This is a genomic window from Streptomyces sp. NPDC001828 (assembly GCF_042892175.1).
In the GTDB taxonomy this organism is placed as follows: domain Bacteria; phylum Actinomycetota; class Actinomycetes; order Streptomycetales; family Streptomycetaceae; genus Streptomyces.
Map to the genome: position 1 here is coordinate 226,110 of NZ_JBIATV010000012.1, position 56,005 is coordinate 282,114.

Sequence of the window (56,005 nt, forward strand, 5' to 3'; positions counted from 1 at the left end):
TCGCCGAGCACCTCACCGGGCAGCCCCTTGAGCAGCTGTTCAAGGAGCGCGTCTTCGACAGGGTCGGCATGGGCCACACCAGCCTGGACAGCGACGCCACCGTGCCGGATCCGCAGGCCGAGGGCTACGAGTTCATCAGCAACGTCGGCAGCCTGACGGCCCCGGTGCTGACCGGCAAGGACGCCGCCTGGGCGGACTGGAAGGCCGGCAACCCGTACGAGGTCACACACGTCAACGCCTCGTGGGCCTGGGCGGCGGGCGCCGCCGTCTCCACCGTCGACGACCTGCGGCGCTGGGCCCCGGCGCTGGCCGAAGGCACCCTCCTGAACCCCCAACTGCAGCGGGAGCGGCTGCACTTCATCCCCACCTCGCCGCAGCCGGGCAGGCCGACGTACGGGCTCGGCGTCGCCGACGTCGACGGGTTCATCGGGCACGACGGCCAGATCCCCGGCTACAACAGCTTCGTGGGGTACGACCCCGGGCGCCGCGCGACCGTCGTGGTGCTCGTCAACCTCAACCAGTCCCCGGACGGAACGGCACCGGCCGACCAGCTGACCAAGTTCCTCATCGCCAAGCTCTTCCCGGCCTCCTAGACGGTGCGCCGACGCGTCGGCCATGGACGCGCGCAGTCAGCGGTAAGGGGCACCTCGCAATAGCGAGGCGCCCCTTACGGGTACCGCCGTGAGCTCACCGCGTACTCACTCGTACGAGGCGATGTCCTTGATCACCGAGAAGCCGAGCCCGTAGGCGCTCAGGCCGCGCCCGTACGCGCCCAGGTGAACCCCGCTCCGCGCCGAGCCGGCCAGGACCCAGCCGAACTCGGACTCGCGGTAGTGGAACTCGGTCGGCTCGCCGTCCACGGGGAGCGAGAGCGTCGACCAGTCGGGGCCCGCCAGGTCGTCGGCGAGTTCCCAGGCCGTCTCGGTCTGCTGGTCCAGCCAGTCGCCGCGCAGCACGTGGTCCATCTGCGCGGGCCAGGTGAAGGAGAGCAGCCCCGAGCCCGCCAGCCAGGCCGCCGAGGAGACCGAGGTGGCCTCCAGGACGCCGGTGCCGTCGCCGCTGCGGCGCACCGGGTTCGCGGGGATGCTCACGACCACCGCGAACCGCTCGCGCTCGGCCGCGCTCCCCGCCGCCTCGGGCCGTATCGTCGGCTCGTCGCCGTGCCCGACCGAACCGTGCTGGACCGTGCCGTCGGCGGCGAGCGCCACCTGCATCAGCCAGCGCGGCCCGGTGAACGCCTCGTCGAGTCCGTACCAGGGGAAGGGCGCGCGCAGATAGCCGTCGACCGTTCGCCGGGCCCCCGGCACTCCCTCCGGTGTGGCCTTGGCACCCTCGGGCCCCCCTTGAGGGGACTGCCCCGCTACCCGGCTTGTCGTCTCCATCTGCCCGGCCGCCTCCTAGATCAGTAGCGTCCGGCGCGGCCCGCCCCCCTCGGGCGTCCTGGCATCCGGACAGATGGAGGATAGCCACCTCGGCAGGGCTCGCCGGAAAAGCCCATGTCGGGTTGGCGTGTATCAGCGGGTATCGGCGCCTGTCAGGTGGCGTCGGCGTCGAAGGGCGGGCGCTCGCCCGGGTCCAGCTTCTCGCGCTTCTTGAGCATGTCGGGGGTGCCCGAACCGTTCACCGAACCGTTGGCGGCGGTCGTGACGGGGGCCGACTCGCGGCCGTGCACGGCGTCCGCGACCTCTTCCATGTCCTTGCGCAGGTCGAAGCTGTTGCGGATCTCCTTCAAGCCCAGGTCGTCGTTGTCCATGAGCTGCTTGCGGACGAAGTTCTTGGGGTTGAGGTCCTCGAACTCGAAGTCCTTGAACTCGGGACCCAGCTCGGCCCTGATGTCCTGCTTGGCGCTCTCGGAGAAGCTCCGCACCTTGCGGATGATGTTCGACAGGTCCTGGATCAGCTTGGGGAGCTTGTCCGGGCCGAAGATGAGCACGGCGAGGACCACGAGTGTGACCAGCTCCATGGGCCCGATGTCGTTGAACACCCGCTGCTCCTCGTGTTCTCAGTGCTCGCGATCTCGGCGCTTGGTTCTCAGCCCCGCGTCCGGTCATGGACCGCTCCACGGTACCCGGCGGAACTGTCGCCGCGGTACCCACGGGGTGACCTTTGGGCATCGGTACGGGGCCGGCGGGACGCCCGGGCGCGGCCCGGGCCCGTCCCGGGGGTCTCAGGAGGAGGAGCCGAGCGTCAGAGTGAGCTCCTGTTCCCTGCCGTCCCGTGTGAACGTGAGGCGGAGCTGGTCGCCGGGGCGGTGCGCGCGGATCTTCACTATCAACTCCTCGCCGCCGTGCACCCGCTGGCCGTCCACCTTGGTGATCACGTCCTGCGGCCGGAGGCCCGCCTTGGCGCCGGGGCCGTCCGCGGTGACGGACGGCTTGCCGTCGGTCGCCTTGTCGGCCACGCGCGCGCCGTCGCCGGTGAACTTCATGTCGAGCGTGACGCCGATCACCGGGTGCGTGGCCCGGCCGGAGTTGATCAGCTCCTCGGCGACCCGCTTGGCCTGGTTGATCGGTATGGCGAAGCCGAGCCCGATCGAGCCGGCCTGACCGCCACCGCCGTCCGCGCCGCCGTTGCCGGCCGACCTGATCGCGCTGTTGATCCCGATCACGCGGGCCTTCGAGTCGACGAGGGGGCCGCCGGAGTTCCCCGGGTTGATCGGGGCGTCGGTCTGGAGCGCGTCGACATAGCTGACGTCGCTGCCGTCGCCGTCCTCGCCGCCCGCCGTGATCGGGCGCTCCTTGGCGCTGATGATGCCGGACGTCACCGTGTTGGAGAGGTCGAAGGGCGCCCCGATGGCCACCACGGGGTCGCCGACCAGGACGTTGTCGGAGTTGCCGAGCGCGAGCGGCTTCATCCCCGATACGCCGCTGACCTTGACGACCGCGAGGTCGTACCCGGTGTCGCGGCCGACCACCTGGGCGGCCACGCTCTCGCCGCCGCTGAAGGTGACCGAGATCTTGCCGGAGTCGCCGGCGGCCTTCACCACGTGGTTGTTGGTCAGGATGTGCCCGGCGTTGTCGAGGACGAAGCCGGTGCCGGTGCCGGACTCGGCGGCGCCGGTGACATGGATGGTGACCACGCTCGGCAGCGCGCTCGCGGCGATCCCGGCCACGCTGTCCGGCGCCCTGCCCTGCGGCTCCTTGCCGGACTGCGGCAGCTTGACGCTGGTGATGCCGCCGTTGCGCTCCACGTACGCGCCCACACCGCCGCCGATCCCTCCGGCGACCAGAGCGAGCAACACGGCCCCGACGAGGAGCGCCCCGCGCCGACGCTTCCTGGGCTCCGGCTCCCCGAGCCTGCTGAACGGCTCCCCGGGCGCCGCCCAGGGGTCGTACTGAAGCCACTGCGAGACGGGAGGCGTGGGAGGCCCGGGAGGCGCCGGGGGCGCGGCGTACGGGGCCTGGGGCGCCGGTGCCTGGCCGTTGGCGTACGGGGCCTGCTGCTGCGGCAGCGCGGTACCGGCAGGCGGCGTCGGCACCGGACGCTGCACGGGCGGCGCGGGCGACCACGGCCCGGGCCCGCCGTACGGCGGGGTGCCGTAGGGGTCGGGGGCGTGCAGCGGCTGACGAGGAGCCGGGGCCACGGGGCCGCCGCCCTCGACGGGGGTGACCTGCGGTGCGGAGTCGCGGACGGGATCGACAGCGGTGATCTGCGGTGCGGGGTCATGGACCGGATCGGCGGGGCCGCCCGGGACGGCCTGCGGCTCGGGGGCGTGGGCCGGCTCTACGGGGGCCGCCTGCTGTGCGGGAGCGCCGGCCTGGACGTCCGGCCGTTCGGGCTCGCTCACCGGGGCGGCCTGGGCATCCTGCGGCTCGGGGTCGTGCACGGGCTCGCTCGCCGGACCGGGCGGTATGCCCTCCGCCTCGCGCCCCGGATCTGACGGAGTGTCAGCACCGGTCGCTGGGGCGACTGGCCGCCCCTCGGTGGGGTGGGTGGGCTCGGCCGCCTCGGCCGTTCCGGTCGCCTGGGGCGCCCCGGTCGGCGGGGCCAAGTCGTAGGTGTCGGCCGGGGGTTCGATGGCGCGGGGGCGGCCCGACTGCGGACGGCTCCACCACTTCGGCTTCGGCCCGGTGGGCTGCTCGTTCATGCTCTCCCCGCAACTGGCTTCCCTGCGTGCTCCGACGAGCACCCCTCCCCGGGATTCAACCAGGTCGCCCGGGGTGACGGCAGGGCGCGGTCAGCGCCGGGCGGCGAGCGGGAGCCCGGGGGCGATCGGAGCCGCGAGCTGCTGCGGCGCCGCCGGTGTCGCGGAGGGCGCGGCGGTGAGCACCCGGGTCGTCAGGTCCGTCGTGGTGAGCGGCAGCGTCGCCACCGCGGGCCGTATCAACGGCGGCAGGGACGAGCCGTTCAGCCGGGCCGCCGGGAACGCGCCGCCGAGCGGCTGGACCGGACCGGTCTGCGCGGGCATCGCGTTCAGGGTGCGCGGTCCCGGCGCGGCGGGGGCCGTGGACTGGGCCGACATCGCCGCGAGGAACCCGGCCGCCGCGCCACCGCGACGCCGCTCCTCGGCCGAACTGCCGCTCGGGGCAGGGCTGTTGGACCGCATCGGCACGACATTGCTGCCGCTGCCCGCGGCGCGGGCCCCGGACGCCGAGCCCAGCGGCAGGGTGCCGCCGAGCGCGATCGCCGCCAGGGACACGGCACTCGCCGCCGCGAACGCGAACCGGCGGCCGCGCCAGGCCGAGCCCGGGCGGTCCTGCTCGGACCTGCCCACCTCGTGGATGCGGAAGCCGCCGCTCAGCCCGTCGGGCAGAACCGCCGCGTGGGAGCCGACCGGAACGTAGCCGAAACCGCCCGGGCGGGAGACGCGCGGGTCCCCGGGGTCACCGGCCGTGGGGCTCAGCACCCCGGATCCTCCGAAGAACCCGTCGACTCGGCGTCCCCCGCCGAACGGTCCCCCGGAGCCGTCGTCGTCACCTCCGGTGCCGACCGGCCCGCCGGGCAGGCCCTGCAGCCGGGCGAGGAAGCCCTCGGACGGCGGCGGCGGGGCCGCCTGGGCGAAGACGTTCTTCAGGTTGCGCTGGGCGTCGGCCTCCGCCTTGCACTTGGCGCAGGTCGCCAGATGGGACAGGACACGTTCGCGGGCATCGTGGTTCAGCTCGCCGTCGACCAGGGCCGCGAGCCGGTCCCCGAGGTGCTGTTCCGCCGGGGTGGGACTCGAACCACTCACGCCATCCCCTCTCCGGCCACCCCGAGAGCTCCCGGCGCCACTCCCGCCAGCGCGCGCTGCTGCTCGGCGCGGGCTTCGGGCGAACGGTGCTGAAGGGCCTTGCGCAGGTGGGAGCGGCCGCGGTGGATACGGCTGCGGACGGTGCCGAGCTTCACCCCGAGGGTGGCGGCGATCTCCTCGTAGGAGAGACCCTCGATGTCACAGAGGACCACGGCCGCGCGGAACTCGGGCGCGAGGGTGTCGAGCGCCTGCTGGACGTCGGCGTCGAAGTGGGCGTCGTTGAAGACCTGTTGGGGGTTGGGCTCGCGGCTGGGCAGCCGCTCCGCCGCGTCGTCGCCGAGCGCGTCGAAGCGGATGCGCTGACGGCGGCGGACCATGTCCAGGAAGAGGTTGGTCGTGATGCGGTGCAGCCAGCCCTCGAACGTGCCCGGCGTGTACGTCGACAGGGAGCGGAAGACACGGACGAAGACCTCTTGCGTCAGGTCCTCGGCGTCGTGCTGGTTTCCCGTCAGACGGTAGGCGAGGCGGTAGACCCGGCCGCTGTGCGTGCTGACGATCTCCTCCCACGTAGGGGGAGTCCACGCCTGGGAATCCGCGTCGGCGAAGGTCGCGGTAGTTGCGGAGCTGGTAGCGCGGGAACGGTCAGCAATGTTGGTCACGGATTTCGGCTCACCCGCCGACCTGAGAAAGCGCCGCAGCACTCCTCCCCGATCCACAGGCGCAGCCGCACCTCCCCTGTCGGCTCTGGTGGTGTCCAGTGGAGCCCCTACCATAGCCACCTCGCCCGTTAGCTCCGGATAAGAATCTTTACGTGCATTTGGGACCGGCTTCCGGCCCTCTCCCCTGAACCCGTCCATGCGCTCCCCCGCTGTTCCCCTGCCCCCATAACGCGCGGTCCCATCTGCGAGTTCCCGACGCCAGCGGATACAGTCACCGTTGCGCCAACCAAGGGGACAGGAGAGGGCCATTACCGCCAACCGGCAGACGAGCTGGGCGTTCGCGGACGCCTTTGTCGCCGAGGACGACGCGCTGCGCTGGGCCCGTGACCGGTCCCGGGACGCGGGCCTGCGTTCGGTGTCCCCGGGGACAGGCGCCGCGCTGCGGCTGCTCGCTGCCACGGCGGACGCGAAGGCGGTCGCGGAGATCGGCACCGGCACCGGCGTCTCCGGCATCTACCTGCTGCAGGGGCTGCGACCGGACGGCGTGCTGACCACCGTCGACCCGGAGCCGGACCGCCAGCAGTTCGCCAAGCAGGCGTTCCGCGCGGCGGGCTTCGCCGCCAACCGGGCCCGGTTCATTCCCGGGCGCGCCCTGGACGTACTGCCCCGGCTCGCGGACGGCGGGTACGACCTGGTGTTCTGCGACGGCGACCCGTTGGAGTCGCTCGACGTGCTCGCTGAATCGTTGCGCCTGCTGCGGCCCGGCGGAATCGTCTGCTTCGAGGGCGTCTTCGCGGACGGCCGCACCGTCGATTCGGCGGCCCAGCCGGCCGAGGTGCTGCGGCTGCGCGAACTGCTGCGCGCGGTGCGCGAGAGCACCGAACTCGTGGCCTCGCTGCTGCCGGTCGGCGACGGGCTGCTCTGCGCGGTCCGCCGCGGCTGACCCGCCCGGCCCGCCCCCCACACACGACACCGCCCCGGTTCGGCACACATTCTCATGTGTGCCGAACCGGGGCGGTGAAGAGTCTGGGTCGTACCGCTAACTCAGCCGACGACCTTCTTCAGGGCGTCGCCGAGGGCATCGGCCTCGTCCGGAGTCAGCTCGACGACAAGCCGACCGCCGCCTTCGAGCGGAACGCGCATGACAATGCCCCGCCCCTCCTTGGTCACCTCGAGCGGGCCGTCGCCCGTCCGCGGCTTCATGGCCGCCATGCTCGTTCCCCTTCCTGAAACCAGCTCATCGTCAGCCGACGGCCCCCGGGATTGGGTACGCGTCACGGCATCGAACACATTGCTTCCAGGTCATTATCCCGCATGGCAGGACCCGATGACCAACATCGGTCCGCATCGCTTGGGCAACGCGCTCTATCAAAACCACCCAATTCGGCGATCCGCCTGCGATACTTCGCCGCCGCCGGTTCCCGACGGTAGCCGGATTGTTAGACGCAGGTCACATGCCCAGCGCTCGTGATCTCCGCCATGCTGAGCGGATACGACGACCGAGAAGCATCCGCGACGGAGGGGATCCCACCATGGCCGACACCGTGCTGTACGAGGTGAGCGACGGGCTCGCGACGATCACGATCAACCGGCCCGAGGCCATGAACGCCATGAACACCGAGGCCAAGGTCGCGCTCCGCGAGGCCGTCCGGGCCGCCGCCGCGGACCCGGCGGTGCGGGCCGTGCTGCTGACCGCGACCGGCCGGGCGTTCTGCGTCGGGCAGGACCTCAAGGAGCACGTGGCCTCGCTGACGGCGGACCGCGAGGCGGGCACCGGGCAGACCATGAGCACCGTGCGCGAGCACTACAACCCGATCCTGACGGCGCTCACCGAGATGCCGAAGCCCGTGGTGGCCGGCGTCAACGGCGTTGCGGCGGGCGCCGGGCTCGGCTTCGCGCTGGCCGCGGACTACCGGGTGGTCGCGGACACGGCGGCCTTCAACACCTCGTTCGCCGGGGTGGCCCTGACCGCCGACTCGGGCGTCTCGTGGACCCTGCCCCGCCTGATCGGCCAGTCCCGCGCCGCCGATCTGCTGCTGTTCCCGCGCTCCATCTCCGCGTCGGAGGCGTACGAGATCGGCCTGGTCAACAAGGTCGTACCGGCCGCCGAGCTGGCCGAAGCCGCCCTCGCGGTGGCCCGCACCCTGGCCGAGGGCCCGACCGTGGCGTACGGCGCCCTGAAGGCGTCCCTGGCCTTCGGCGCGGGGCACACCCTGGCCCAGACGCTGCAGAAGGAGGACGAACTCCAGGCGAAGGCGGGCGCGTCCGAGGACCACGCCATCGCGGTGGCCGCCTTCCTCGCCAAGGAGAAGCCGAAGTACGTCGGGCGCTGAGCCCGGTCCGCCGCCGGGGCGGTGCTCAGGCGCCGCCCCGCGCCACGCAGTCCGCGAGGTGGTCGTCGACCAGACCGCAGGCCTGCATCAGGGCGTACGCCGTCGTCGGGCCGATGAAGCGCAGGCCGCGCTTCTTGAGGGCCTTGGACAGGGCCGTCGACTCGTCGGTGACGGCGGGGACCTCGGCGAGGGTGCGGGGGGCCGGACGGGTGGCCGGGTCCGGCGCGTAGGACCAGATGAGGTCGTCGAGCTCGCCGGGCGACCAGCCGGCGAGGGCCTGCGCGTTGGCGACCGTCGCCTCGATCTTGAGACGGTTGCGGATGATGCCCGCGTCGCCGAGCAGGCGCTCCTTGTCGGCGTCGGTGAACTCCGCCACCGCCGCGATCCTGAAACCGGCGAAGGCCCGCCGGAAGCCCTCCCGGCGGCGCAGGATCGTGATCCAGGAGAGACCCGACTGGAAGGCCTCCAGGCAGAGCCGCTCGTACAGCGCGTCGTCGCCGTGCACCGGGCGGCCCCACTCGGTGTCGTGGTAGGCCACGTAGTCCTCGGTGGACAGGCCCCAGGGGCAGCGCAGGCGCCCGTCGGGGCCGGGGATCGCGTCGCTCATCGCCGGGGCTCCTCGTCGGTCGGCCCGGCCCGGTGAGGGGGCGTCACCGGGCCCTGCTCGGAACCGGAGAAGACGTCCTCATCGGAACCGGAGGAGGCGTCCTGGCGGGTGTCGGGGAAGGCGTCGTCACGGGTGTCGGGCGCGGCCGGTCCGGGCTGTGCGGAGGCCGGCGGTCCGGCCGGTGCGCGTCGCTCGCGGGCGGCCGGGCCCGCCGCCGACTGGAGCTCCGCGATCCGCGCGTCCCGCTCGGCGAGCTCCGCGCCGAGGCGGCTCAGCACGTCGTCGACGTCCGCCATCCGGTAGCCCCGCAGCACCACCGGGATGCGCAGCGCCTCCACGTCGGCCCGGGCCACGGGGCGGTGCTCGGGCAGCGGATCCACCAGGTGCTCCGGCTCGGCGTCCGACAGCACCGCCGCCTCGTCACCGCCGCCGCCCACCACGGCGAGGGTCACCGCGGTGACCACGACGACCATCGCGATCAGCAAGAACCAGAACACGAGCGAGCCTTCCCGACGCCGGAAACTGTCGGGTCCGATCGTGCCATGCGGCACTGACAGTTAGGGTCGCAGGCGGACAACGGCCCGGACCACAGCAAAGGACTACGGGGATGCACAGCGGAACGGACCGCGGCACGCTGCGGCTTGGCCGGCGCGAATTCACCGCGTACGAACCGGTGATCATGGCCATCGTGAACCGGACCCCCGACTCCTTCTACGACCAGGGCGCGACCTTCCTGGACGAGCCCGCGCTCGCCCGCGTGGAGCAGGCCGTGGCCGAGGGCGCGGCCATCATCGACATCGGCGGGGTCAAGGCGGGCCCCGGCGAGGAGGTCACCGCCGAGGAGGAGGCGCGGCGCACGGTCGGGTTCGTGGCCGAGGTCCGCCGGCGCTTCCCCGAGGTCGTCATCAGCGTGGACACCTGGCGGCACGACGTGGCCGCGGCGGTCTGCGAGGCGGGCGCGGACGTCCTGAACGACGCGTGGGGCGGCTTCGATCCGAAGCTCGCCGAGGTCGCGGCGCGTTACGGGGCCGGGCTCGTCTGCACCCACGCGGGCGAGGTGGAGCCGCGCACCAGGCCGCACCGGATCGCGTACGAGGACGTGATGGCGGACATCCTGCGGGTCACGGTCGGCCTGGCCGAGCGGGCCGTCGAGCTGGGGGTGCGGCCGGACGGGATCATGATCGATCCGGGCCACGACTTCGGGAAGAACACCCGGCACAGCCTGGAGGCGACGCGGCGCCTGGAGGAGATGACCGACACGGGATGGCCGGTCCTGGTCTCCCTCTCCAACAAGGACTTCGTGGGCGAGACGCTGGACCGTCCGGTGAAGGAACGGGTGATCGGGACGCTCGCGACGACGGCGGTGTCCGCCTGGCTGGGCGCCCGCGTGTACCGCGTCCACGAGGTGGCGGAGACCCGCCAGGTCCTGGACATGGTGGCCTCCATCGCGGGCCACCGTCCCCCGGCGGTGGCCCGCCGGGGGCTCGCCTAGGGCGCGTTCAGCGCCCGGTCTCCTTGGTGACCAGGGCGACCGCCTCGTCCACGTCGTCGGTGACGTGGAAGAGCAGGAGGTCGCCCTCGGAGGCCTTGCCCTGGCCGACCACCGTGTTGCGCAGCCAGTCCACGAGGCCGCCCCAGTACTCCGTGCCGAACAGGACGATCGGGAACCGGGTGACCTTGCGGGTCTGCACCAGGGTCAGCGCCTCGAACAGCTCGTCCAGGGTGCCGAGTCCGCCCGGCAGCACCACGAAGCCCTGGGCGTACTTGACGAACATGGTCTTGCGCACGAAGAAGTAGCGGAAGTTGATCCCGATGTCGACGTGCGGGTTGAGCCCCTGCTCGAAGGGGAGCTCGATGCCGAGGCCGACGGAGATCCCGTTGCCCTCCCGCGCTCCCCTGTTGGCGGCCTCCATCGCGCCCGGTCCGCCGCCGGTGATCACGGCGAAGCCCGCGTCGACCAGGGCCCGGCCGATCCGTACGCCGGCCTCGTAGTCGGGCGAGCCGGCCGGGGTGCGGGCCGAGCCGAACACGCTGATGGCGCTGGGCAGTTCGGCCAGCGCGCCGAAGCCCTCGACGAACTCGGACTGGATGCGCATGACCCGCCAGGGGTCGGTGTGCACCCACTGGGAGTCGCCCTCGGAGTCGAGGAGGCGCTGATCGGTGGTGCCGGCCTGGACCTGGTCGCGGCGGCGCAGCACCGGTCCGAGCCGCTGTTCGAGCCGCTGCTCCGCCGGAAACGGGCTTCCCTCGGGGTTGGCCATGCCGTGCTCCCTCCGCTGACGATGTTGCGCGTGCTCAGCCAGGGTAGGTCGGCGAACATGACGAATGGCGGAATTGCGGCAGGCCACACCGCTACCGACGGCTTGAAAGAAGGACCCGCCCCGGCGTGCGGCGGGTCCTCGGGAGCGGATCCGGGGCGCGGCGGGTCCTCGTAAGCGGATCCGGGGCGCGGCGGGCCCTCGTAAGCGGGTCCGGGGCGCGGCGGCCCCGGGAGCGTGGCTCAGTCGGTCAGCCAGGCCCGCAGCCGCTGCTCGCACCGGGTGATCCGCTCGACGACGACGTGCTCGTCCCGCTTGTGGGCCAGGAGCGCGTCGCCCGGCCCGTAGTTGACTGCGGGGATGCCGAGGTCGCCGAAGCGCGCGACGTCGGTCCAGCCGAACTTGGGCCGTGCGGTGCCGCCGACCGCCGCCATGAACGCGGCCGCCGCCGGATGCGAGAGGCCGGGCAGCGCGGCTCCGGAGTGGTCGTCGACGACGAACTCGGCGATGTCGCAGTCCGCGAAGACCTCGCGGACGTGGGCGAGCGCCTGCTCGCCGCTGAGGTCGGGCGCGTACCGGTAGTTGACGACGACCGTGCAGGCGTCCGGGATCACGTTGCCGGCCACGCCCCCTTCGATCCGCACCGCGTTGAGGCCCTCGTGGTACTCCAGGCCGTCGATCACCGGGCGGCGCGGCTCGTAGGCGGCCAGCTTCGCGAGGATGGGGGCGGCCTTGTGGATGGCGTTGGAGCCCATCCAGCTGCGGGCGGAGTGGGCGCGCTCGCCGCTGGTCCTCAGGAGCACCCGCAGGGTGCCCTGGCAGCCGCCCTCGACCTCGGTGTCGGAGGGTTCGAGCAGCACCGCGAAGTCTCCGGCCAGCCACTCGGGGCGGGCCTCGGCGATCTTGCCGAGGCCGTTGAGGTGGGCGGCGACCTCCTCGTTGTCGTAGAACACGAAGGTCAGGTCCCGGTTGGGCTCGGTCACCGTCTGCGCGATGCGCAGCTGCACCGCCACGCCCGACTTCATGTCGCTCGTCCCGCAGCCCCACAGCACGCCGTCCTCGTCGAGGCGGGAGGGCACGTTGTCGGCGATCGGCACGGTGTCGATGTGCCCGGCCAGGATGATCCGTTCGGCCCGGCCCAGGTTCGTGCGCGCCACGACGTTGTTGCCGTGCCGGTCGACGGTGAGGTGCGCCAGCTTGCGCAGCTCCCGCTCGATGGCGTCGGCCAGCGACTTCTCGTCGCCGCTGACGGAGGCGAAATCGACGAGGCGGGCGGTCAGCGTGGGCGCGTCCGCGGTGAGATCCAGGGTGGTTTGGGCCATGCGTCCGACCCTAACTCCACGGCCGGGGGTCCCTTCGCGCTCCAGTACGGTGGGCACCGTGTCCGAGCCCAGCGCCCTCGCGCGCCCCTCCCGACGCGGCCGCCTCCTGCGTTTCGGGGCGGCCGTGGCCGTGCTGCTCGCGCTCGCCGGCTACCTGGTGGTGCAGTACGTGAGCGGGGGGCCCGGCGCGCCCAGATGCGTGGCGGGGTCGGGCGGCGGGCAGGGCGGCACGTTCGAGATGAGCCCCGAGCAGGCCCAGAACGCGGCGACGATCACGGCCGTCGGCCTCGCCCAGGGAATGCCGGAGCGGGCCGTGACCATCGCTCTGGCGACCGCCCTCCAGGAGTCGGGCCTGCGCAACCTGAACCACGGCGACCGCGACTCGCTCGGCCTCTTCCAGCAGCGGCCCTCGATGGGCTGGGGCAGCGCCGAGCAGATCATGGACCCGGTGTACTCGGCGGGGAAGTTCTACAAGCACCTCGCCGAAGTGCCCGGCTACTCACGGCTTCCGCTGACCGTGGCCGCGCAGAAGGTGCAGCGCAGCGGCTTCCCGCAGGCGTACGCGAAGCACGAGCCGGACGCGACGGTGCTCACGGCGGCGCTGACCGGCCGCGAGTCGGCCTCGCTGACCTGCACGGTGGCCAAGAGCGTGCGGCCGGGCGACCCCGCACGGGTGCGGGACGACCTGACGAAGGCCTTCGGCGAGGGCGTGGTGCCGGCCCGGCAGCCGGCCGGGGCGGGCAAGGACGTGACCGTGCCCGTGCGGGTCACCGAGAGCGCGGCCGCCTCCGGCACCGGCGTCGAGCAGCGCGGCTGGGCCCTGGCGCACTGGGCGGTGGCCCAGGCGGAGGCGCTGCACGTCGCGCGGGTCACCTACGCGGGCCGCACCTGGAGCGCGGACGACTCGGACCGGGGCTGGACCGCCGCCTCGGCCGACGCCTCCGCGTCCCCCGGTCCCGGGACCGCCGTGGGCGCCCCCTCCGACGGCACGCAAGAGGTCCGGATCACCCTCGCGTCCTAGATCGGCCCCGCATCACACCCCGGTCACCCGTTCGGCGAGGCACTCGACCGAAGGATCGGCGCGTCCCCGGTTCGGGGTTTCGCACCCGCGTCCGGACCCCGTCGGGGAGAACCGTCAATTCCCTTATGAACAAAGGGATCTGACGGATCATCAGGAGTCAGTTCCGTGCTTCATTTGCCCGTTTTTATCCAGAGTAGATAATGCGACGCATTGGAAACTCTTTACCCGGGCCCGCCGAACCCCTCCTCCCCCCACGGCGGTTGTCACTGCGTCCGAACGCCGGACAGCGACACATTTCCAACCCGTCTGAAGGAGCATCATGTCCCTCCCCCTGACCCGTCGGATCGCCCGCGCCGCGCTGCTCATCGCGGCAGGTGCAGCGCCCGTGGTCGGTGCGGCCGGCTCCGCAAGCGCCGTGGAAGTCCCCCAGGTCGCCCCGAACCTCAGCGGCCTGACCCAGATGGACCCCAGCTCGGTCAGCAACGCCGTGGACGGGGTGGCCCAGAAGACCACCGGCATGGCCGGCAGCACCGGCGCCGACGCCGTCAAGAAGGCCGTGCCGGCCGCGGGCAAGACGGTCGGCCAGACCGGCAAGGTGGCGACCCCGGCCGCGCAGAAGGCGGCCGGCGACGCGGCGGGCAGCGCGGGCGACATCCTCGGCTCGGCCGCCAAGACCGCCACCCAGAGCGGCCTGCCGGGCGGCAACCTGCCCACCCAGGGCGTGCCGAGCACCGACCAGCTCCCCCTGAAGGGCCTGCCCCTCGGCGGCTGACCGGGACGCGGGTGATGCGAAGGGGCCCGGGGAGTACGCACTCCCCGGGCCCCTTCGCGTGACGTGGCCGTCCGCTACCGCGTGAGGCGCTTCACGGCCGCCTCGACGCGCTCGTCGGTCGCCGTGAACGCGACCCGCACGAACCGCTCGCCGGCCTCGCCGTAGAAGTCGCCGGGCGCCACCAGGATGCCGAGCTCGGCGAGGTGGGCCACCGTCTCCCAGCAGCCCTGGTCGCGGGTCGCCCACAGGTACAGGCTGGCCTCGCTGTGCTCGATGCGGAAGCCGTGCCCCTCCAGGGCCTCGCGCAGCGCCGCGCGCCGCGCCGCGTACCGCGCGCGCTGCTCCCGCACGTGGGCGTCGTCGCCCAGGGCCGCGACGGTGGCCGCCTGCACGGGCGCGGCGGTCATCATGCCGCCGTGCTTGCGGATCTGGAGCAGCTCGCCGAGCACGTCGGCGTCACCGGCGATGAACGCGGCCCGGTAGCCCGCCAGGTTGGAGCGCTTGGAGAGCGAGTGGACGGCCACGATGCCCTCGTAGCCACCGCCGCACACGTCCGGGTGCAGCACCGAGACGGGCTCGGCCTCCCAGCCCAGCTCCAGGTAGCACTCGTCGGAGAAGACGAGGACGCCGTGCTCGCGGGCCCACGCCACGATGCGGACGAGCTCGTCCTTGGCCAGCACCCGGCCGGTCGGGTTGGACGGCGAGTTGAGCCAGATCAGCTTCAGGCGGGCGGGGTCGAGTTCGGTCGGGTCGTCGTAGACGACCGCCTCCGCGCCGCACAGCCGCGCGCCGACCTCGTACGTCGGGTACGCGAGCCGCGGGTAGGCGACCTGGTCGCCCGCGCCGAGCCCGAGCTGGGTCGGCAGCCAGGCCACCAGTTCCTTGGAGCCGACCACCGGCAGGATGTTGGTGTGCTCGACCGAGCGCGCTCCCAGGCGCTTCTCCAGCCATCCCTTGATCGCGTCCCGCAGCGCGGGGGTGCCCCACACCGTGGGATAGCCCGGCGAGTCCGCCGCCCCGGCCAGGGCCTCCTGGACGAGCGCGGGGACCGGGTCGACGGGCGTGCCGACGGAGAGGTCCACGATGCCGTCCGGGTGGGCCGCGGCCGTCGCCTTGTACGGCTCCAGCTTGTCCCAGGGGAAGACGGGAAGGCGTGAGGAGACTGCGCTCACGGAAGGTGCTCACTTTCTCGTACGTACGGTGCTGTGCGACGGCCGCGCCGGGAAACACCGCGGCCCCGTACGGCAGGAGCGCCGTACGGGGACCGGGGAAGCGCGATCAGCCGTTCTGCGGCGGCAGCGCTGCGATGAAGGGGTGGTCCCGCTCGATCAGGCCGAGCTTCGAGGCGCCACCGGGCGAGCCGAGCTCGTCGAAGAACTCTACGTTCGCCTTGTAGTAGTCCTTCCACTCGTCCGGGGTGTCGTCCTCGTAGAAGATCGCCTCGACCGGGCACACCGGCTCGCAGGCGCCACAGTCGACGCATTCATCCGGGTGGATGTACAAGGACCGGGAGCCCTCGTAGATGCAGTCGACCGGGCACTCTTCGATACACGCCTTGTCCTTGACGTCTACACAAGGCTGCGCGATGACGTAGGTCACGCTGTCGTTCCTCCTCGATAGGGCGCGGCGGGCCGATCTGCGGCTCCGTCCACGTGGCGCGCGGGAGCGCGGCGTCGTCGATGCCCGCACCTAGTATCTCCGGTTCGGGGCACGATCCGAACAGGAGGGGCGGAGAGACCTGTGGAATTCACCACCGGCGGACGGCTTGAGGTCCGAATTTCGGCGGCCGATACGGGCAAACGCGTATCAGTCCGGCGTCTGAGCTCCAGCGGAACTCCGGGCTCCTTGTACACGGACACGGTCGGCGTGCTCACCTCGTGGGACAACGGTGTGTTGTCGATCACACGAAAGAGCGGTGAGACGGTCCTCGTCGACGAGTCCACGCTCGTCGCGGGCAAGGTCGTCCCGGCCGCCCCGGCCCGCCGCCGGGGTCCGGCCGCCTCCTTCGCGGAGCTCGCGCCGGTCCTGGCCCGCGCCTGGCAGCCGGTGGAGAGCGAGCCGCTCGGGGAGTGGACGCTGCGGGCCGCGGCCGGTTTCACCCGCCGGGCGAACTCGGCCCTCCCGCTCGGCGACCCGGGCCTGCCCCTGCCGGACGCCCTCGCCCGCGTGCGCGACTGGTACGCGGCCCGGGACCTGCCCGCCTACGTCCAGACCGCGACGGGCGCCGAGGGCACCCAGGAGCGGCTCTGCGCGGAGCTCGAACGGGCGGGCTGGGCGCGGGAGGTGAGCGCCGAGGTGCGGATCGCGGCGCTCGCGCCGATCGGCGACGTGGACGCGGACGTGTCCGCCGTACGCCTGGAGCGCGGCGTCGACGAGGCGTGGCTGAGCCGCTACCAGCGGTCGGTGGACCCGGGCGAGCACGTCCTGAGGGTCCTGGGCAGCGGGCCCTCCGTGTGGTTCGCGTCGGTCCCCGGCGAGGGGGCGGCGCCCGCGGCGATCGGCCGGTGCGTGGTGGACGGGCGCTGGGCCGGGTTCATGGCGGTCGAGGTCGACCCGGCCCGGCGGCGGCGGGGCCTCGCGACGGCCGTGATGGCGGCCCTCGCCCGCCGGGCCCTGGACGAGGGGGCGTCGGCGGCCTGGCTCCAGGTGGAGGCGGACAACGGGGGTGCCCGCGCCCTCTACGACGGCCTTGGCTTCGCGACGCACCACAGCTACCACCACTTCCGCGCCCCCTCCGGCCCGGGCGTCGGCTGACCGGTTACGAGGACGACATGGATCCGGAAGTCACCGACTGGCGGCGGGAGTTCGCCGAAGAGGCCCGCTCGGAGCGGCCCGATGTGGTGCGGCTCTGCCTGCTGCTCGGCGCGGTCGCCGACCCCGCGCTCGGCCAACGCGGCATCGACGCGGCGCAGATCGAACTGGACCGGCTGGCCGGGCAGCTCCCCTACGGCCTCGTGGGCTCCCGGTCCTGGGCCGCGGCGACGGCCGAACTCCTCGGCTCCACCTGCGGGTTCGGGGGCAGCCCGGCCGACTACCAGCGCCTGGAGTCGTCCCTGTTGCCCGAGGTGCTGCGGCGCCGGCGCGGGCTGCCGATCCTGCTGTCGGTGGTGTGGATCGAGGTGGCCCGGCGGGCCGGGGCGCCGGTGTACGGGGTGGCGCTGCCGGGGCACTTCGTGGTGGGGTTCGGCCCGCCCGAGGACCGGGTCCTCGCCGACCCCTTCGACGGCGGGCGGCTGCTGACCGGCGGGGACGCGGAGCTCCTGGTGGCCGGGGCGACGGGGGCGGGCCTCGAAGAGTCGATGCTGAGCCCGGCCGCGCCGCTGGAGACCGTGCTGCGCATCCTCAACAACATCCGCGCCTGGGCCGCGGCCCGCCCGGAGCGCGGCGACGTCGCCCTGTGGGCGGTGGACCTTTCCCTGCTGCTCCCCTCGCACCCGGCCGCACTCCGGCTCGAACGGGCGGAACTGCTGGTCCAGCACGGGGAGTTCATCGCGGGTGCGGTGGAGCTGGAGGCCTACGCCTCGGTGCTGGATCCGGTGGATCCGGATGCGGCGGCGAGGGTGCGGCGGAGGGCGTTCGCCGCGCGAGCGAGGCTCAACTGAGGCGGCGGGGGCGAGTACGGCTGCGTCCGCCCGGCCCCTGAGGCCTCGGGGGAGGGTGGGCAACCCCCAGGGGGGACATTCGGCCAATCCGAGGGGGCGGGCGGAAACGGCTGCCGGGACGGCGGGCAGCGGTCACAATCTGTGGGCGCGGCCTCAACAGGGCGTACCGGAAGCCCCGTTGAGGCAGCCGCAGCCATGCCGTCGCCAAGCCGGGAGTCACCATGCCACGCCTCAGACCGATAGCCGCCCGCCTCGCCCCCGCCCTGCTCCTGCCCCTCCTCGCCCTGGGCTCGGCCGCCCCCGCCGGGGCCGACACCGGCCAGGCCGATCTCTCCGTATCGCTCGACGCCTCCCCGAAGGGCCTCGGCATCAACACGGCCACGTTCACCGCGAGCGTCACCAACGCCGGGCCCTCGGCCGTCAGCGCCGCGCGGGTGTGGTTCAGCTATCCGGCCGGGTTCACCACGCCCTCCGCGTCCGGCTGCACGATCGACAAGACGAACCGGACCGCCGTCTGCGCGCTCGGCGCGATCCCGTCCGGCGCCACCGTCACGAAGAAGCTCACGCTGCACGCCGGCTTCCTGACGATGAGCGGCAACCTCCCTGTCACGGCCGCCCTCGTCGACCTGACCCCCGCCGACCCGGACCCTGGCAACAACTCGGCGGTCCATGTGTGTTCGGCACTGACCCTGCTGCTCGTGAGCTGCTGAGTCCCGCCTCCGGCCGGTGGGCGCACCCCCACCGGCCACCCGTCGTCCGCTACAGCCAGCCCTTCTCGCGGGCGATGCGGACCGCCTCCGCACGGTTGCGGGCCGCCAGTTTCTGGATGGCCATGGAGAGGTAGTTGCGGACCGTGCCCTGCGAGAGGGACAGCGCCGTGGCCAGTTCCGCGTTGGTCGCCCCGCCCTGCGCCGCGCGCAGCACATCGCGTTCGCGGTCGGTCAGCGGATTGGCCCCCTCGGCGAGGGCGGCCGCCGCGAGGGTGGGGTCGATGACCCGCTCCCCCGCGAGCACCTTCCGTACCGCCGTGGCCAGTTGGGCCGCCGGGGCGTCCTTGACCAGGAACGCGTCCGCTCCCGACTCCATGGCACTGCGCAGATATCCGGGCCGCCCGAACGTGGTCAGGATGACGATCTTGACGCTCGGCAGCTCGCGGCGCAGCTCGGCCGCCGCCTCGATGCCCGTGCGGCCCGGCATCTCGATGTCGAGCAGGGCGACGTCCACGTCGTGGGCGCGGGCCGCGTCCAGGACCTCGTCGCCCCGGGCGGCCTGCGCGACCACCCGCATGTCCGGCTCCAGGCCGAGCAGCGCGGCGAGGGCCTCGCGGACCATGGACTGGTCTTCGGCCAGGAGAAGTCGGATCATGGGCCGGATACTAGAGGGATTTCGGACGGGTCCTGAATCAGCGGGACCCGGGCGGTGAGCGTGAAGCCCTTGCGTCCCGCGTCCGTCTCCAGGGCCCCGGACACCTTCTCCAGGCGCTCCCTGAGCCCGGTCAGACCGTTGCCCGGGACCGGCGCGGGGGCGCCGGGGCGCGGCTTGCCGTCGTCCTGGACGCGCAGTTCGAGGAACCGGCCGTCCAGGGTCTGGCAGACGTCGAGCGTGACCGCGCAGTGCCGCGCGCCACTGTGGCGTACGACGTTGGTGGCGGCCTCGCGCAACACCCAGGCGAGCACCTCCTCCTCCGCGGCGGGCAGCCCCCCGGGCGCCTCGGTGGGCACGTCCGCCCGGATCCCGGCGGCGTTCAACACCGTTCGGGCGCCCGCGAGTTCGGCGGCCATGGTGACCCTGCGGTAGCCGCTCACGGCGGCCCGTACGTCGGCGAGGGCCTGGCGGCCGACCTGCTCGATGTCGGCCACCTCCTTGGCCGCCTGGTCGGGGTGGTCCGGCAGCATCCGCCCGGCCAGCTCGCTCTTGAGCGTGATGAGCGAGAGGGAGTGGCCGAGCAGGTCGTGCAGATCGCGCGCCATCCTCAACCGCTCCTCGTTCGTGGCCAGTTGGGCCACGGTCGCCCTGGCCTCGCGCAGCTCCACCGAGGTACGGATCAGATGGCGTACGCCCGTCATGGCGAAGCCGCCGAGGAGGGCCGGGATGGCGAGACCCGGCACGACGTCGCCGACGTGGGCGACATGCGTGCCGATCACCGTCATGGTGGCCGTCGTCACGAGGATCGCCCAGGTCGCGAGGGCCAGCGACAGCGTCGCCCCGCACGAGACGGACACGTAGACGAAGAGCACGAGCCACGAGGAGCCCAGCGTCAGGGAGAGCGCGAGGGCCGTGGCCGCCAGGACGCCGAGCAGGCTGTACACCGTCGCGGTGGCCAGCGGGCGGGCGGTGTGCCGCAGCACCAGGGCCAGGTAGACGGTCACGAAGCCCGCGAGGCCCAGCCAGCCGAACACGGTGGCCACGGTGGTGTGGCCGCCGTCGAGCAGATCGCCGATCGGGGCGCTCATGAAGGCCAGCCAGATGCCGACCCACATCAGCTTCTGGAGCATCTGGCGGCGCGTCTCGGGGCTCAGCCCGATCCGCACCGCCGGTTCCTTGCTGTGGCCCTGGTTCACGGGACTCACGCCTTCAGGGTGTCCTTCCGGTACAGCCATGCCGCGCCGCCCGCGAAGAGCAGGAAGTAGAAGACGAGGATGGCTAGGTCCTTGCCGTGCGGGGCGTCGCCCAGCTCGATGGCCTGTCCGAGGGCAGCGTACGCGTGGGTGGGCAGCCACTCCGCGATGTTCTGCAGCCACTGCGGGAAGACGGTGCTGGGCATCCACAGGCCGCCCAGGATCGACAGGCCGAAGTAGATGATCATCGTGATCGGGCGGACCGCGTCACCGCTGGCGATGTAGCCGATGGCCACGCCGAGCGCGGCGAAGCAGAGCGAGCCCGCCCAGATGGCGACGGTCAGCGCGCCCCACTGCCAGGCGTCGAACCGGACGCCCTTGGTGACGGCGGCCACCAGGAAGACGACCACGATGCACGGCAGGGTGACGACACCCGCGCTGGCGATCTTGGCCAGAACGTAGCCCCGGCCCGGCAGGGTGGTCAGGCGCAGCTGGCGCACCCAGCCCTTCTCGCGCTCCTTGGCGATCTTCTCGCTGTTGCCCATGAGGACGGCCGTGATCGCGCCGAAGGACGCCATCGAGACCATGTACAGGGCGGGGAAGGTGAGGTCGGTCCCCTTGACCTTGTCCGTGCTGTTCTGCGAGGCCGCGAAAAGCAGGTAGAGCGCCGAGGGGTAGACCACCGAGAAGAACATGAACTTCTTGTTCCGCAGGGTGCGGGTGATCTCCAGCTTGATCAAGGCCCCGGAAAAAAATTTGGTCAGCATGCTGCGTTGGCCTCCTCGGCCGAGGTGATGGCGACGAAGGCCTGCTCGAGGCCGAGGCCCGCGACCTCGAGGTTGCGCGGGTAGAGGCCGAGCCCGTACAACGCGTGCATCGTGGCGTCGGCGTCGTGCGACTGGATGCGGACGGTGCGGCCCGAGATGTCGATCGTGGACAGGAAGGGGAGCGCACGCAGGGCGGCCTCGTCGATGGCGCCCTCCAGGTCGAAGCTGACCCGCCGCGCGCCCGCCTTGGCCTTGATCTCGGCGGCGGTGCCGTCCGCCAGGAGGCGGCCCTTGTGCAGGACGAGCACGCGGTCGGCGATCGCGTCGGCCTCTTCCAGGTAGTGCGTGGCGAACAGGACCGTACGCCCCTGCGCCGCCTGCTCGCGCATGGTCGCCCAGAACGCCTGGCGGGCGGTGACGTCCATGCCGGTGGTCGGCTCGTCGAGGACGATCAGGTCGTTGGCGCCGACGGTCGCGAGCGCGAAGCGGACGCGCTGTTCCTGGCCGCCGGAGAGCTTGTTGACCTTGCGGTCCGCGATCTGGGCGATCCCCGCGCGGTCCATGACCTCGGCCACCGGGTGCGGCTTGGGGTGCAGGTCGCAGCCGAGCTTCACCAGCTCGCGCACGGTCACGTCCTCCATCAGGCCGCCGCTCTGGAGCATCGCGCCGACCTTGCCGGCGTTGATGGCCTGGGCGGGCGTCATGCCGAAGAGGCTGACGGTGCCGGAGTCGGCGTTGCGCAGCCCGAGCAGCAGGTCGAGCGTGGAGGACTTGCCGGCGCCGTTGGGGCCGAGCAGGGCGACCGTCTCGCCGGGGTGGAGCCGCAGCGACAGGTCGGCCACGGCACGGACGTCGCCGTAGCTCTTGTTCACGTTCTCGAAGCTCACCACGGACCGTGCGGTCCGCTCGGCGGCTGGTGCTGTCTGCGTCATGCCCCCAGGTTCGCCCAGGTCCCCCGCACGACGGCAGTGGCGTGCGTCGTGACTCCGGCATGACGGATGTCATGCCCACCCGCACAACACCGGGTGCCCTAAAGAGGGGCCGGGGACGGGCGCCCTACAGGGGCGCGGGGAACTGCGCGACCAGCCACCCGCGGCGGGCGGACGAAAACGGAATCAGGGGCGCGGGGAACCGCGCGAACACCCCGACGGGCCCGCGGTCGAAACCCCGCACCCCCCGACCCCCTCCGCCGCGACGAACCCGGCCGGGGCCGGGGCTAACCCCCGATCGTCACGGTCCGCTGAACCGCGGTCTTGCCCCGCAGCGCCGTCTTCATGGCAGCGGCCACGTCGTCGGCGGACACCTCGTGCTTCTGGCCGCCCTGGTTGACCATCACGCCCTTGAAGGTGCTGCCGATCAGCTCGGTGATGGCGCCCTTGTCGTAGACCTCCACCAGCTTCCCGTTGTCCGCCTTCATCGAGAGGATCTTGGGGAGCGACTTGAGGGGGCCGAGCGGGAGCGACTTGCCGCCCGCCTTGACCGTGATGTTCGCGGACATCGCGGGCTTGGCGAACTCGTCCATCGCCCGGTCGATCTCGGCCTGGCTGATGGTGGGCTGGCGGACCGCCACCGGCAGCGACACCGCGTCCGCCTTGCCGGTCTGCACCAGCGTCCGGTACGCGTCCTTCACCGCGATCATCGAGCGGTTGACGTCGAGGGACTTGCCCGCCTTGCCCGGTACGGCCACGGCCTTGCCCGGTACGAACTTGATCGTGCCCTCCGTCGCGGAGCCCGAGGCCCCCGCGAGGTCGGTCAGCGCGACGCCGAGCTTCTCCTCGTCGACGGGGATCACCGGCTCGGCGACCCGCTTGCCGCCGAACAGCGAGCCGATGACGGACACCGGGTTGTAGTCGCTGCCCGCCGCCGCCCGCACGGTCGCCTGGCTGTCCAGGGACAGACCCGCGATCTCGGGCTTCAGCTGCTCCTGCTTGCCGTCGACCGTGAGGTGCAGCGGCTGGTTGGCGCGCTTGCCCAGGGTCTGGTCGAGCTTGGAGACCGCCGCCTCCTTGGTGCCGCCGCCGATGTCGACACCGAGGACGGTGGTGCCCTTGGGGACCTCGGAGTGGTTCAGGACCAGACCGGCGCCGTACGCGACACCGGCCAGGACGACCACGCCGCCGCCGAGCAGGGCCAGCTTGGAGCGGCCCTTCTTCTTGGCGGGCCCGGCCGGCGCGGAGGTGCGCTGGGGCGGCGCCGGGGGCTCGGCCGCGTCCAGGTCGGTGGCCGGGGGCGGGGTCAGGGTCGGGCCGCCGGGCGACATGCCGGGCCCGGGCGGGAAGGACGCCCCCCGGTGCTCCGGCGGGACGACCGGGATGCCGCTGGTGAGCGTGTCGCCGGAGACATGGCCGCCGGGGGCGGGCGCCGCCGGGTTGACCGCCGGGTTCGCCAGCGGGTTGCCCACGGAGTGCGTGAGCGGGCTCGGCGCCGGGGTCTGCGGGGTGAGGATCGCGGTGTCGTCCGACAGGACGGGGGCCGGGCCCGGCCCGCCGGGGGCGAACGGGTGGCCGCCGCCCGAGGGCTGGAGCGGGTTCTGGCCGGGGCGCGCGGCCTCGCCGGGACCGGGAGCGTCCGCGAACCCCATCTCGCCGCCCTGGCGCGGCCCTTGGCCCGGGCCGCGGCCCATGTCGGGCCCCGGGACGGGGGGTTGACCGGGCGCGGCACCGAACAGCGAGGGCTCGCCGGGCCGGGGCTCCGGGCCCGGCCGGGCTCCCGGGCGGTTGCCCACGGGCCGGACGGGCAGCGCCGCGTTCCCGGTGACGGGGCCAGTGGTCGGGCCGGAGGGCGCGGCGGGGCGTGCCGCGTCGGGGCCACCGAGGGCGTCCGCGCCGGCGGTTCCACCGCCGTTCGACGCCCCGGCGCCCGGACCGTCCGAGAAGTACGGAAGGTCCGGTCGCGGAGTACCGGCCGGCGGAGTCGTCGAAGAGCCGGGCGCCGCCGCGGACTTGCGCGGGGCGAACCAGTCGCTGGCCGGCTTCTCACCGGCGGCCGGCTCCTCGGGCTCCGGCGCGGGAGCCTCGGGCCGAGGCACCGATCCGGTGCGCTCGCTCACGCCGTCCGCCTCGGCCGCCTTGGCGGTGTCGCTCATCGGCGTGCGCATCACGACCGGCGGAATGGGGCGCGAGCCCGGGATGTTGATCCGGATCCGCGTCGTCAGCGTGGTCTCGGTCTTCGGCTCGTCCGGTTCACCGGCGGCGTCAGGAGTGTCCTGGCCCGCGTTGGACGGGGTGCCGTAGGGCGGGGTACCCGACGGATACCCGGCTGTGCCCCGCCCCTGGGGGCCGGAGGACGAACTGTCAGTTTCACGACTCAAGGCTGGTTCTCTCCCGATCGGCTCCGCCACCCGGTCTCGTTCTTGTGGTGCCTCTGTACGGGCGGCTCGGCGGCGCGCACCACCATACTGGCCGCCGTCGTTGCGTACGGGGCGGCCCCGAGAAGGCGTACCCCGTCCCCTTCTCCTGCGTCGCGGCGCCTGTGCACGTCACTTGCCAAGTCGGGCGGCAGGGCCGCCGGGTTGCGTGAATCCACCGATCGTGGCGCAGATCACAGCGGCGACCATTCCGCCGAGCAGGAAGGCGTACGACCCCATTCCGGCGCCGAACACGAAGTCGCCCTCGGGGCGCGAGGCGGTGAGGAGGACGACCGTGACCAGCCAGCCGGCCGCGGGCGCCCCGACTCCGCCCCGGGCGCCGGTCAGTTGCGTACCGGCGTAGAACAGGCCCACGGCACCCGCGAGCGCGAGGACGAGGCCGCCCGGGAACCAGGCGGCCTGAACGAGCGCCCCGGCGGCGGCGACCAGGGCGCCGAGGACGACGAGCCCCGCGTACAGCGCGATGCGGGCGGCCCTGGAGCCCCCCGTCCTCGTGTCGTCCATGGCCGTACGCGTACTCATTCGCCCACCCCTTCAAACACATCGCGCTCGCGCCGCCCGGCCGCGACTCCGGGGACACCCGCCGCCAGTTGGTAGTACTCGGTGGTGAAGATCGGCTGGCCGAGGTCGTTGGAGAGCGCGAAGTAGGGCCCCTGGACGGCGATCTGGGTCGCGTGGGCGCGCATCGCCGCGCTCTTGGCGGCGGCGTACGCGGTGCCGTCGATCTCGGCAGTGATGTCGGATTCGTCCACGACGCCCGGTACATCGTCGATGGCCGCGATGCCGGGGAAGTCCGTGTTCGCGGCGCGCAGCTCGGCGAAGGCGCGCTCGGCGACCGGGCGGGGCACCCGGTTCCAGTAGATCTTCGCGATGGTGTGCGGCTCGCCCAGCTCGCGGCGGTAGCCGGATTCGGCGGCGAGTTCGGCGGCGCGCATCGCGACCCGGTGCGCCTGGATGTGGTCGGGGTGGCCGTAGCCGCCGTCCGGGTCGTAGGTGATCAGTACCTGCGGCCGCAGCGAACGGATCACCTCTACGAGGTACCCGGCCGCGTCGTCCACGTCCGTGTTCCAGAACGCGCCCGGGCGGTGGTTCTGCTCGACGCCCATCATCCCGGAGTCGTGGAAGCGGCCGGGGCCGCCGAGGAAGCGGTGGTCGGTGACGCCCAGGTGCTTCATCGCGGCGGCGAGTTCACCGATGCGGTGGGCGCCGAGTCCGCCCTCCCGGTCGGGCGCGAGATGGGCGAGGTCCGGCGGGATGACCTCGCCCTCCTCGCCGAGCGTGCAGGTCACCAGGGCGACGTGCGCGCCTTCGGCGGCGTACTTGGCCATGGTGGCGCCGTTGTTGATCGACTCGTCGTCCGGGTGCGCGTGCACCAGGAGGAGACGGCGGGCGGGAAGTTCCGACATGGGGCAAGCCTACGAGGCCGGGGCCGGACCGCTCCCCGGCCACGGGGCCGCCCGGCCGCTCGCGGCGTTCAGGGACGGGCCGCGACCCGCCGGGGCCCGTCCGGCGGAACCTGCCCTAGAACTTGATCCCGCCGATCATCCCGGCCACGTTGCTGGTCACTTGGCTGATGGTCGGGGCGATGGACGAACTCGCCAGATAGAAGCCCAGCAGGACGCAGATCGCCGCGTGTCCGCCCTTGAGCCCGGATTTCCGGACCAGCAGGAAGACGACGATCGCCAGCAGCACCACCGCCGAAATCGAGAGTGCCACGGCGGTTCACCTCCATCTGTTCCGGTGGTCGGACGGACCCAGCAGCACGTGTACAGCCAGCGGGTTGATACCCACTGAGTGCTACGGATCATAACTATCCGTGGGAACGCATTGATCGGGGCACGGGCGCACAAGGGGCGCACGTGGCTCGCACCTGGGCGGGTCTCCGGGCGTGCGACTAGGTTCCCCTCATGACGACCACCGCATCCAGGCACCCAGAGGACCCCGGGCAGCTCTCGTTCCCCCGGCACTCAGCACGTACCCAGCGCTTCACGCTCGGTGCGCCCCGCGCCCTCACCGTGTCGCCGGACGGCGAGCGGATCGTCTTCCTGCGCTCGCCGTCCGGCACCGAACGCGCCAACGGCCTTTGGGTACTTGACCTGGTACGCGGCGGCGAGGAGCGGATCGCGGCGGACCCCGGGGTGCTGCTCGGCGGCACCGAGGAGCGGCTCTCGGCGCAGGAGCGGGCGCGGCGCGAACGCAGCCGGGAGGGTTCGGCCGGAATCGTCGGCTACGCCACCGACGCGGCCGTGGAGCTCGCGGCGTTCGCCCTGTCCGGGCGGCTGTTCACCGCCGAGCTGCGGGCCGGCACCGCGCGCGAGCTGCCGGTGCCGGGCCCGGTGCTCGACCCCCGCCCCTCCCCCGACGGGCGCCAGCTGGCCTATGTGGCCCGGGGCGCGCTGCGGGTCGTGGGGGCCGAGGGCGACGGCGACCGGGCGCTCGCCGAGCCCGAGTCGCCCGAAGTGACGTACGGGCTGGCCGAGTTCATCGCGGCGGAGGAGATGTCCCGTACCCGCGGCCACTGGTGGAGCCCCGATTCGGACCGGCTCCTGGTCGCCCGTGCGGACGAGACGCCGGTGCGGCGCTGGTGGATCGCGGACCCGGCCAACCCCGGGCGGGAGCCGTCCCGGGTCGCCTATCCGGCGGCGGGCACGCCCAACGCCGAGGTGCGGCTCTTCCTGTACGCGCTCGACGGCACCCGTACCGAGGTCGTCTGGGACCGCGTCCGCCACCCCTATCTCGCCAGGGTGCACTGGTCGTCGGACGGGGCCCCGCTGCTGCTCGTCCAGTCCCGGGACCAGCGCACCCAGCACCACCTCGCGGTGGACCCCGCATCCGGCACCACGCGCACCGTGCACGTCGACGAGGACGCCGACTGGCTCGAACTCCTGCCGGGCGTCCCGGCCTGGGCGCCCGACGGGCGTCTGGTGAGGATCGCCGACGAGGGCGGGGCGCGGGTCCTCGCCGTGGGCGACCGGACCCTGACCGGGCCGCAGCTGCACGTCAGGGCCGTCCTGGACATCGGCGCGAGTGACGTGCTGATCTCCGCGTCCGCGGGCACCGAGGCCCCCTCGGCTGCCGCCGGTGCTCCCGAGACCGGCGAGATCCATGTGTACCGCGTCAACGAGCTGGGTACGCAACGCGTCTCGGAAGGCGCGGGAGTCCACTCGGCCGTGCGCTCCGGGGCGGTCACGGTGCTCAGCTCCGCCCGGCCGGACCGCCCGGGGTCGGCGGTGCTCGTGCTGCGGGACGGCAGGGAACTGGCCAAGATCGCGTCATATGCCGCCACGCCGGGCCTCTCGGTGTCGCTCCGGCTGACCGAAGGGGGCGCACGGCGGATCCCGTGCGCCGTGCTGCTCCCCTCCCACTACCGCGAGTCCGACGGACCGCTGCCCGTACTCATGGATCCGTACGGCGGTCCGCACGGACAGCGGGTGGTGGCCGCGCACAACGCGCACCTCGCCTCGCAGTGGTTCGCCGATCAGGGCTTCGCGGTGGTGGTCGCGGACGGGCGCGGCACCCCGGGCCGTTCGCCGGGCTGGGAGAAGTCGGTCAGGGACGACTTCACGCTCGCCCTGGACGATCAGATCGAGGCGCTGCACGGCCTGGCGGGCGCCCATCCGCTGGACCTCGGCCGGGTGGCGATGCGGGGCTGGTCCTTCGGCGGCTACCTCTCGGCGCTCGCGGTGCTGCGCAGGCCCGACGTGTTCCACGCGGGCATCGCGGGGGCGCCGGTGACCGACTGGGAGCTGTACGACACCCACTACACCGAGCGCTACTTGGGCCTGCCCGCCGAGAACGCGGCCGTCTACGCCGCCAACTCCCTCGTATCACAAGGCGAGTTGACGCAGCCCGCGAAGCCGGCCCGCCCGCTGATGGTCATCCACGGCATGGCGGACGACAACGTGGTGGTGGCCCACACCCTGCGGCTCTCCTCCGCGCTCCTGGCGGCGGGCCATCCGCACGAGGTGCTGCCACTGACGGGCGTGACGCACATGACCCCGCAGGAACAGGTCGCCGAGAACCTCCTGCTGCTCCAAGTCGACTTCCTGCGGCGGTCGTTGGGGCTCGCACAGGACTAGTCGCGAGACCCTGAAGGCGGCCGGACGGACCCTGGCCGCGAGATCCACGAGGCGGCCGGCCGGGCCCCAGGAGGTGCCCGGCCGGCCCACGGCACCCGCACGGCCGTACGGTGCTCACCGTGCCATGTCCGCATATCGGCGCCGCGACGGGCATGTTGCCCCCGTGTTACGGAAATTGATGCCCTTTTAGCGGGAGATTCCGGATAATCCGGGAGGCTGTCAAGCACGCCGCCGCACCGAAGAATGAAATCTTGGGCCAAGTTATCCGATGAGTTCATCCTGGCCTGCTCGAACCTCTTGACTGGCGCCGCCGCACGCATGAATGTTCCGGTCAACAAATGACGCAGTGGCGCCTGCTGAATCCTTCCTGTGCGGAGGGCAATGCGAAATGACGAGTTCCACAAGAGCGGCCATGGAACCATCCGACCCACTTCCCGGCGAGGGCCAAAGACCCGATCCGGCCAACGATTTAGAAGTAAAGACGAGTGAGCTTGTCGGACGCTCCCCGGGGCGCCTGGCGTGGATCCGGTTCAAACGCGACAAGGTCGGAATCCTGTGTGCCTTTACGGTCCTCGGGTTCATTCTCGTCGCACTGGCTGCCCCGCTCATCTCCAAGATGTACGGAAAAGATCCTTACCAGCTGTACGGGCAGGACCGCGGGCTCCTGAACAGCTACGGCATTCCGCTCAAACCCAACGGCGGCATCGACGGGGACTTCTGGTTCGGCATCGAACCGAACCTCGGCCGCGACGTGTTCACGTTGTTGATCTACGGCATCAGAACCTCCCTGCTCATCGCCCTCGCGGTCACCGTGGTAGCGGTGATCATCGGGGTCCTGGTGGGTCTTGTGCAGGGGTACCTCGGGGGCCGGACCGACTACTTCCTCGGCCGGTTCTCGGACCTCATGCTGTCCTTCCCGCAGCAGCTGTTCTTCATCGCCTTCACCCCGGTGATCGTGGCGCTGTTCGTCTCGCCCACCGACGAGGAGCCGGCCTACGTCCGGGTCGTGGCGCTGATCCTGGTGCAGCTGATCCTCGGCTGGATGACGATCGGCCGCCTCATCAGGGCGCAGGTGCTCTCGCTGCGCGAGCGCGAGTTCATCGAGGCGGCCCGGCTCAGCGGCGCCTCGGGCTGGCGCATCATCCGCAAGGAGCTGCTGCCCAACATCTGGTCGACCGTGCTGGTGCAGTCGACCCTGCTGCTCCCGGTCAACGTCACCGCCGAGGCGGGTCTCTCCTACCTCGGTGTCGGGGTCCACAGCCCCACTCCCGACTGGGGCCTGCTCTTCCAGTCCGGAGCCACGTACTACGACTCCGATCTCACCTTCATGTTCTTCCCCGGCATCGCGATGGTCGTCTTCGTCGTCGCGTTCAACCTGCTCGGGGATTCGGTCCGGGACGCTCTCGACCCCAAGACCGTGCGCTGAAGTCCGATCATCCTGACAGGCAGGAACACATGAGAATAAACAAGGCGCGCCAGGTTTCCGCGGTCCTCGCGGTCGGGGCACTGGCGCTGACCGCCGCGTGCAGCAGCGGCGGGTCGAGCGACGGCGGCAACGGCTCCGGCTCGGGCAAGAAGGCCGCGGTGCAGAACTTCGGCGTCGGCACCAAGGCCGACTCCACCGGGCCGGCCCCCGCGGTCGACGGCGCCAAGAGCGGCGGCACCGCCTACAGCCTCGACCAGGCCGGCTTCGACTACCTCGACCCCGGCCAGCAGTACGTGAGCGACCAGCTGTCGGTGCAGCTGCTCTACAACCGCTCGCTCACCGGCTACAAGATCGACCCGAAGACCGGCAAGACGATCGTCGTCGGCGACCTCGCCACCGACACCGGCACGCCGTCCGACGGCTCGAAGACCTGGACGTACACCCTGAAGGACGGGGTGAAGTTCGAGGACGGCACGCCGATCACCACCAAGGACATCAAGTACGGCATCGAGCGGCTCTTCGCGGACTACGAGACGCAGGGCCCGCAGTACGTCCAGAAGTGGCTGTTCGGGCCCGACTACCGCAAGCAGTACACCGGCCCCTACGAGGGCAAGGAGATCCCGGACGCGCAGATCTCCACCCCGAACGACAAGACGATCGTCTTCCACTTCCTGGCGCCGCACGCGGACACCCCGTACGCGATGGCGATGCCGAACATCTCGCCGGTCCCCAAGGCCAAGGACGACAAGCAGAAGTACAACAACCACCCGGTCTCCAGCGGCCCGTACAAGATCGCCGCCTATCAGCCGGGCAAGTCGCTGACCTTCGTGCGCAACACCAACTGGGACCCGAAGACCGACCCGATCCGCAACGCCTACCCCGACAAGTGGCAGTTCCAGCTGGGCATCGCGGAGCCGGGTCTGACCAACCGGCTCTCGGCGGACACCGGCACCGACAAGTTCGCCATCAACATGTCGGGCTCGGCGGACCCGTCGAAGATGCAGACGCTGACCTCGGACCCGCAGTACAAGGGCCGCACGGTGAACGAGTACCAGCCCTACGTCGAGGTGTTCAACCTCAACACCAAGCGGATCAAGGACCCGAAGGTGCGCCAGGCGCTGGCCTACGCGTTCCCGATGACGCAGGTCCAGCAGGCCTTCGGCGGTGGCGCGCAGGGTGACCTCGGCACCACGCTGCTGAGCCCGACCGTGGCCGGCTGGAAGAAGTTCGACCCGTTCGGCAAGCTCGCCAAGCCGATGGGCGACCCCGAGAAGTCGCTGCAGCTGCTCAAGGAAGCGGGCGTGACGACCCCGTACAAGATCTCCCTCGCGTACGCCAACACCCCGCGCTGGGACACCGTCACGCTGACCATCCAGAAGGCCCTCGAAAAGGCCGGGTTCAAGGTCGAGCGCAAGGCGATCGACCCGACGTCGTACTACACGGTGGTCGGCAAGGTGGACACCCCGTACGACATGTACCGCACCGGCTGGGGCGCGGACTGGCCCAACGGCTCGACCGTCGTGCCGCCGACCATGGACGGACGCAACCTTCAGGACGGCACCAACAACTACTCGTTCCTGAACGACCCGAAGATCAACTCCGAGATCGACCGCATCAACCAGATCACCGACCTGCCGCAGCAGGCCGCGGCCTGGGAGCAGCTCTCCGAGTACGTCCTGCAGACGGACACCTCGCAGATCCCGTTCATCTTCGACAAGTACTTCAACCTCTACGGCTCGGGCCTGGGCGGCGTCACGTACAACCAGGTCTACGGAACGATCAACCCGAACTCGATCTTCGTGAAGCAGTAGTACCTGCGGCTCGGTTTCCCCGGCCCCGACCGGGCCGGGGAAACCGCATAGCGACGGAAGAGCCATCCCATGTTCCGTTTCCTCGTGCGCCGCGTGCTCGGTGCCATGGTCATCCTGCTGCTGATCAGCATGATCACCTATTTCCTCTTCTTCGCCCTGCCCTCCGACCCCGCACTTCTTTCCTGTGGCAAACAATGCGATCCGCAGAATGTCGCCCTGATCCGCAAGAACCTCGGGCTCAACCTGCCGATCTGGACGCAGTACTGGCATTACATGGTCGGCATATTCGCCGGCCGCCACATGCCGATCGGCGACTGCCCGGCCCCCTGTTTCGGCTATTCCTTCGCCAATCAACAGCCCGTCTGGGGCACGATCGCCGACAGTTATCCGACGACGCTGACCCTCGCGGTCGGCGGGGCCGCGACCTTCCTGACCATCGGCGTCTCGCTCGGCCTCGTCTCGGCCTGGCGCCAGGGCACGGTCTTCGACCGCATCGCGAGCGCCACCTCACTGCTCGGCCAGTCGGTGCAGATCTACTTCATCGGGCCGCTGGCGATCCTGCTCCTCTCCACCAAGCTGGGCTGGCTCGACCGGGGCCACGACGTGGACTGGGCGCACGACGCCTGGGGGTCGGTCACCGGGATGATCCTGCCCTGTCTGGTCCTGTCGGTGATCTTCTGGTCCAACTACAGCCGCCAGACACGGTCGTTGATGGTCGAGCAGCTCTCCGAGGACCACATCAGGGCGGCCCGCGCCAAGGGCATGTCGTCCCGCTACGTCTTCCTGCGGTACGCGCTGCGGGGCGCGATGGCCACCATCATCACCATCTTCGGCGTGGACCTGAGCGCGGTGCTCGGCGGCGCGATCATCACCGAGGTCACCTTCGGCCTGCACGGCCTCGGCCTGCTCTCGGTGCAGGCGGTGCTGCGCAGCGACCTGCCCCTGGAGATGGCCGTCATGCTCATCGGCGCCACCCTCATCGTCGTCTGCAACATCGTCGTGGACCTGGCGTACGCCTTCATCGACCCCCGGATCAGGCTCGCCTGACGCCCGCAGACCTCCAGGAGAACCATCCGTGTCCACCCTGAGCCAGACCGCCGCCGAACCCGCCGCGGCGCCGGCGTCCTCCTTCCTGTCGGTCCGCGACCTGTACGTCCACTTCGCCACCGAGGACGGCACCGTCAAGGCCGTCGACGGGCTCTCCTTCGATCTGGAGCGCGGCTCCACGCTGGGCATCGTCGGCGAGTCGGGCTCCGGCAAGTCCGTGACCAACCTCGCCGTCCTGGGACTCCACAACCCGCGCAACACCACGATCCAGGGCGAAATCCTGCTGGACGGGCAGGAGTTGACCGGCGCGAGCGAGCGGCAGCTGAACCGGCTGCGCGGCAAGAAGATGGCGATGATCTTCCAGGACTCGCTGGCCGCACTCTCGCCCTTCTACACGGTGGGCCGGCAGATCGCCGAGCCCTTCGTGAAGCACACCGGCGCCTCCCGGCGCGAGGCGCGGGCCCGGGCCGTGGAAATGCTGCGCAAGGTCGGCATCCCGCAGCCCGAGCTGCGCGTCGACGACTATCCGCACCAGTTCTCCGGCGGCATGCGCCAGCGCGCGATGATCGCGATGGCGCTCGTCTGCGACCCGGACCTGGTGATCGCCGACGAGCCCACGACCGCGCTCGACGTGACGGTGCAGGCGCAGATCCTCGACCTGCTCAAGGACCTCCAGCAGGAGACCGGCGCGGCGATCATCATCATCACCCACGACCTGGGGGTGATCGCCAAGACCGCGGACCAGGTGATGGTGATGTACGCCGGCCGGTGCGTGGAGCGCGGCAGCGTCAAGGAGGTCATGCAACAGCCCCAACACCCCTACAGCTGGGGCCTGTTGAGTTCGGTACCGCGTCTCGACTCGGCGGTGGACGTGCCGCTCGTGCCGATCCCCGGCGCCCCGCCGAGCCTGCTCTCGCCCCCGCCGGGCTGCCCCTTCCACCCCCGGTGCGGCTTCACCGACCAGGTGGCGGGCGGGGTCTGCGCCACCGCGCGGCCCGAACTGCCCGAGGGGCGACGACGCGGCTCCGCCTGCCATCTGACGGACACCCAGAAGGAATCCGTCTTCATCGAGCAGATCCGCCCCAGGCTGCGCTGACAAGGATGCGGGACATCGTCATGAGTGAGAACGCCACCAGCCTCGTCAAGCAGCGGGGCAGTGCGCCCGGCTCCGGCGGCAGCGGTCCGCTGCTCGAAGTGACCGGGCTCGTCAAGTACTTCCCGATCAACATGGGGTTCCTCTTCAAGCGGCACGTCGGCGACGTGCGTGCCGTGGACGGCATCGACTTCACGATCGGGCGCGGCGAGACCCTGGGCCTGGTCGGCGAGTCCGGCTGCGGCAAGTCGACCACCGGCCGTCTGGTCACCCGGCTCCTGGAGCCGACCGGCGGCAAGGTCGTCTACGCGGGCCAGGACATCACCCACGCCTCGCGCCGGACGCTCGCGCCGATCAGGTCCGAGATCCAGATGATCTTCCAGGACCCGTACGCCTCGCTCAACCCGCGCCAGACGGTCGGCGACATCATCGCCAACCCGATGCTGGTCAACGGCATCAAGCCGCCGGGCGGCGTGGAGCACCGGGTGCGCGAGCTCCTCGAAACCGTCGGCCTGAACCCGGAGCACTACAACCGCTTCCCGCACGAGTTCTCCGGCGGACAGCGCCAACGCATCGGCGTGGCACGGGCGTTGGGCATGGAGCCCAAGCTGATCGTGGCGGACGAGCCGGTCTCGGCGCTCGACGTGTCGATCCAGGCGCAGGTGGTCAACCTGCTCCAGGACCTCCAGCGGGAGCTGGACATCGCCTTCCTGTTCATCGCGCACGACCTGGCGATCGTGCGGCACTTCTCGCAGCGGATCGCGGTGATGTACCTGGGCCGCATCGTGGAGGTCGGCGACCGCGAGTCGATCTACCAGCGGCCGCGCCATCCGTACACCCACGCCCTGCTGTCGGCGGTGCCCGAGGCCGTGGTGGAGGAGGAGGGCGAGGGCCGCGAGCGCATCCGGCTGGCCGGGGACGTGCCCTCGCCCGTGAACCCGCCCTCCGGCTGCCGCTTCCGCACCCGGTGCTGGAAGGCCGAGGACAAGTGCGCCACCGAGACACCGCCGCTGGTGCGCATCGAGGGAAACCGGGAGGGGCATCTGACCGCGTGCCACTTCCCCGAGGAACCGACGGTCACGGCACGGGACGAGGACGTCGTCCTCGATCCCGCTCTCGCCGCGATCGAGGAGGCGACGGACACCGCCCGTTGACCCGAGTTCGTAGTGCCTCCGCTCGGAGCCGAGGCCCGTGCCCGCACACCCCAGTCACCACCGCGGGCACGGGCCTCGGCGTTCTGCCCGGGCCGCACCCGAACCCTCACCCCCGTTCCGGAGGAACCACCCGCTTCTCCTCCGCGAAGTGGCACGCGGACGGGTGGTGGGCCGGGCCCTCCGCGAGGCGGAACTCGGCCGGGACGGCCAGCAGCGGGACCTCCTGCGCGCACCGCTCGCGCGCCTTCCAGCACCGGGTGCGGAAGGTGCAGCCGGAGGGCGGGTTCGCCGGTGAGGGCACATCGCCGGTGAGGATGATGCGCTCGCGGTGCTCGCGCGCCATGGGGTCCGGCACCGGCACCGCCGAGAGCAGCGCCTGGGTGTAGGGGTGGGTAGGGTGGTCGTAGATCTCCTCGTCCCGGCCGATCTCGACGATCCGGCCCAGGTACATCACGCCGACCCGGTCGGAGATGTGCCGCACGATGGACAGGTCGTGGGCGATGAAGACGTAGGAGAGGGAGAACTCGCTCTGCAGCCGGTCGAGCAGGTTGACGACCTGGGCCTGTACCGACACGTCGAGCGCGGAGACCGGTTCGTCCGCCACGATGACCTCGGGCCGCAGCGCCAACCCCCGTGCGATGCCGATGCGTTGGCGCTGGCCGCCGGAGAACTGGTGCGGGTAGCGGTTGATGTACTCCGGGTTGAGCCCGACCACGTCGAGCAGGTCCTGGACCTTGCGGCGGCGGTCCCCCTTCGGGGCGACCTCGGGGTGGATCTCGTACGGCTCCCCGATGATGTCGCCGACCGTCATGCGCGGGTTCAGCGAGGTGTACGGGTCCTGGAACACCATCTGGATGTTGCGGCGCACGGCCTTCAGCGCACGGCCCGACATCCGGGTGATGTCCTCGCCCTTGTACTTGATCTGCCCGGCCGTCGGGCGCTCCAGGTTGACCAGCATCTTGGCGACCGTGGACTTGCCGCAGCCGGACTCGCCGACGATGCCGAGCGTCTCGCCCGCGGCGAGGTCGAAGGAGACCCCGTCGACGGCCTTGACCGCGCCGACCTGCTTCTTGAAGAGGACGCCCTGGGTCAGCGGATAGTGCTTGACCAGATCCCTGATCTCCAGAATGGCCTCAGCCATCGAGGGTCTCCTTCCAGAAGAAGCACGCGCTCTGCCGGCCCGGGGCCACGTCGAACAGCGGCGGCACCTCGCTGCGGCAGATGTCCTGGGCCATCGGGCAGCGCGGGTTGAAGGCGCAGCCCGGCGGGATGTGCATCAGGTTGGGCGGCAGACCCTTGATCGCGTACAGCTCCCGGCCCTTCTGGTCCAGGCGCGGGATCGATTCGAGCAGGCCCTTGGTGTACGGGTGCGCGGGGGCCTTGTAGATCTCGTGCACCGGGGCCTGCTCGACGATCCGGCCCGCGTACATCACCGCGATCTTGTCCGCGACGTCGGCGACCACCCCGAGGTCGTGGGTGATCAGGATCAGCCCCATGTTCAGCTCGCGCTGGAGCTCCGCGAGCAGGTCCATGACCTGGGCCTGCACGGTGACGTCCAGGGCGGTGGTCGGCTCGTCCGCGATGATCAGCGAGGGCTCCAGGGCCATCGCCATCGCGATCATGATGCGCTGGCGCATACCGCCGGAGAACTGGTGGGGGTACTGGCCGACCCGTTCCTTCGCCGCGGGGATCCGCACCCGGTCCATCAGCTCGACGGCCTTGGCCTTGCCGTCCTTGCGGGACATGCCCCGGTGCACGGTGAACATCTCCGAGAGCTGGTCGCCGACGCTGAGCACCGGGTTCAGGGACGACAGCGCGTCCTGGAAGATCATGGCCATCTCGGAGCCGCGCACCTTGCGCCGCTCGTCCTCCTTGAGCTTCAGGAGGTCCCGGCCCTGGAAGAGGATCTCGCCGCCGGCGATCCGCCCGGGCGGCATGTCGAGGATGCCCATCACGGCCTGCGCGGTGACGGACTTGCCCGAGCCGGACTCGCCGAGCACGGCGAGCGTCTCGCCCGCCGCCACCGAGTAGTTGACCCCGTTGACGGCCTTGGCGACCCCGTCCCGCGTCCTGAACTCCACCTGGAGATCACGTACTTCGAGCAGCATGGCGGGTCTCCTCAACGCAGCTTGGGGTCGAGGGCGTCGCGCACCGCGTCGCCGAGCATGATGAACGCGAGCACCGTGATCGCCAGCGCGCCGGCCGGCCAGAGCAGCATGTGCGGGGCGTTGCGGATGTACTGCGAGGCGGCCGAGATGTCGATGCCCCAGGAGACGGTGGGCGGCTTGAGGCCGACGCCGAGGTAGGACAGCGTCGCTTCGAGGGCGATGTAGGTGCCGAGCGCGATGGTGGCCACGACGATGACCGGGGCGACCGCGTTGGGCGCGATGTGGCGGAGCAGCATGCGGGAGTTGGAGGCGCCGAGCGCGCGGGCCGCCTGCACGTAGTCGTTCTGCTTGGCGGTGATGACCGAGCCGCGGGCGATGCGGGCGATCTGCGGCCAGCCGAGCAGGATCATGAAGCCGATGACCGGCCAGACGGTGGAGGAGGTGACCACCGAGAGGAACACCAGGCCGCCGAGGACGACGGGGATGCCGAAGAAGATGTCCGTGACGCGGGAGAGCAGCGCGTCCCAGCCGCCGCCGAAGAACCCGGCGAGCCCGCCGACGAACGAGCCGAACAGCGCGACGCCGACGGTGGTGCACACGCCGACGGTGACGGAGGTGCGGGCGCCGTAGACGGTCCGCGTGTAGACGTCGCAGCCCTGCCCGTTGTAGCCGAAGGGATGGCCGGGCTGGGAGCCCTCCTGGGCCTTGGCGAGGTCGCACTGGAGCGGGTTGCCACTCGCGATCAGGGAGGGCCACAGCGAGATGACGACCAGGAAGAGGATGACCAGGCCCGAGATGATGAAGACGGGGTTGCGCCGCAGGTCGCGCCAGGCGTCGGACCAGAGGGAACGCGGCTTCTCGGTGGGGCCGGTGCCCTGCGGCCCGCCCGGCGTGCGCTCCAGGCTGGTCGCCTCGCTCGCCGCGAGGTCCATCGCCCCGCCGGCCCCCGTACCGGCGATCGCTCCGTCGTCGTAAGGCTCAGGCATAGCGGATCCTCGGGTCGAGTACGGCGTACAGGAGGTCGACGATGAGGTTGGCGATCAGGAAGACCAGGACGAGCACGGTGACGAAGCCGACCACCGTCTGGGTGCTCTGGCGCAGGATGCCCTGGTAGAGCTGGTAGCCGACGCCGTGGATGTTGAAGATCCGCTCGGTGACGATCGCGCCGCCCATCAGGGCCCCGACGTCGGTGCCGATGAAGGTGACGACGGGGATCAGCGAGTTGCGCAGCAGGTGCTTGGTGATCACCCGGCGGCGCGGCAGCCCCTTGGCGACGGCGGTGCGGACGTAGTCGGCGCGGGAGTTCTCGGCGATCGAGGTCCGGGTGAGCCGGGTGACGTACGCCAGCGACACGGACGCCAACACGAGTCCTGGGATGAGGAGTTCGTTGAACGGGGCCTCCGGCGAGACCGTGGGTTTGACGACCCCCCATTCGATGCCGAGCAGCAGCTGGAGGAGCAGCCCCGTGACGAAGACGGGGATGGCGATGACGATGAGGGTGAGCAGCAGCACGACGGTGTCGACGGGACGGCCCCGGCGCAGGCCGGTGACCACGCCGAGGCTGATGCCGATGACGATCTCGAAGAGGATCGCCACGATGGTGAGGCGGATGGTCACGGGGAAGGCCGTGGACATCAGCTCGGTGACCTTCTGCCCGTTGAACGCGGTGCCGAAGTCGCCGGTGAACACGTTCCCCATGTACGTCAGGTATTGCTGCCACACCGGCTTGTCGAGGCCGAACTCCTTCTTGAGCTGGGCGACGGTGGCGGGGTCGCACGCCTTGTCGCCGCACAGGCCCGCGATGGGGTCGCCCATCACGTTCACCATCAGGAAGATCAGCAGCGTGGCCCCGAAGAAGACCGGGATCATCTGGAGCAGACGCCGGATCACATACCGTCCCATGGGGCCCTCCGGGGGTCGTCGGAACTCTCAACGGCCGTGGCCCGGCGCCGAGTTGAGCGCCGGGCCGCGCCCTACGGCGTCAGCTGACCTTGATCTGGTCGTAGACCGGGACGCTGAACGGGTTGAGCGAGACGTTGGAGACCCGGGTCGAGTAGCCGGCGCTGCCGTTCTGGTACCAGAGCGGGATGGCCGCCATCTGGTCCCGTACGACCCCTTCGGCCTGCTGGAAGGTGGAGACCGCCTTGGCCTTGTCGGTCTCGGCGTTGGCCTGGTCGACCAGCTTGTCGAACTCGGCGTTGGTCCACTTGCCGTCGTTGGAGGAGGCGCCGGTGTAGTACAGCGGCTGGAGGAAGTTCTGGATCAGCGGGTAGTCCATCTGCCAGCCCGCCCTGAAGGGGCCGCTCATCTTGGACTGGGTGATCTGGCTGCGGAAGTCGGCGAAGGTGCCGACCGGGCCGCCGACGCACGCCCGGTCGTTGCCGAGCGCGTTGTTGATGCTGTTGCAGACGGCGTCGACCCACTCCTTGTGCGAGCCGGTGTCCGCGTTGTACGAGACCTTCAGCTGCCCGCCGGGGATGCCACCGCCCTCGGCGATGAGCTTCTTGGCCTCGGCGGGGTTGTAGGTGCAGCCGTCCCCGCAGAGCCCGGCCTTGTAGCCGCCCGCCTCGCCGAGCACCGGCGAGGTCCAGTCGGTGGCGGGGGTGCGGGTCTTCTGGAAGATGGTGTCGGTGATCTGCTGCCGGTTGATCGCCATCGAGATGCCCTTGCGCACCTTGGCCGCGTTGGGGGTGTTCCAGGCGGCGTCGTAGTACGGGAAGGCGAGCGTCTGGATGATGCCGGCCGGGGTGTTGATGTACCGGTCCCCGAGGTCGGCCTTCACGTTCTTGAGCTGGGAGGCGGGCACGTCGTCGACCAGGTCGAGGTTGCCGGCCGTCAGATCGGTGTAGGCGGTGTTGTTGTCGGTGTAGACCTTGAGGTCGATGCCGCCGTTCTGCGCCTTGTCCGCGCCCATGTACCCGGCCCACTTGCGCATCGAGAGCTTCGAGCCCTTGGCGTACGAGTCCACCATGTACGGGCCGTTGCCGACGGGCTTGGAGAGCCAGGCCGCGTGGTCGTCGAAGAACTGCCGGGGCAGCGGCGCGAACGCGGGATAGCCGAGGGTGTCGGGCCAGGTCGAGAACTTCTGGTTGAGCTTGACCGTGAAGGTCTTGTCGTCGACGACCTTGAGGCCGGACATCGTGTCGGCGGCCGGGCTGCCGCTCTTGGGGTGGATCTGGTCGAAGCCGTCGATGTAGGCGAACATCGAGGCGTTCTTCTGGTTGTTCTTCAGGTTCGCGCCGTAGTTCCAGGCGTCCACGAAGGACTTGGCGGTGACCTTCTCGCCGTTGGAGAACGTCCAGCCGTCCTTGAGGGTGACCTTGAAGTTCTGCGAGTCCGAGGTCTCGATGGTGTCGGCGAGCATGTTCTTGGCCTCGCCGGTCTTCGGGTCGTACCGCTTGAGGCCGCGCGTCAGCATGTCGAGGACCTTGCCGCCCTGGACCTCGTTGGTGTTGGCGGGCTCCAGCGGGTTCTGCGGGTCACCCCAGGAGGAGCTGACGATTCCGTCGGCGCCACCGCCACCACCGCTTCCCCCACCGCCGCAGGCCGTCGCCGCGAGGGCGACGATCACCGCACCTGCGGCCCACTTGGCGTGCGTGGCTCCGCGCATGGAGTCCTCCTAGGGTTCCACTTGAGTCCCAAGTCTCACTTAGGCCCAAATATCACCCCAGAAGCGGACAGGTCGCACCTTTACCAGCGCCGTACGGGCGCACGAACGGGTGGGCCCGCGATTCCGTCAGGAACCGCGGGCCCACCCGTGAGTGCTGGTCGTCAGGCGGCGCCGACGACGTCCTTCTCCTCGGCGAAGTGGCACGCCGACTCGTGCGCGACCGGGCTGTCCACGCCCTGGAAGCGCTCCGGGATCGCGAGCAGCGGGACCTCGGTGGAGCAGCGGTCCTCCGCCTTCCAGCACCGGGTGCGGAAGCGGCAGCCCGACGGCGGGTTGGCGGGCGAGGGGACGTCTCCGGTGAGGATGATCCGCTCGCGGTGCTCGCGCGCGTCCGGGTCGGGGACCGGGACGGCCGAGAGCAGCGCCTGGGTGTAGGGGTGCGTCGGGTGCTCGTAGATCTGCTCGTCGGTGCCGATCTCGGCCATCTTGCCGAGGTACATCACGCCGACGCGGTCGGAGATGTGCCGCACGATCGACAGGTCGTGCGCGATGAAGACGTACGACAGGTTGAACTCGTTCTGCAGCTTCTCCATCAGGTTGATGACCTGGGCCTGGACGGACACGTCCAGGGCGGAGACCGGCTCGTCGCAGATGATGATCTCGGGGTTGAGGGCCAGGCCGCGGGCGATGCCGATGCGCTGGCGCTGACCGCCGGAGAACTGGTGCGGGTAGCGGTTGATGTACTCCGGGTTCAGGCCCACGACGTCCAGGAGCTCCTGGACCTTGCGCCGCCGGTCGCCCTTGGGAGCCACCTCGGGGTGGATCTCGAAGGGCTCCCCGATGATGTCGCCGACCGTCATGCGCGGGTTCAGCGAGGTGTACGGGTCCTGGAACACCATCTGGATGTTGCGGCGCACGGCCTTCAGAGCGCGCCCGGACAGCTTGGTGATGTCCTGGCCCTTGTAGAAGACCTCGCCGGCGGTCGCCCGCTCCAGCGTCATCAGGAGCCTGGCGACGGTGGACTTGCCACAGCCGGACTCGCCGACGATGCCCAGGGTCTCGCCCTGGTACAGGTCGAAGGAGATCCCGTCGACGGCCTTGACCGCACCGACCTGCTTGCGGAACAGGATGCCGCTGGTCAGCGGGAAGTGCTTGACCAGATTGCGGACCTGGAGGATCGGCTCGCCCCGGTCCACCGGGGCGTCGAGGATCGCCTCGACCTCGGTGGTCGTGGAGGCGTCCGCCTTGACGACGTCGGTGACGTTGGGGGTGACGTCCACGGCCTCGTCCTTCTTGTCGAGCTCAGCCATGGATCGTCTCCTTCCAGAAGTGGCAGGCGCTGCCGCGGCCGACCAGATCGGTGCCGTCCTGCTCGGTCACCGGCAGCAGGGCCGGGACCTCCTCGCGGCAGATGTCCTGAGCCTGCGGGCAGCGCGGGTTGAAGGCGCAACCGGTCGGGATCTTCAGGAGGTTGGGCGGCAGACCCTTGATCGCGTACAGGTCCTGGCCCTTCTGGTCCAGGCGCGGGATCGAGGCGAGCAGACCCTTGGTGTAGGGGTGCGCGGGGCGCTTGTAGATCTCGTGCACCGGCGCCTGCTCGACGATCCGGCCCGCGTACATCACGGCGATCTTGTCCGCGACGTCGGCGACCACGCCGAGGTCGTGGGTGATCAGGATCAGGCCCATGTTGTACTCGCGCTGGAGCTCCGCGAGCAGGTCCATGACCTGGGCCTGGACCGTCACGTCGAGCGCGGTGGTCGGCTCGTCCGCGATGATCAGGTCCGGCTCCAGGGCCAGCGCCATGGCGATCATGATGCGCTGGCGCATACCGCCGGAGAACTGGTGGGGGTAGTCGGTGACCCGCGCCTTGGCGGCCGGGATCTTGACCTTGTCCATCAGCTCGATGGCCTTGATCCTGGCGTCCTTGCGGGACAGCCCCTGGTGCACCTGGAACATCTCGCCGAGCTGGTAGCCGACGTTGAGCACCGGGTTGAGCGCGGAGAGCGCGTCCTGGAAGATCATCGCGATCTTCTGGCCACGGATCTTGCGGCGCTCCTCGTTGGACATCTTGAGCATGTCCTGGCCGTGGAAGAGGATCTCGCCCTGCGGGATCTTCCCCGGCGGCATGTCGAGGATGCCCATGATCGCCTGGGCGGTCACGGACTTGCCGGAGCCGGACTCGCCGAGCACGGCGAGCGTCTCGCCCGCGTTCACCGAGTAGTTGACACCGTTGACCGCCTTGGCCACACCCTCACGGGTGTGGAACTCCACGTGCAGGTCACGGACTTCGAGCAGCGCCGCGGACTCGTCCCCGTTGGGACGCTGTGCCGGAACGTTGAGGGTCTTGTCGATAGTGGTCACGTACGCCCTCCTCAGCGCAGCTTGGGGTCGAGGGCGTCGCGCACCGCGTCGCCGAGCATGATGAACGCGAGAACGGTGAGGCTCAGCATGCCCGCGGGGAAGAACAGTGCGTGCGGGGCCGTGCGGATCACGCGCTGGGCCGACGAGATGTCGATGCCCCAGCTGATCGTCGGGTCCTGCAGACCGATGCCGAGGTAGCTCAGCGTCGCCTCGGCGCCGATGTAGCCGCCGAGCGCGATCGTGGCGACCACGATCACCGGGGCGACCGCGTTCGGCAGGATGTGCCGGAGCATGATCCGGAAGGTGCCGGCGCCGAGCGCCCGGGCCGCGGTGACGTAGTCGGCGGCCTTGGCGGTGATCACGGCGCCGCGCATGACGCGGGTCATCTGGGTCCAGCCGAGCACCGCGAGGGCGAACACCACGGTCCACACGGTGCGGTTGGTGAACGCGTTGAGGATCACCAGCGAACCGAGCAGCAGCGGGATGCCGAAGAAGATGTCGGTGACGCGCGAGACCAGCGTGTCGACCCAGCCACCGAAGTAGCCGGCCACCATGCCGGTGATGCCGCCGACGATGGTGACCGCCGCGGTGACACAGATGCCGACGGTGATCGAGGCCCGGGCGCCGTAGAGCGTACGGGCGTAGATGCTGCGGCCCTGACCGTCGTAGCCGAACCAGTCGGGCTGGAACAGGTGACCCCAGTTGGGGGTGGTCAGGTAGTGGTTGCGCAGGTCGCCCGCGCGCGGGTCCACCGAGGTGAACAGGCTCGGCGCGATGGAGATCGCGATGAGCAGCAGGATGAGCAGCGCGGAGAGGATGAAGACCGGGCGGCGGCGCAGATCGCCCCACGCGTCCGACCAGAGGCTGCGCGGCTTGTCGACCTGGTCCGCCGGGGCGTTTACGGCCGCCGATCCGGGGACCGAGGTCTTCTCGATGGTGTCAGGCATACCGGATCCTCGGGTCCAGGACCGCGTAGAGCAGGTCGACGATCAGGCTGGAGAGGAGGTAGACGACGACCAGGACGGTCACGAAACCGACCACCGTCGCACCTTCCTTGCCGTTGATGGCGCGGTAGAGCGCGTTTCCGACACCCTGCACGTTGAAGATTCCCTCGGTGACGATCGCGCCGCCCATCAGGGCGCCGAGGTCGGTTCCGAGGAAGGTCACCACCGGGATCAGCGAGTTGCGCAGCAGGTGGCGGGTGATGATGCGGCGCTTGGGCAGGCCCTTGGCGACGGCGGTGCGGATGTAGTCCGCGCGCAGGTTCTCGACGATCGAGGTGCGCGAGAGCCGTGCCACGTAGGCGAGCGAGAGCGAGCCGAGCACGATGGCCGGCAGCATCAACTGGCCGAGATCCATGGAGTCCTGGACGGTCGGCGTGACCCATCCGAGTCCGTCCGCGAAGATCGCCTGGAAGACGTAGGCCAGGACGAAGATCGGCACGGAGATCACCAGGAGGGTGATGACCAGGACGAGCTTGTCCATGAGCTTGTTGCGGCGCAGGCCCGAGAGGACACCGAGCAGCACGCCGAGGACGAGCTCGATGGCGAACGCCATGAGCGCGAGCCGGACGGTGACCGGCAGCGCCTCGCTCATCACGTCGGTGACCTTGCGGCCCGACATCGTCATGCCGAAGTCGAAGTGGGCGAGGTTGGAGATGTAGTCCCAGTACTGCTTCCACAGCGGCTGGTCCAGGCCCAGTTGGTGCTTGATGGCGGCGAGCTGGGCGGGATCTGCCGCCTTGTCGCCCCACATGGCTCTGACGGGGTCGCCCGGCAGGGCGTACACCATCAGGAAGATGAGCAGGGTCGTCCCGAGGAATACCGGGATCATCTGGAGCAGTCGCCTCGCGACATAACGCCCCATGGTGCCTCCATAGATGGGTCGGCGCGACGGCGGCCGGACCGCTCCCCCAAAGCGTAGGGGGGAGCGTCCGGCCGCGTCTTCACTGTGCCTGCCCCGCGATTGCGGAGCTTGGGGGTGGGCCGGATGCCGACCTGGTTACTTCTTCTTGACCTCGACCTGGGTGAACACCGGGTCACCGAAGGAGTCGTACTTGACGTTCTGGACGTTGTTCGACCAGCCCGCGTTGGTCTTGTAGTACCACAGCGGGATGGACGGCATGTCCTTGGCCAGAACGGCCTCGGCCTGCTGGTAACCGGCCACGGTCTGGTCGACGTTGGTCGCCTTGTCGGCGTCCTTCGAGAACTTGTCGAACTCCGGGCTGGAGTACAGCGAGTCGTTCGCCGAGGCGCCGGTGCCGTAGATGTCCCGCAGGAAGTTGGCGTTCAGCGGGTAGTCCTGCTGCCAGGCCGACCGCATCATGCTGGTGACCTTGTGACCGTCGATCAGGTCACGGGCGGTCTTGAAGTCGGGCTTCGGGTCGCCGGTGCACTCCACGCCGGTGGCCTGACGGATGGAGTTGCAGACCGCGTCCACCCACTCCTTGTGACCGCCGTCGGCGTTGTAGAGGATGGTGACCTTGTTGTTCGGAACGCCACCACCCTCCTGGATGAGCTGCTTGGCCTTGGCCGGGTTGTACGTGCAGGACTCGCCACAGGCGCCCTGCTTGTAGCCGGCGACACCCGGGGCGACCCAGCTGTCGGCGGGCTGACGCGAACCCTGCAGCACCGTCTTGGTGATGGTGTCGCGGTCGATCGCCATCGAGAGACCCTGACGGACCTTGGCCTTCTCGGGGGCCTTCCACGCCGGGTCGTACATGGCGAAGGCGACCGAGGTGATGCCACCCATCGGCTGGTCGACGGCACGGCTGCCGAGGTCCGCCTTGTACTTGGGCAGGTCGGTCGGGTCGACCTGGTCGAGCACGTCCAGGGTGTCCGAGGTGAGCTCCTTGTAGGCAGCCTCGGCCTGGGTGTAGTTCTTGAAGACGATGCCGCCGTTCTTCGGCTTGTCTTCGCCCTTGTAGCCGGCGTACGCCTTCAGCGTGACGGCCTTGTTGTGCTCCCAGCTGACGAACTGGTAGGGGCCGTTGCCGATCGGGGCCTCGCCGTACTTCTTCGGGTCGGTGAAGAAGGCCTTCGGCAGCGGCGAGAAGGCGGTGTAGCCGAGCTTGTACGGGAAGTACGAGACCGGGGCCGTCAGGTCGATCTGGATCGTCTTGTCGTCGATCGCCTTCAGACCCGACATCTTGTCGGTCTTCGGGTCACCCTTGTCGGGGTGGACGTCCGCGTAACCGGCGATGTCCGAGAACCAGTTGGAGTTGACCTGGTTGTTCTTGGTGTTGGCCGACCAGTTCCACGAGTCCACGAAGGACGAGGCGGTCACCGGAGTGCCGTCGTGGAAGGTCCAGCCGGTCTTGATGGTGATCTTGTAGTGCTGGGAGTCAGTGGTCTCGATCTTGTCGGCCATCTGGTTCCGCAGCTTGCCCGTCGCCGGGTCGTAGTCCGTCAGCCCCCGGAACAGGTTCTTGACGATACGTCCGCCACCGACCTCCATGGCGTTGGCCGGCTGCAGCGGGTGCTGCGGCTCGCTGCTCTGGTAGCTGTAGACGCCCTGGGCGTCCACCGCGGCCTTCGCGTCCGAGCTCTTGCCGCCGCCACCGCAAGCGGTGGCGCCCAGGGCGATGATTGCCGCTCCCGCGACCCACTTGGCGCTCGTAGCACCACGCATGGGTTTCCTCCTCATGAGTCCACTTGTCACTACAAGAGGGGTACTTCTACGCGCGCTGACACCCCTGACAGCGCTGTTACGTCAAGTACCCCGAGTGTGCTCGTGAGTCGGCACTCCCCACAGTGCGTGACCCATTGACCCGAGCTCAATGGAGCCAACTATTAAGTACGGCCGGGCTGTAAACCACACTTAAAGGGTCTCGTTTTGACAACATCGGTATCGGTCAACGGCCCGAAATCCGGACAAAATGAGCACAGACAGACACGCCCGAAACGGACCGTTAACACATCTTCCGGAGAGCGACGGTCGATATCCGAACAGGATGCCCCTTAAAACAACTTGACCGTAGTGCCCCGCGGTCGTCGCTCACCGTGCTCTTTGACAGTCCTTTGTACTTGATCGCCCGCGCGTGTGTACGCGGACTCCCAAACCCTCCTGACGCACGCCGAAGGCCCGGCTCCGCTGCTGCGGGGCCGGGCCTTCGGGGCGTACGGGGTACGTCAGTTGCGCTTGGCGCGGGACGCGGTGCGGCCGCGCTCCTTGGCGTCCAGGACGACCTTGCGGATGCGCACGGCCTCCGGGGTCACCTCGACGCACTCGTCGTCGCGGCAGAACTCCAGGGACTGCTCCAGGGAGAGCTTGCGGGCCGGCACCACGTTCTCGGTGTTGTCGGCGGAAGCGGCACGCATGTTGGTGAGCTTCTTCTCCTTGGTGATGTTCACGTCCATGTCGTCGGCACGCGAGTTCTCACCGACGATCATGCCCTCGTAGACCTCGGTGCCGGGCTCGGTGAACAGCACACCGCGCTCCTGCAGGTTGATCATGGCGAAGGGGGTGACCGAACCGGCCCGGTCGGCCACGAGCGAACCGTTGTTACGGGTCGTCAGGGTGCCGAACCAGGGCTCGTGGCCCTCGTGGATCGAGTGGGCGATACCGGTGCCGCGGGTGTTCGTCAGGAACTCCGTACGGAAGCCGATGAGGCCGCGGGAGGGAACGACGAACTCCATGCGGACCCAGCCGGAGCCGTGGTTGGACATGTTGTCCATGCGGCCCTTGCGGACGCCCATGAGCTGCGTGACCGCGCCCATGTGCTCCTCGGGGACGTCCACCGTGAGGCGCTCGACCGGCTCGTGGGTCTTGCCGTCGACCTGCTTGGTGACCACCTGCGGCTTGCCGATGGTCAGCTCGAAGCCCTCGCGGCGCATCTGCTCGACGAGGATCGCGAGCGCGAGCTCACCACGGCCCTGGACCTCCCAGGCGTCGGGGCGCTCGGTGTCCAGGACGCGCAGCGAGACGTTGCCGATGAGCTCGCGGTCCAGGCGGTCCTTGACCTGCCGGGCGGTGACCTTGCGGTCCTTGACGGTCGCCTTGGCGTCCGCGCCCTTGCCGGAACCACCACGGCCGACCAGCGGCGAGGTGTTGGTGCCGATGGTCATGGAGATGGCCGGCTGGTCCACCGTGATCAGCGGCAGCGCGATCGGGTTCTCCGGGTCGGCCAGGGTCTCGCCGATCATGATGTCGGGGATACCGGCGACCGCGCAGATGTCACCGGGGCCGGCCACCTCGGCCGGCTTGCGGGTGAGCGCCTCGGTCATCATCAGCTCGGTGATGCGGACGTTGGCGATCGTGCCGTCCCGCTTGATCCACGCGACCGTCTGGCCCTTGCGCAGCTCGCCCTGCTCGACGCGGAGCAGCGCGATGCGGCCGAGGAAGTTGTCGGCGTCGAGGTTGGTGACGTGCGCCTGGAGGGGGGCGGTCTCGTCGTACTCGGGGGCCGGGACGTGCGAGAGGATCGTCGAGAAGAACGGCTCCAGGTTCTCGCTGTCGGCCGGGACCGTGCCGTTCTCCGGCTTGGTCAGCGAGGCGACGCCGTCACGGGCGCAGGCGTAGACGATCGGGAACTCGATCTGGTCCTCGTCCGCGTCCAGGTCCAGGAACAGGTCGTACGTCTCGTTGACGACCTCGTCGATCCGGGAGTCCGGGCGGTCCGTCTTGTTGATGCACAGGATGACGGGCAGGCGCTGCTGAAGCGCCTTGCGCAGCACGAAGCGGGTCTGCGGCAGGGGGCCCTCGGAGGCGTCCACGAGCAGGACCACCGCGTCCACCATCGAGAGACCGCGCTCGACCTCGCCACCGAAGTCGGCGTGGCCCGGGGTGTCGATGATGTTGATGGTGATGACGTCGCCGCCATCCTTGGGGTGGTACTTCACGGCCGTGTTCTTGGCCAGGATCGTGATGCCCTTCTCACGCTCCAGATCGTTGCTGTCCATCATGCGGTCGTCGAGCGACTCTGCGGCGTGCGCGGCGAAGGCACCGGCCTGCTTGAGCATGGCGTCGACCAGCGTGGTCTTGCCGTGGTCGACGTGGGCGACGATGGCGACGTTACGGATGTCGTGGCGCGTGGGCATACTGACTGGCGCTTCTCTCGATCGTGGGATCAGGCGTCTGACGCGGTCGAGTCCTCGTCCGCCCGCCGGGCAGACAGGCCACGGCTGCACCCCATGGTACGGGGCCGCCGCGCCGACGGCCTCCCGGGCCGATTCGGCCGATCTTCGAGCAGGGGGCTACGCCGTGATTGAGCCTGGGTCAGGGGCGTACACGACCTTGCCCGCCGGCGGGGCCGGCGGGCAAGGGACTTGAGCAGGTTCTGAGCTTGGGGCCGATCGGGCCCGCGCCTGTGACCTGCTGGTTTTCTCTTCTACTTCTTAGTGTTCGTCGATCCGTTGTGTGCCGTTTCCGGCTTCTTGAACCCGATGTCCTCGAAGTTCGGGGCCGCGAAGCCGAAGGCGCCCGCATTGGCCACATTGGGCTTGACCGCGACCAGCTGGGGGCGCTGGTAGAGCGGGATCGAGCCGGCCGCCGCCCAGATCCGGGCGTCCGCCTTGCGGACGAGGTCGCGGGCCTCGTCCTCGTCCAGCTCGCCGGCCGCCTGCTCGAAGAGCTGGTCGATGCGGTCGCTGCCGACCCGGCTGTAGTTCTGTTCGACCAGCAGCGAGCCGTCGGAGGCGGGCTCCGGCTTGGCGAAGATCGGCCGGTCGTCGGTGGCCGGGTAGGCCGTGCCGGGCCACGAGTACAGGGCCAGGTCGAAGTCGCCGGAGGCGATGTGGTCCTTGAAGTAGCTGTCGTCGGCGACCTTGACGATCTCCGTGTTGATCCCGATGCCCTTCAGCATCGCCGCGATCTTGTCGCCCACGCTGCGCAGCGACTCGGAGCCCGGGCCCGAGGGCAGGACGAAACGCAGGGTGAGCGGCTTGCCGTCCTTGCCGAGCGGACCGCCCTGCGGGGCCGGGGCGGCCGTGCCCTGCGGGGCGTACGCACCGGGGGCGCCGCCCTTGAGCCGGGCCTCCGTCTTGGTGTTCCTGCCGGTGTCCTTCTTGGCCTGCTCGGCGGGCTCGGCGTCGAAGAACCGGGCCTGGCGCAGCAGCGCGGCCTGCTGCTGCGCCGCGGTGCGGGCCGGGGCGAGCACATGGGTGCCGGAGGCGGCAGCGGCGGCGCCGGAGCTGCCGGGCTTGTCGTCGCCGACGATGTAGGTGCCCTCGTCGTCCGGGTGGTTGCCGGAGCCCGGCGGGTTGTCGGAGGCCCGGCGCTTGCCGTCCTCGGAGTCCTCGGCGCCCTCGTCGGCCTTGCTGCCGGCCTTGGCGACGTCCTGCTTGGGCTTCTGCCGGGCGCCGTCCGCGGTCCAGCCCGCGTCGGCGAGCAGGGCCCTGGCCTCCTTCTCGTCCTGGCTGCCGAGCGCGTCGCTGCTGTCGCTGTACGCGTCCTGCCCGGCGAGGGCGAGGTGGCTGCCGGGAGGCTGGGCGGGCAGGCCGAGCGGCTTGAGCACGGCCTCGGCGAGCTCCTGGCGGTTGAGCGCGCGGGCCACCGCGCGCCGCACCCGCTCGTCCGCGAGCGGCCCGGAGGCCCCGTTCAGGGCGAGCTGGGTGTAGGCGGGCTCCAGGGTCTTGCGGATGGCGAAGCCGCGGAGGCCGGCCTGTTCCCTGGCGTACTTCTCGATGGCGGCCCGGCTCTCCTTGCGGGCCTCCTGCTCGGCCTCCGCCTTGTCGTCCTCGGCGCCGTGGGCGACCGCCCAGGAGCGCAGCGCGGACGCGGGCGTGATGGCGGCGGCGGGGCCGTGCGTGACGGCCTGGCCCTTGTCGCGTTCGGCGAGCGTGATGCGGTCGGCGTCCGCGCGGTCGATCTCGGCCACGTCCACGCTGCCCTCGGCGAGCGCGGCGGCCCGCTTGTCGCGCGGTACGGCCTGCAGGACGAGGGTGTCGAGCTTGGTGGGGCGGCCCCACCAGCGCGGGTTGCGCTCCAGGGTGACGGTGCCCTTGGCGCGGTCGGCCTCCTTGAGCCGGAAGGCTCCGGCGGTCGCCTTCAGCTTGGTGCGGGCGCCGTCGTTGAAGGCGTCAGGGGTGCCGGTGACGTCCTTCGGGTAGAGCGGGCTGAACAGCGAGCGCCAGTCCGCGTACGGCTTGGCGAAGGTGACCTTGACCTCCAGGTCGTTGGCGCCCTTCTCGATCTTCTCGATGCGCTCGTACCCGGCGTTGCGGGCGGTCCAGTACGCCGAGTCCTTGCCGCTGAGCGCGCGCCACTGGGCCACGAAGTCGGGGGCGCCGATCTCGCGTCCGTCGCTCCAGACCGCCTTCTGGTTGAGCTTGTACAGGACGACCTGCTTGGGCTCGTGCTGGACGACCTCGGCGGACTCCAGGTAGTCGGCGTTGCGCTGTGGGCGGCCCCGCTGGTCCAGCGTGAACAGCGCGGGCAGCACCGCCTGGGCGACGCGCTGGGAGGCGGCGTCGGCGTCGGCCTGGAAGGTGTTGAGCGTCTCGGGCATCGCGTCGACGGCCCACTTCAGGGAGCCCCCGTCGGCGACGTTCTGCCGGGCAGCGGCCCCGATGTCCTGGGGTGCGGCGCCGGCCGCGGTCCCGCTGTCGGCGGAGCCGCAGCCGGTCAGCAGCACGGGGAGCGCGAGCACCCCGGTGGTCAGGAGCGCGACGGAGCGCGACCGGACGGAGGCCGCGGTCCGGATCGCAGCGACGATCCGGGGCGCCCTCCCGTTCGGGTCACCGACGTGGGACATGGCTTGTACCTCTTCGTCAGATTTATGGGACTTCATGCCATTTCGCGATGATCACACCTATCCCAGCCACTGAAGAGGACGGCCCCCCTGCCGGGACGGCGACACGGCGCAGCGGCCCCCGAACCCCACCCGTGCGGCCGAACGCACCCGCGAATTCGGCCGCCCCGCACCGGCCTTTCTCGAACACGGGGCCGATATGAGACACCCCACGCATCCGCGACCCCACAACCCCGTGCACGCACCTTCACAACCGCGCATGTGAGGCGCGACACTCTCAGGCGCATGAACATTGCCACCCGCTCCGGCGAAAGGCAGGCAAGTCATGTCCCTGCAGGACGAGTTGACGGCGGCCCAGCGCTGCCTCGACGACCTCGTACGAACCGTCGGGCGCCTGGAGAAACAGGTCGGGCACGGCCTGGACATCCGGCGGGTACGGACCGACACCGACCATCTGCGCGAGAGCCTCGCCCTGCTCCGCGAGGCGGCACCGAGCGGCGCGGCGGCGGCCCGGCCCGACCTGGTCACCATCTCCGACACCCCGTACGACGCCTCGCTCTGGACCGATTCGGACGACGAAGGGCTCGGGAGCACCCGGTCCCGCGGCCGGCGCACCCCCTGACCTCCACGGGAGCCACTCTTGGCCACAGGCACGGAACCCTCTCCCCTGACGGGGGACAGCACCGGCGTCCATGACGCCTCGCGCGCCGCGATCGGACCCCGCCATCTGCGCACCGACCGGTGGTGGCTGGCCCCGGCCGTGACCGCGGCGGGACTGCTGGCCTTCGTCGTCTACTCGACGTGGCGGGCGTTCGCGAACGCGGACTACTACCACGCGCCCTACGTGTCGCCGTTCTACTCGCCCTGTCTGGCCGACAACTGCGCGCCCATGCGGCACGGCCCGAACGCGGACGTCTTCGGCAGCTGGTGGGGCCTGTCCCCCGCGCTCCTCATCCTGATCTTCCCGCTCGGCTTCCGGCTGACCTGCTACTACTACCGCAAGGCGTACTACCGGGGCTTCTGGGCCTCGCCGCCCGCCTGCGCGGTGGCCGAGCCGCACAAGAAGTACTCGGGCGAGACCCGCTTCCCGCTCATCCTGCAGAACGTCCACCGGTACTTCTTCTACTTCGCGGTGGTGGTCGCGGGGATCCTCACCTACGACACGGCGCTCTCGTTCCGCGACGAGCACTACCGCTGGGGCCACATGGGCCTCGGCAGCCTCCTCTTCCTGATCAACATCGCGCTGATCTGGACGTACACCCTGTCCTGCCACTCCTGCCGGCACATCATCGGCGGCCGGCTGCGGCACTTCTCCAAACACCCGGTGCGCTACCGGCTCTGGGGCTGGGTCGGAAAGCTGAATGAGCGTCACATGCTGCTCGCCTGGGCCTCGTTGATCAGCGTGGCGCTCGCCGACTTCTACGTGTATCTCCTCGCCACCGGGGCGTTCGACGATCCGAGGTTCTTCTAAGTGAAGGCATCCTGAATGACTCAGCTGGAACGGCAGCAGTGGGACGTCGTCGTGGTGGGCGCGGGCGGCGCCGGCCTCCGGGCCGCGATCGAGGCGCGTGAGCGGGGCGCCCGCACGGCGGTGATCTGCAAGTCCCTCTTCGGCAAGGCGCACACCGTGATGGCCGAGGGCGGCATCGCCGCCTCCATGGGCAACGTCAACTCCGGGGACAACTGGCAGGTCCACTTCCGCGACACCATGCGCGGCGGCAAGTTCCTCAACCAGTGGCGCATGGCGGAGCTGCACGCGCGCGAAGCACCCGATCGCGTCTGGGAGTTGGAGACCTGGGGCGCCCTGTTCGACCGCACCGCCGACGGCCGGATCTCGCAGCGCAACTTCGGCGGCCACGAGTACCCGCGCCTCGCGCACGTCGGCGACCGCACGGGCCTTGAGCTCATCCGCACCCTCCAGCAGAAGATCGTGAGCCTCCAGCAGGAGGACAAGAGGGAGTTCGGGGACTATGAGGCGCGTCTGAAGGTCTTTCAGGAGTGCACGGTGACGCGGGTGTTGAAGTCCGCTTCCGACAGCGGCTCCGGCGCGGGAGACCGCGTCTCCGGGGCGTTCTGCTACGAGCGCGAGAGCGGGCGGTTCTTCGTCCTGGAGGCGCCCGCGGTGGTCCTCGCCACCGGCGGCATCGGCAAGTCCTTCAAGGTGACCTCCAACTCGTGGGAGTACACCGGCGACGGGCACGCGCTCGCGCTGCTCGCCGGGGCGCCGCTCCTGAACATGGAGTTCGTGCAGTTCCACCCCACCGGCATGGTCTGGCCGCCGTCGGTCAAGGGCATCCTGGTCACCGAGTCGGTGCGCGGCGACGGCGGGGTGCTCAGGAACTCCGAGGGCAAGCGGTTCATGTTCGACTACGTGCCGGACGTCTTCAAGGAGAAGTACGCGGAGTCCGAGGAGGAGGGCGACCGCTGGTACGAGGATCCGGACCACAACCGGCGCCCGCCCGAGCTGCTCCCCCGCGACGAGGTCGCCCGCGCCATCAACGCCGAGGTGAAGGCGGGCCGGGGCACCCCGCACGGCGGCGTCTTCCTGGACGTGTCGACCCGGATGCCCGCCGAGGTGATCCGGCGCCGACTGCCGTCCATGTACCACCAGTTCAAGGAGCTCGCGGACGTCGACATCACGGCCGAGGCGATGGAGGTCGGGCCCACCTGCCACTACGTGATGGGCGGCATCGCGGTGGAGTCCGACACCGCGGCGGCCCGGGGGGTGCCGGGCCTCTTCGCGGCCGGTGAGGTCGCGGGCGGCATGCACGGCTCCAACCGGCTCGGCGGCAACTCGCTCTCCGACCTCCTGGTGTTCGGCCGGCGGGCCGGGCTGCACGCCGCCGAGTACGCGACCTCGCTCGCGGACCGGCCGGCCGTGGACGAGATCCAGATCGACGCGGCGGCCGCGGAGGCACTGCGCCCCTTCAGCGCCGAGGCCCCCGAGGACGGCTCGCCCGTCGAGAACCCGTACACCCTGCACCAGGAGCTCCAGCAGGCCATGAACGACCTGGTCGGCATCATCCGCAGGGAGGGCGAGATGCACCAGGCGCTGCGCAAGCTCGCCGAGCTGCGCGCGCGGGCCCGGCGGGCCGGGGTCGAGGGGCACCGCCAGTTCAACCCGGGCTGGCACCTCGCGCTCGACCTGCGCAACATGCTCCTGGTGAGCGAGTGCGTGGCTCGGGCGGCCCTGGAGCGCACCGAGAGCCGTGGCGGCCACACCCGCGAGGACTGGCCCGGCATGGACCGCTCCTGGCGCCGGGTGAACCTCCTGTGCCGGCTCGCCGACCCCACCGAGGGCCTGGCGCCGCCCGACTCCGAGCGCGGCCAGATCAGGCTGGTGCGCGAGGAGACCGACCCCGTCCGTGCCGATCTGCTCTCCCTCTTCGAGAAGGAGGAGCTGGTCAAGTACCTCGCCGAAGAGGAGCTGTACGAGTGAATACGTACGATGCGAGCTTCCGGGTCTGGCGGGGCGACACCGGCGGCGGTGAACTCACCGACTTCACGGTCGAGGTGAACGACGGCGAGGTGGTCCTCGACATCATCCACCGCCTCCAGGCGACCCAGGCCCCCGACCTCGCGGTGCGCTGGAACTGCAAGGCGGGCAAGTGCGGTTCGTGCAGCGCGGAGGTCAACGGGCGGCCGCGCCTGATGTGCATGACGCGGATGTCGACGTTCGGCCGCGAGGACGTCATCACCGTGACTCCCCTGCGCGCGTTCCCCGTGGTGCGCGATCTCGTCACGGACGTGTCGTTCAACTACGCGAAGGCGCGGGAGGTCCCGGCGTTCGTGCCGCCCAAGGGGGTGGCACCCGGCGAGTACCGGATGGCGCAGATCGACGTGGAGCGCTCGCAGGAGTTCCGCAAGTGCATCGAGTGCTTCCTGTGCCAGGACACCTGTCATGTGGTCCGCGACCACGAGGAGAACAAGGCGGCCTTCGCGGGGCCGCGCTTCCTGATGCGCGTGGCCGAGCTCGACATGCATCCGCTGGACGCCGCCGCCGAGACCGGCCTCGACCGCAAGCGGACCGCGCAGGACGAGCACGGGCTCGGCTACTGCAACATCACCAAGTGCTGCACGGAGGTCTGCCCCGAGCACATCAAGATCACCGACAATGCGCTCATCCCGCTGAAGGAGCGGGCGGTGGACCGCAAGTACGACCCGCTGGTGTGGCTCGGCAACAAGATCCGG

Annotated in this window: 51 protein-coding genes (2 of these 51 only partly in view); 19 read left to right on the forward strand and 32 right to left on the reverse strand. The window is 70.6% G+C overall.

Annotation, left to right across the window (positions count from 1 at the left end):
• On the forward strand, window positions 1-593 hold the 3' portion of the coding sequence (locus tag ACFYZA_RS29810; protein WP_388493719.1) for a serine hydrolase domain-containing protein. The gene continues 700 nt to the left of window position 1, outside the view; only the last 593 of its 1,293 coding nucleotides appear in the window; its start codon lies off the left edge, out of view; its stop codon occupies window positions 591-593.
• 105 nt (window positions 594-698) lie between these two features.
• On the opposite strand, the gene ACFYZA_RS29815 is transcribed toward ACFYZA_RS29810, so the two are convergent.
• The 5 genes from ACFYZA_RS29815 to sigE form a co-directional block, all read right to left on the reverse strand.
• A complete protein-coding gene (locus ACFYZA_RS29815) occupies window positions 699-1,382 on the reverse strand; it encodes a hypothetical protein (protein ID WP_382598519.1) in 684 nt (227 codons plus the stop codon).
• A 152-nt stretch (window positions 1,383-1,534) separates the two neighbouring features.
• Window positions 1,535-1,984, reverse strand: a complete 450-nt coding sequence (locus tag ACFYZA_RS29820; RefSeq protein ID WP_382598517.1) for a sec-independent translocase — start codon at window positions 1,982-1,984, stop codon at window positions 1,535-1,537.
• A 183-nt stretch (window positions 1,985-2,167) separates the two neighbouring features.
• Window positions 2,168-4,087: a trypsin-like peptidase domain-containing protein gene (locus ACFYZA_RS29825; RefSeq protein ID WP_388493722.1), complete on the reverse strand. Its 1,920-nt coding sequence runs from the start codon at window positions 4,085-4,087 to the stop codon at window positions 2,168-2,170.
• 90 nt (window positions 4,088-4,177) lie between these two features.
• On the reverse strand, window positions 4,178-5,170 hold the full coding sequence (locus ACFYZA_RS29830) for an anti-sigma factor family protein (protein ID WP_388493724.1): 993 nt from the start codon (window positions 5,168-5,170) through the stop codon (window positions 4,178-4,180).
• Window positions 5,167-5,943 (reverse strand): RNA polymerase sigma factor SigE, encoded by a 777-nt coding sequence (gene sigE / locus ACFYZA_RS29835; RefSeq protein ID WP_382598511.1) that lies wholly within the window; start codon window positions 5,941-5,943, stop codon window positions 5,167-5,169. Before sigE ends, ACFYZA_RS29830 begins: the two co-directional genes overlap by 4 nt.
• A gap of 163 nt (window positions 5,944-6,106) precedes the next feature.
• Between sigE and ACFYZA_RS29840 the strand changes: the two genes are divergently transcribed.
• Entirely contained in the window at window positions 6,107-6,772 is a 666-nt protein-coding gene (locus tag ACFYZA_RS29840; RefSeq protein ID WP_382598509.1) for an O-methyltransferase, read from the forward strand.
• 101 nt (window positions 6,773-6,873) lie between these two features.
• Here the strand turns inward: ACFYZA_RS29840 and ACFYZA_RS29845 are convergent, their stop codons facing one another.
• Window positions 6,874-7,041: a DUF3117 domain-containing protein gene (locus ACFYZA_RS29845; protein ID WP_003966491.1), complete on the reverse strand. Its 168-nt coding sequence runs from the start codon at window positions 7,039-7,041 to the stop codon at window positions 6,874-6,876.
• A gap of 320 nt (window positions 7,042-7,361) precedes the next feature.
• Here ACFYZA_RS29845 and ACFYZA_RS29850 point away from each other — a divergent pair, with 320 nt between their 5' ends.
• Complete coding sequence (locus ACFYZA_RS29850) at window positions 7,362-8,162, forward strand: enoyl-CoA hydratase/isomerase family protein (protein ID WP_382595510.1); 801 nt, start codon at window positions 7,362-7,364, stop codon at window positions 8,160-8,162.
• A 25-nt stretch (window positions 8,163-8,187) separates the two neighbouring features.
• Here ACFYZA_RS29850 and ACFYZA_RS29855 read toward each other — a convergent pair whose 3' ends face one another.
• Together ACFYZA_RS29855 and ACFYZA_RS29860 are read right to left on the reverse strand one after the other, a co-directional pair.
• A complete protein-coding gene (locus ACFYZA_RS29855; RefSeq protein WP_388493727.1) occupies window positions 8,188-8,769 on the reverse strand; it encodes a DNA-3-methyladenine glycosylase I in 582 nt (193 codons plus the stop codon).
• Complete coding sequence (locus ACFYZA_RS29860; RefSeq protein WP_388493729.1) at window positions 8,766-9,266, reverse strand: cell division protein DivIVA; 501 nt, start codon at window positions 9,264-9,266, stop codon at window positions 8,766-8,768. Before ACFYZA_RS29860 ends, ACFYZA_RS29855 begins: the two co-directional genes overlap by 4 nt.
• A gap of 110 nt (window positions 9,267-9,376) precedes the next feature.
• On the opposite strand from ACFYZA_RS29860, the gene folP reads away from it, so the two are divergent.
• Window positions 9,377-10,261, forward strand: a complete 885-nt coding sequence (folP, locus tag ACFYZA_RS29865) for a dihydropteroate synthase (protein WP_388493732.1) — start codon at window positions 9,377-9,379, stop codon at window positions 10,259-10,261.
• Between the two features lie 7 nt (window positions 10,262-10,268).
• On the opposite strand, the gene ACFYZA_RS29870 is transcribed toward folP, so the two are convergent.
• Together ACFYZA_RS29870 and dapE are read right to left on the reverse strand one after the other, a co-directional pair.
• Complete coding sequence (locus ACFYZA_RS29870; RefSeq protein WP_161251564.1) at window positions 10,269-11,030, reverse strand: TIGR00730 family Rossman fold protein; 762 nt, start codon at window positions 11,028-11,030, stop codon at window positions 10,269-10,271.
• Between the two features lie 239 nt (window positions 11,031-11,269).
• A complete protein-coding gene (gene dapE, locus ACFYZA_RS29875; protein WP_382595498.1) occupies window positions 11,270-12,349 on the reverse strand; it encodes a succinyl-diaminopimelate desuccinylase in 1,080 nt (359 codons plus the stop codon).
• Between the two features lie 49 nt (window positions 12,350-12,398).
• Between dapE and ACFYZA_RS29880 the strand changes: the two genes are divergently transcribed.
• Window positions 12,399-13,370: a hypothetical protein gene (locus ACFYZA_RS29880; protein WP_382595496.1), complete on the forward strand. Its 972-nt coding sequence runs from the start codon at window positions 12,399-12,401 to the stop codon at window positions 13,368-13,370.
• A 319-nt stretch (window positions 13,371-13,689) separates the two neighbouring features.
• Window positions 13,690-14,142: an ATP-binding protein gene (locus tag ACFYZA_RS29885; protein WP_382595493.1), complete on the forward strand. Its 453-nt coding sequence runs from the start codon at window positions 13,690-13,692 to the stop codon at window positions 14,140-14,142.
• Window positions 14,143-14,216: 74 nt separating this feature from the next.
• On the opposite strand, the gene dapC is transcribed toward ACFYZA_RS29885, so the two are convergent.
• Together dapC and fdxA are read right to left on the reverse strand one after the other, a co-directional pair.
• Complete coding sequence (dapC, locus tag ACFYZA_RS29890; protein WP_388493736.1) at window positions 14,217-15,314, reverse strand: succinyldiaminopimelate transaminase; 1,098 nt, start codon at window positions 15,312-15,314, stop codon at window positions 14,217-14,219.
• A 106-nt stretch (window positions 15,315-15,420) separates the two neighbouring features.
• The gene (fdxA, locus tag ACFYZA_RS29895) at window positions 15,421-15,741 is read right to left on the reverse strand and encodes a ferredoxin (RefSeq protein WP_018845645.1); all 321 of its coding nucleotides are present in this window, start codon (window positions 15,739-15,741) and stop codon (window positions 15,421-15,423) included.
• Between the two features lie 141 nt (window positions 15,742-15,882).
• Between fdxA and ACFYZA_RS29900 the strand changes: the two genes are divergently transcribed.
• From ACFYZA_RS29900 to ACFYZA_RS29910, 3 genes are all read left to right on the forward strand, one after another.
• Window positions 15,883-16,896: a GNAT family N-acetyltransferase gene (locus ACFYZA_RS29900; protein ID WP_388493738.1), complete on the forward strand. Its 1,014-nt coding sequence runs from the start codon at window positions 15,883-15,885 to the stop codon at window positions 16,894-16,896.
• Entirely contained in the window at window positions 16,893-17,744 is an 852-nt protein-coding gene (locus ACFYZA_RS29905) for a tetratricopeptide repeat protein (protein WP_388493792.1), read from the forward strand. The genes ACFYZA_RS29900 and ACFYZA_RS29905 overlap by 4 nt, the downstream gene beginning before the upstream one ends.
• 221 nt (window positions 17,745-17,965) lie before the next feature.
• Window positions 17,966-18,454, forward strand: a complete 489-nt coding sequence (locus ACFYZA_RS29910; protein WP_382595483.1) for a hypothetical protein — start codon at window positions 17,966-17,968, stop codon at window positions 18,452-18,454.
• A 49-nt stretch (window positions 18,455-18,503) separates the two neighbouring features.
• Here ACFYZA_RS29910 and ACFYZA_RS29915 read toward each other — a convergent pair whose 3' ends face one another.
• From ACFYZA_RS29915 to ACFYZA_RS29950, 8 genes are all read right to left on the reverse strand, one after another.
• On the reverse strand, window positions 18,504-19,109 hold the full coding sequence (locus tag ACFYZA_RS29915; RefSeq protein WP_382595479.1) for a response regulator: 606 nt from the start codon (window positions 19,107-19,109) through the stop codon (window positions 18,504-18,506).
• The gene (locus ACFYZA_RS29920; RefSeq protein ID WP_382595522.1) at window positions 19,106-20,239 is read right to left on the reverse strand and encodes a sensor histidine kinase; all 1,134 of its coding nucleotides are present in this window, start codon (window positions 20,237-20,239) and stop codon (window positions 19,106-19,108) included. The genes ACFYZA_RS29915 and ACFYZA_RS29920 overlap by 4 nt, the downstream gene beginning before the upstream one ends.
• A gap of 71 nt (window positions 20,240-20,310) precedes the next feature.
• Window positions 20,311-21,069 (reverse strand): ABC transporter permease, encoded by a 759-nt coding sequence (locus tag ACFYZA_RS29925; protein ID WP_382595476.1) that lies wholly within the window; start codon window positions 21,067-21,069, stop codon window positions 20,311-20,313.
• Window positions 21,063-22,001 (reverse strand): ABC transporter ATP-binding protein, encoded by a 939-nt coding sequence (locus tag ACFYZA_RS29930; RefSeq protein ID WP_388493741.1) that lies wholly within the window; start codon window positions 21,999-22,001, stop codon window positions 21,063-21,065. Before ACFYZA_RS29930 ends, ACFYZA_RS29925 begins: the two co-directional genes overlap by 7 nt.
• 284 nt (window positions 22,002-22,285) lie before the next feature.
• Complete coding sequence (locus tag ACFYZA_RS29935) at window positions 22,286-24,379, reverse strand: hypothetical protein (protein WP_388493744.1); 2,094 nt, start codon at window positions 24,377-24,379, stop codon at window positions 22,286-22,288.
• 168 nt (window positions 24,380-24,547) lie between these two features.
• Window positions 24,548-24,958, reverse strand: a complete 411-nt coding sequence (locus ACFYZA_RS29940; protein WP_382595468.1) for a DUF6113 family protein — start codon at window positions 24,956-24,958, stop codon at window positions 24,548-24,550.
• Window positions 24,955-25,842, reverse strand: a complete 888-nt coding sequence (gene mshB, locus ACFYZA_RS29945) for an N-acetyl-1-D-myo-inositol-2-amino-2-deoxy-alpha-D-glucopyranoside deacetylase (RefSeq protein ID WP_382595465.1) — start codon at window positions 25,840-25,842, stop codon at window positions 24,955-24,957. The genes ACFYZA_RS29940 and mshB overlap by 4 nt, the downstream gene beginning before the upstream one ends.
• Window positions 25,843-25,957: 115 nt before the next feature.
• Complete coding sequence (locus ACFYZA_RS29950) at window positions 25,958-26,152, reverse strand: hypothetical protein (RefSeq protein WP_100574914.1); 195 nt, start codon at window positions 26,150-26,152, stop codon at window positions 25,958-25,960.
• Window positions 26,153-26,343: 191 nt separating this feature from the next.
• On the opposite strand from ACFYZA_RS29950, the gene ACFYZA_RS29955 reads away from it, so the two are divergent.
• The 6 genes from ACFYZA_RS29955 to ACFYZA_RS29980 all read left to right on the forward strand — a co-directional run bounded on the left by ACFYZA_RS29955 (window position 26,344) and on the right by ACFYZA_RS29980 (window position 35,046).
• Window positions 26,344-28,515: a prolyl oligopeptidase family serine peptidase gene (locus ACFYZA_RS29955; protein WP_388493747.1), complete on the forward strand. Its 2,172-nt coding sequence runs from the start codon at window positions 26,344-26,346 to the stop codon at window positions 28,513-28,515.
• Between the two features lie 388 nt (window positions 28,516-28,903).
• Entirely contained in the window at window positions 28,904-29,941 is a 1,038-nt protein-coding gene (locus tag ACFYZA_RS29960) for an ABC transporter permease (protein ID WP_382595458.1), read from the forward strand.
• Between the two features lie 29 nt (window positions 29,942-29,970).
• Entirely contained in the window at window positions 29,971-31,752 is a 1,782-nt protein-coding gene (locus tag ACFYZA_RS29965; RefSeq protein WP_382595455.1) for an ABC transporter substrate-binding protein, read from the forward strand.
• Between the two features lie 69 nt (window positions 31,753-31,821).
• Window positions 31,822-32,799: an ABC transporter permease gene (locus ACFYZA_RS29970; protein WP_382595451.1), complete on the forward strand. Its 978-nt coding sequence runs from the start codon at window positions 31,822-31,824 to the stop codon at window positions 32,797-32,799.
• A 28-nt stretch (window positions 32,800-32,827) separates the two neighbouring features.
• On the forward strand, window positions 32,828-33,895 hold the full coding sequence (locus ACFYZA_RS29975; RefSeq protein WP_388493750.1) for an ABC transporter ATP-binding protein: 1,068 nt from the start codon (window positions 32,828-32,830) through the stop codon (window positions 33,893-33,895).
• Between the two features lie 20 nt (window positions 33,896-33,915).
• Window positions 33,916-35,046 (forward strand): ABC transporter ATP-binding protein, encoded by a 1,131-nt coding sequence (locus ACFYZA_RS29980; protein ID WP_382595445.1) that lies wholly within the window; start codon window positions 33,916-33,918, stop codon window positions 35,044-35,046.
• 106 nt (window positions 35,047-35,152) lie between these two features.
• Here ACFYZA_RS29980 and ACFYZA_RS29985 read toward each other — a convergent pair whose 3' ends face one another.
• The 12 genes from ACFYZA_RS29985 to ACFYZA_RS30040 form a co-directional block, all read right to left on the reverse strand.
• Window positions 35,153-36,187, reverse strand: coding sequence for an ABC transporter ATP-binding protein (locus ACFYZA_RS29985; protein ID WP_382595442.1), 1,035 nt, complete (start codon window positions 36,185-36,187; stop codon window positions 35,153-35,155).
• The gene (locus ACFYZA_RS29990) at window positions 36,180-37,154 is read right to left on the reverse strand and encodes an ABC transporter ATP-binding protein (protein ID WP_382595439.1); all 975 of its coding nucleotides are present in this window, start codon (window positions 37,152-37,154) and stop codon (window positions 36,180-36,182) included. Before ACFYZA_RS29990 ends, ACFYZA_RS29985 begins: the two co-directional genes overlap by 8 nt.
• 11 nt (window positions 37,155-37,165) lie before the next feature.
• A complete protein-coding gene (locus ACFYZA_RS29995; protein ID WP_382595436.1) occupies window positions 37,166-38,140 on the reverse strand; it encodes an ABC transporter permease in 975 nt (324 codons plus the stop codon).
• Window positions 38,133-39,056 (reverse strand): ABC transporter permease, encoded by a 924-nt coding sequence (locus tag ACFYZA_RS30000; protein WP_382595433.1) that lies wholly within the window; start codon window positions 39,054-39,056, stop codon window positions 38,133-38,135. Before ACFYZA_RS30000 ends, ACFYZA_RS29995 begins: the two co-directional genes overlap by 8 nt.
• 79 nt (window positions 39,057-39,135) lie before the next feature.
• Window positions 39,136-40,764: an ABC transporter substrate-binding protein gene (locus ACFYZA_RS30005; protein WP_382595430.1), complete on the reverse strand. Its 1,629-nt coding sequence runs from the start codon at window positions 40,762-40,764 to the stop codon at window positions 39,136-39,138.
• A 161-nt stretch (window positions 40,765-40,925) separates the two neighbouring features.
• On the reverse strand, window positions 40,926-42,074 hold the full coding sequence (locus ACFYZA_RS30010; protein ID WP_382595426.1) for an ABC transporter ATP-binding protein: 1,149 nt from the start codon (window positions 42,072-42,074) through the stop codon (window positions 40,926-40,928).
• Window positions 42,067-43,125, reverse strand: a complete 1,059-nt coding sequence (locus tag ACFYZA_RS30015; RefSeq protein WP_382595423.1) for an ABC transporter ATP-binding protein — start codon at window positions 43,123-43,125, stop codon at window positions 42,067-42,069. Before ACFYZA_RS30015 ends, ACFYZA_RS30010 begins: the two co-directional genes overlap by 8 nt.
• 11 nt (window positions 43,126-43,136) lie before the next feature.
• Entirely contained in the window at window positions 43,137-44,072 is a 936-nt protein-coding gene (locus ACFYZA_RS30020; RefSeq protein WP_382595420.1) for an ABC transporter permease, read from the reverse strand.
• Window positions 44,065-44,991, reverse strand: coding sequence for an ABC transporter permease (locus ACFYZA_RS30025; RefSeq protein WP_382595417.1), 927 nt, complete (start codon window positions 44,989-44,991; stop codon window positions 44,065-44,067). The genes ACFYZA_RS30020 and ACFYZA_RS30025 overlap by 8 nt, the downstream gene beginning before the upstream one ends.
• 135 nt (window positions 44,992-45,126) lie before the next feature.
• A complete protein-coding gene (locus ACFYZA_RS30030) occupies window positions 45,127-46,755 on the reverse strand; it encodes an ABC transporter substrate-binding protein (RefSeq protein ID WP_382595414.1) in 1,629 nt (542 codons plus the stop codon).
• 500 nt (window positions 46,756-47,255) lie between these two features.
• Window positions 47,256-49,163 carry a translational GTPase TypA gene (gene typA, locus ACFYZA_RS30035; protein ID WP_382595411.1) on the reverse strand — a complete coding sequence of 636 codons (1,908 nt, stop codon included), beginning with the start codon at window positions 49,161-49,163 and terminating at the stop codon, window positions 47,256-47,258.
• A 290-nt stretch (window positions 49,164-49,453) separates the two neighbouring features.
• The gene (locus ACFYZA_RS30040) at window positions 49,454-51,817 is read right to left on the reverse strand and encodes an ABC transporter family substrate-binding protein (protein ID WP_388493756.1); all 2,364 of its coding nucleotides are present in this window, start codon (window positions 51,815-51,817) and stop codon (window positions 49,454-49,456) included.
• A gap of 322 nt (window positions 51,818-52,139) precedes the next feature.
• Here ACFYZA_RS30040 and ACFYZA_RS30045 point away from each other — a divergent pair, with 322 nt between their 5' ends.
• The 4 genes in view from ACFYZA_RS30045 to ACFYZA_RS30060 are tightly spaced (at most 18 nt apart) and all read left to right on the forward strand, a layout consistent with a single transcriptional unit that may run on beyond the window.
• Window positions 52,140-52,436, forward strand: coding sequence for a hypothetical protein (locus tag ACFYZA_RS30045; protein WP_382595405.1), 297 nt, complete (start codon window positions 52,140-52,142; stop codon window positions 52,434-52,436).
• Window positions 52,437-52,454: 18 nt separating this feature from the next.
• Window positions 52,455-53,285 carry a hypothetical protein gene (locus ACFYZA_RS30050; RefSeq protein ID WP_382595402.1) on the forward strand — a complete coding sequence of 277 codons (831 nt, stop codon included), beginning with the start codon at window positions 52,455-52,457 and terminating at the stop codon, window positions 53,283-53,285.
• A gap of 15 nt (window positions 53,286-53,300) precedes the next feature.
• Window positions 53,301-55,253, forward strand: a complete 1,953-nt coding sequence (locus tag ACFYZA_RS30055) for a fumarate reductase/succinate dehydrogenase flavoprotein subunit (protein WP_388493758.1) — start codon at window positions 53,301-53,303, stop codon at window positions 55,251-55,253.
• Window positions 55,250-56,005 carry the 5' portion of a succinate dehydrogenase/fumarate reductase iron-sulfur subunit gene (locus ACFYZA_RS30060; protein WP_382595397.1) on the forward strand. 15 nt of this gene lie beyond the right edge of the window, so the window shows 756 of its 771 coding nt (coding positions 1-756); its start codon is at window positions 55,250-55,252; the stop codon falls past the right edge of the window. Before ACFYZA_RS30055 ends, ACFYZA_RS30060 begins: the two co-directional genes overlap by 4 nt.

What these genes read in the sequence shown, in the direction of transcription:
- ACFYZA_RS29815 (WP_382598519.1), bottom strand. Translation starts at nt 1,382, where the DNA reads ATGGAGACGACAAGCCGGGTAGCGGGGCAGTCCCCTCAAGGGGGGCCC.
- ACFYZA_RS29825 (WP_388493722.1), bottom strand. Translation starts at nt 4,087, where the DNA reads ATGAACGAGCAGCCCACCGGGCCGAAGCCGAAGTGGTGGAGCCGTCCG.
- sigE (WP_382598511.1), bottom strand. Translation starts at nt 5,943, where the DNA reads ATGGTAGGGGCTCCACTGGACACCACCAGAGCCGACAGGGGAGGTGCG.
- ACFYZA_RS29845 (WP_003966491.1), bottom strand. Translation starts at nt 7,041, where the DNA reads ATGGCGGCCATGAAGCCGCGGACGGGCGACGGCCCGCTCGAGGTGACC.
- ACFYZA_RS29850 (WP_382595510.1), top strand. Translation starts at nt 7,362, where the DNA reads ATGGCCGACACCGTGCTGTACGAGGTGAGCGACGGGCTCGCGACGATC.
- ACFYZA_RS29855 (WP_388493727.1), bottom strand. Translation starts at nt 8,769, where the DNA reads ATGAGCGACGCGATCCCCGGCCCCGACGGGCGCCTGCGCTGCCCCTGG.
- folP (WP_388493732.1), top strand. Translation starts at nt 9,377, where the DNA reads ATGCACAGCGGAACGGACCGCGGCACGCTGCGGCTTGGCCGGCGCGAA.
- ACFYZA_RS29870 (WP_161251564.1), bottom strand. Translation starts at nt 11,030, where the DNA reads ATGGCCAACCCCGAGGGAAGCCCGTTTCCGGCGGAGCAGCGGCTCGAA.
- dapE (WP_382595498.1), bottom strand. Translation starts at nt 12,349, where the DNA reads ATGGCCCAAACCACCCTGGATCTCACCGCGGACGCGCCCACGCTGACC.
- ACFYZA_RS29885 (WP_382595493.1), top strand. Translation starts at nt 13,690, where the DNA reads ATGTCCCTCCCCCTGACCCGTCGGATCGCCCGCGCCGCGCTGCTCATC.
- ACFYZA_RS29910 (WP_382595483.1), top strand. Translation starts at nt 17,966, where the DNA reads ATGCCACGCCTCAGACCGATAGCCGCCCGCCTCGCCCCCGCCCTGCTC.
- ACFYZA_RS29915 (WP_382595479.1), bottom strand. Translation starts at nt 19,109, where the DNA reads ATGATCCGACTTCTCCTGGCCGAAGACCAGTCCATGGTCCGCGAGGCC.
- ACFYZA_RS29920 (WP_382595522.1), bottom strand. Translation starts at nt 20,239, where the DNA reads ATGCTCCAGAAGCTGATGTGGGTCGGCATCTGGCTGGCCTTCATGAGC.
- ACFYZA_RS29925 (WP_382595476.1), bottom strand. Translation starts at nt 21,069, where the DNA reads ATGCTGACCAAATTTTTTTCCGGGGCCTTGATCAAGCTGGAGATCACC.
- ACFYZA_RS29930 (WP_388493741.1), bottom strand. Translation starts at nt 22,001, where the DNA reads ATGACGCAGACAGCACCAGCCGCCGAGCGGACCGCACGGTCCGTGGTG.
- ACFYZA_RS29940 (WP_382595468.1), bottom strand. Translation starts at nt 24,958, where the DNA reads ATGAGTACGCGTACGGCCATGGACGACACGAGGACGGGGGGCTCCAGG.
- mshB (WP_382595465.1), bottom strand. Translation starts at nt 25,842, where the DNA reads ATGTCGGAACTTCCCGCCCGCCGTCTCCTCCTGGTGCACGCGCACCCG.
- ACFYZA_RS29955 (WP_388493747.1), top strand. Translation starts at nt 26,344, where the DNA reads ATGACGACCACCGCATCCAGGCACCCAGAGGACCCCGGGCAGCTCTCG.
- ACFYZA_RS29960 (WP_382595458.1), top strand. Translation starts at nt 28,904, where the DNA reads ATGACGAGTTCCACAAGAGCGGCCATGGAACCATCCGACCCACTTCCC.
- ACFYZA_RS29965 (WP_382595455.1), top strand. Translation starts at nt 29,971, where the DNA reads ATGAGAATAAACAAGGCGCGCCAGGTTTCCGCGGTCCTCGCGGTCGGG.
- ACFYZA_RS29970 (WP_382595451.1), top strand. Translation starts at nt 31,822, where the DNA reads ATGTTCCGTTTCCTCGTGCGCCGCGTGCTCGGTGCCATGGTCATCCTG.
- ACFYZA_RS29980 (WP_382595445.1), top strand. Translation starts at nt 33,916, where the DNA reads ATGAGTGAGAACGCCACCAGCCTCGTCAAGCAGCGGGGCAGTGCGCCC.
- ACFYZA_RS29985 (WP_382595442.1), bottom strand. Translation starts at nt 36,187, where the DNA reads ATGGCTGAGGCCATTCTGGAGATCAGGGATCTGGTCAAGCACTATCCG.
- ACFYZA_RS29990 (WP_382595439.1), bottom strand. Translation starts at nt 37,154, where the DNA reads ATGCTGCTCGAAGTACGTGATCTCCAGGTGGAGTTCAGGACGCGGGAC.
- ACFYZA_RS29995 (WP_382595436.1), bottom strand. Translation starts at nt 38,140, where the DNA reads ATGCCTGAGCCTTACGACGACGGAGCGATCGCCGGTACGGGGGCCGGC.
- ACFYZA_RS30000 (WP_382595433.1), bottom strand. Translation starts at nt 39,056, where the DNA reads ATGGGACGGTATGTGATCCGGCGTCTGCTCCAGATGATCCCGGTCTTC.
- ACFYZA_RS30005 (WP_382595430.1), bottom strand. Translation starts at nt 40,764, where the DNA reads ATGCGCGGAGCCACGCACGCCAAGTGGGCCGCAGGTGCGGTGATCGTC.
- ACFYZA_RS30010 (WP_382595426.1), bottom strand. Translation starts at nt 42,074, where the DNA reads ATGGCTGAGCTCGACAAGAAGGACGAGGCCGTGGACGTCACCCCCAAC.
- ACFYZA_RS30020 (WP_382595420.1), bottom strand. Translation starts at nt 44,072, where the DNA reads ATGCCTGACACCATCGAGAAGACCTCGGTCCCCGGATCGGCGGCCGTA.
- ACFYZA_RS30025 (WP_382595417.1), bottom strand. Translation starts at nt 44,991, where the DNA reads ATGGGGCGTTATGTCGCGAGGCGACTGCTCCAGATGATCCCGGTATTC.
- ACFYZA_RS30030 (WP_382595414.1), bottom strand. Translation starts at nt 46,755, where the DNA reads ATGCGTGGTGCTACGAGCGCCAAGTGGGTCGCGGGAGCGGCAATCATC.
- typA (WP_382595411.1), bottom strand. Translation starts at nt 49,163, where the DNA reads ATGCCCACGCGCCACGACATCCGTAACGTCGCCATCGTCGCCCACGTC.
- ACFYZA_RS30040 (WP_388493756.1), bottom strand. Translation starts at nt 51,817, where the DNA reads ATGTCCCACGTCGGTGACCCGAACGGGAGGGCGCCCCGGATCGTCGCT.
- ACFYZA_RS30045 (WP_382595405.1), top strand. Translation starts at nt 52,140, where the DNA reads ATGTCCCTGCAGGACGAGTTGACGGCGGCCCAGCGCTGCCTCGACGAC.
- ACFYZA_RS30055 (WP_388493758.1), top strand. Translation starts at nt 53,301, where the DNA reads ATGACTCAGCTGGAACGGCAGCAGTGGGACGTCGTCGTGGTGGGCGCG.